The following is a 57,671-nucleotide window of genomic DNA, read 5'->3' as shown; positions in this document are numbered from 1 at the left end:
GATGCGGGCCTTCTGCGCCGTGTAGGGGTTGCCGGTGTGGGCGGCGATGGTCCAGATGGTCGCGGAGATGAGGAGGGTGAGCACGGCGCCGATGAGGACGTAGGTGAGGAGCGCGCCGATCACCGACGCGAACTCCCCGGATGCGCCGACGGCGCCGAAGTCGGGAAACACGTTCACCGGGCACCACCTCCCACGTTCGCGCGGCATCCGGCGGCGCCCGTCGTACCGTCACTCGGGACCGCGCCGTGCTGCGCCAGCCACTCGACGGCGTTCACCGGGGGCTGCCCCTGCCCGCCAGGGCGGATCTCGACATGCAGGTGGGGGCCGGTGGAGCGGCCGGAGGAGCCGACATCGCCGATGTGCTGCCCGGCCGCGACCGTCTCGCCGTTGGTGACGTAGATGCCGTCCTGCCACATGTGCGCGTAATAGGACGCGACGCGGGCTCCGCCGACGGAGTGTTCGATGACGATGAGACCGCCCCATCCGGCGCTGAACTCTCCGACGGCTACGCGGCCGTCGGCGACTGCGTAGATCGGGGTGCCGTCGGCGGCGGCGAGATCGGAGCCGGAGTGGAACTCGCTCTCTCCGGTGAAGGGGTCGATGCGCCACCCGAAGCTATCCGTGCTCGTGTACGAGCCCTCGGGCAGCGGGAACCCGACACGGCTGGTCTCCGGCACCACCCCGCCACCGGTTCCGCCGCTGGGGGCGGGCGTGGTGAGGGCGGTGAGGATCGCGTCGGCGACTGGCTGCCAGTTCCGGTACCGATCCGGAAACGCCGATACTTCGACGGCCTGTGCCGCGCTGCCTGGGTCCATCTGCTGCCAGCCGGGAATGTCGAGCAGGCCTCGCGGCGAGGGAAAGTTCGGGCCCTGCTCACCGCCGTAGAACGCCTTGCTCTGGTACTCCGGGTTCATGAGCTTGGCGACCGTGCCCCACCCGGCGGCGGGCCGCATCTGGAACAGCCCCAGGCTGTCGTGGTCTGCGGCGTCGCCGTCGTTCGGGAAGCTCCCGGATTCGGGGTAGGCGCCGGTATTGGCGAGCATCCGCAGCCGGGACTCGGTGAGCGCCGCCATGAGCGCGACACGCACACCCGCCTGGCCGACGCCTGGGATGCTCGCCCCGGTGGTGATGATGGTCGCCGCGTGGGTGAGCTGCCGCTTCTCGAGTACCACCTGCGTGCCGTCGGCGGTGGTCGCGGTGAGTTGGTCGGGGATCGGGCCGACCGTCAGCGAGTCCGCGGGGCAGAACCCTGCCGGCCCCATGAACGCACCCAAGCCGATGAGCGCGGTCGAGGGGCCGATGCAGAGTAGCGCCAGCAGGACGACGAGCAGCTTCTTCACCATGGACAAGCCCCTCTTATCGGAGTGGGGTGTCGAGGGCGGAGAGCCGCAGCAGCCGGCAGTCCTCGCCGTCCTGGCAAGCGGCGAAGATCGTGAACGACACCGGACGCGCGTCCGTGACGTCCCGTCCTTCCCAGACGCCAGCTCGGTGCCGGGTGCCCGTGACCGTGTACGCGGTCGCCCCCGGCGGGAGCGAGCCGGGGCGGGCGTCTGAGACGATGCCCGCCCAGCTCTCGGGCACGGCGATCGAGTCGATGGCGAGCCATTGCCGGGTCGCATAGTGGCCCAGTTCGGCCCACGCGTCTTCGTCTGGGAAATAGGCGCGGAGGTCTGCGGCAAGGCCCGGCGCCTCGTCCGGGTCCGCGATATCGACGATCGCCTGCATGTATTCGTGCGTGCCGTAGCCGAGGCTGGTATCCCACGCGAACAGCCCCACTGCCACGTCACGTGCGAACCGCTCCGCATCCGCGATAGCCGGGAGCTCGCGCGGCGAGAGCTCCCGCTCAGCACCAGGCGTGCCGGACGACGCGACACGGGGGCCTGGCGACGGTTCGGGGGCGGGGCCGCGCAGCAGGCCGTAGATGCCGATGCCGAGGAGCAGGGCGAGGACGAGGCCGCCGACGATGAGAGTGATACGGAGGCGCCGCGACGCCTGCTCCGGGTCGGTGGTCTGGCGCATACTGGGTTCCTTCCGGCGAACGGGCGAGTTCGGTACCCAGAAGGTGCACACCTCTGGCCCCGCCGCTGATGCGTCGTGGCGGAGCGGTGGGGTCAGACGGCGTGCGCCTCAGCGCCGCCCGCCGCAGCGTTCTCGCGTGCGGCGCGGATGAGGGCGAAAAACGCGACAGTCTCGGCCAGCACCGCTTCGGCTCGCTCCCACTCCGCCACAGTCAGTTCTGCAGCGAGGGTCGTGGCGTCGTATTTCTGGGTCCAGCCGTCCATGTCGGCCCAGAGCGCGACGAACGCGCGCGGCGGCAGCACCACGAGCGTCAGCTTCGGACGCTCCGCCGGCCGTACTGGCTTCTTGCCCTTCTTGCGGCCATCGGCGGTGATGCGGGCGATCGCCTTGGTCGCGAGTTGTGCGAGCTCCGTCGTCCGTGCTTCCCGTGTGGCTGCGGCCCGCACTTCCTCGGCGGAGGCGGCGGCTTGCGTCCGTACCAGTTCCGGCTGGGCGGGGTCGGCGGCGATCTGGTCGAGTTCGTGGAGCGAGAGGGCGGTGTTCATGCGCAGGTGCGCGCCGTGCACTTTCCCGCCGGCCTCGATCCGGGCGACCTCCTCCGCGGCCTGCGCCCGGATGTGCGCGGGCCTGCGTTCGTCGCTGGCGAGGTCCTTAAGCCGGCCGACTTCTTCGAGCATCGAGTACGACTTCCGGCCCGTCACCATCCTGGCCGCCTGGGCACGCGCATCACCCGCCGGTTCCGGTGCCGCCGATTCGGCAGCACCGTGGACTCCCGCAGGATCCTGGGGCCTTCCGCCCTCGGCACCGAACCGTGTGGCGGCCTGCCGGCGGGCGGCGTCTTCGGCGAGCACCACTTTGAGCTCGCGGTAGAGGGATTCGGCTTCGATCAGGGAGAGGGGCTTGTGCAGGGCGTTGTCGTTCTGCTCCGCGAGGAGCTGGGAGAGACGGCCTGAGAGATTCGACCGCACCCACACGTTCGTGGAACGGTGCCCGAGGAGGCGCAACGCTTCGAGCCGGCGGCGCCCGCACACGAGCGCCCCGTCCGGAGTGACGGTGATCGGCTGCAACAGGCCCTCCGCCCGGATGGACTCCGCCAGCGCCGCGATGTCGCCCAGGTCGGTGCGATGCCGCTGCCCGACGAGGATGGAATCGAGGGCGCGTTTCAGCTCGATGTGCCCAGGGCTACTCGCAGACATCGGTGCCTCCCACATTCGGGGCGGCGAGGACGATGCCGGTAGCGACGGCGTCGTCTGCGAGGAGCGCGAGGACAGGTTCGCCCGAGAGGAGCCGGTGCAGGAGACCGCGGGCGGCCCGCGTGTGTGCGAGAGCTGGGTCCGGGGTGCCGAGGAGGAGCCGCAGCATCGACAGCCACGACCTCACCGGGAGATCGAGCAAGGCGCGGGCGTGGTAGTCGCGGCGGAGCGACTCGAACGCCTGAGAGCGCGAGTTGGATTCCGTGAGCCTCGTCACGACCAGCTCGATGCCCGACTGCGCAGTCTCTGAAGGCCAACCGAGCAGATGGAACAGCAGCACCGCATCCGCGACCGCCGCCCCCACCCGCGCGACGGCCTCCTCATCGTCGTCCGATTCGTCCGGGGCGGTGGTGTGGAAGGCGGGGTGGTAGTCGGTGAGGGGGTTCTCGCGGTCCGAGAAGCGTTCCGCGTCGTGGAAGACCGAGAACTTCGGCCGTCTCGCCTGATGCACCGAGCACAAGAGCCCGTTCGCGCGTTCCTCGGCGATGCAGGTGACCTTCACCGCCCGGGTGATCACTGCCCAGGGGTCTTCGGCGCGCCGGACGGCGCCGGTGCGCATCGCATCGAACGCGGCAGCCGCGGCCTCCCACGGGTCCAGGCCATGCCGGCGAGCGAGCGCCGCATACTTGTCCGCGGCATGTCGCATGAGCGCTTCCACTTCGGGGTCGTACCGCCACGACCACCGACCCTCCTCGTGCAACCGGATCAGCAGGGCGCGCAGCCCCTCGGAATGCTCGAACCCCCGCCGTGCGCCCGTTTCGGGCTGCCCGGCAGGGGTTCTTCTGTTGCTGGTTCTCTTCATGCTCTGGGCACCTCCTGTGGGGCAGGTGCACTCTGGGTGCATCGGGCCGGGGAGGTCCCGCGCAAACGGAGACGTGAACTCGTGCACTGCGGATCACCTCAGTCCCATTCCCGAACGTGCAGGCTCCGGTCGTGCCTGGTTCCTGCGGCCCCGGATCGACAGATCGGGCAACCGCGAGGGTCTGTCGCCCTGCTCGGCGGCGCGGTGTTGTGCGCGGGCGTAGCGGAGGCGCTGGGCGAGCTCGGCCCGCAGAGCGAGCCCCCACCCGGTCGCGCGGGCGCCGCCCCGCATCGCCAGCTCGGTCGGCCGAACCCACCGGATCTGCGTCCGCTGCTCCGCCTCAGCCTGCTCCGGTCCCGGCTCAGCGGAATCGGTCCCCGTGCGGTCGCGTTCGGTGCGCCTGGTCAGGGAGGGGTCGCGATGTGCGGCGAGCATCGCCCGCTCGGCCTCCGCCTGCTCAAGCCCGCCCGGCGGAGTCCGTTCGGCGTTCATCGCCGCAGCGAGCGCGGGATGCAGGCGAGACCGTGCCGCCTCCGCCACATCGGGGTCGTGTTCGGGGTTCATGGAGGACCCTCCTCGTCTCTGGGGTCGTCTGCAACCGGCACCGCTGCTGCGTCGGTCGTCGGCACTTCCGAAATCGGTTGCTGGGTATCGGTGCCCGGCGTGGCACTGGCGTGCGGGAGCCAGCGGCCGACGGTCGAGGGGTGCACGTCGAGGTAGCGGGCGATCTTCTTGTTCGACCAGCCGCCCGACCGCAGCACCTCCGCCACCTCACGCCGCGACCACCCACCCCGCCCGTACTCAGGCATCGGCGGATCGCTCTCTCCGGGGCCGGGTACCGCATCGGTCATCGGCGCCGCGGCGAGCACCGGCGCTCGAGGCGCCGGTTCCAGCGACGCGACCGGCACCGGCCTGCCCGGCACCTCCACGCCCTCGGCGGGCAACTCCGCGACTTCGTCACCAGCGTTCTCAGGGTCGTGTTCGGCCTGGTGCCGGGTGAGGACCACGGTGAGGTGGGTGATAGCGAGCAGCACAAGCGGCGGCACCGCCGCGACCGAGGCGGCCAGAACCGCTGGCACGTCCGTGTCGGCGGCGACGATCGCGTGGATGGAGTTCGCGGTCACCGAGAGGGCGGCTCCGCAAATGAGGAGTAGCCACGGATACCAGGAGGTGCGGGTGCCGGCGAGGGCGACGACGGCGACGGTCGCGACGACGATGATGCCGTCCACGATCAGCGGCCACGCCCACGCCTGCCCCTCCTCGATCCCGGAGCGGCGGGCGAGATCGGCCAGCGCGGTGAAACTCAGCCAGAACGCTCCGCATGCGATTAGCACCGTGCCTGCCACCGCCGTCCCCACCGCCAGCCGGCCACCCCTGCGCTCCCTCTTCTGGTTCACGCGAGCACTCGCCCTCGGTCGGCCGGAGCATGCTGCGCGACCGGGCGCGACGCGCTGTTCGCGGATGCGGATGCGGATGCGGGTGGGGTGGGTCTTGGCATGCGGTAGGCGGAGCGGATCGTGCGCTCGATCTCCCGCGGCGGCAGGCCGATCCCTTCCGCGACCGGGCCCAGCGCCGCGAACGTCTCCGCCAGGGAGGCCCCGTTGTCTGCGAGGCGGCACGACGCCCAGAACAGGCCTTGGTTCCGTTCGCCCTCTCCCTGCCCTTCCAGCCACGCCGCGATCCGCTGTGCGCGCTGTTCCACGGTCCCGCCAAACCGGCGCCCCTTCCACGACATCCGAGGTGGCTTCGGGTCCAGGAGCTCCCGCAGCGCGCCCGCGTTGACGGGCTGCACGTCGCCGGTGGCGAGGTCGAGGAGCTGATAGGCGGCTATCTCGCCGTCGATGAGGATTCTTGAGGGCGGGGCGACGACGTAGCCGGCGGTGCCGCGGAAGTCGATCTGCGTCGCACCCGAAGCCCAGGAGCGCTGCTCGACGTCTGCTGCCGGGTAGTAGGCGTGCAAGCCACCGGACGGGGTGACGACCTGCGCCGCCCACCCATCGAGCAGGCCCGCCTCGGTGGCGTGCTGCCACGACTCGGGGCCACGTGGAGGGTCGCCCTTCACGTCGACGTCGACGACCTCAAACCCCGAGATGGGGCCGGTCGGGATGCCGATGTTCGCCTCCGGCCACCGCCCCCACCACTGCGCGACCTGCGCGGGATCGGTGCTGGAGTCCTTGAACCCGTGAGCGACGAGCGGCCGCTTCTCATGAGGCACACACGGGAACACCGGCACGCCGAGGCCTGCGTAGTGCGCGGCGGCATCCGCGAGTGTCATCCCGGCGACCGGGGCGAGGAGGCGTCCGGCGTCCATCACAGACCCCGCAACAGAGACGCAGAGCCGGAAGACCGCGGCTGAGGCACTGGCTTCCTTGCTGACGACCGTGCCGGCTGCCTCCGGGATGCCTGCGGCTCGGCCGCGCGTGCGGGGTCGTCTCGGGTGAGACCAGGCGGTGTGCCATCGCCGATCTGCAAAGTGTCGAGGCGATCTAGGATCTCCACCGCGATTTTCCGCACCCGCTCCGCGGTGCCCTGCACGATCTGGACGGGATTCTTCCCGTCGGCGGCCATCGCCCACCCCGACACGTACGGAACCGTGTAGGTGCTCGTGTCCATGCCGTGCGCCGCCCCGACCATGAGCGCAACCGACTCGGCTTCGACTTCGCCGATCCCGCGATGCTGCCGGGCCTCCTCATGGTCGGGGCCGTGCATCTTCACGTGCGCGAGCTCGTGGACGAGGGTCTTCACCTGGGCGGCATCGTCCATGTTCGTTCGCACCGCCACCTGCCGAGTGTCGAAGTTCGTAAGGCCGTTCGCTCCGCGGAACATGCCCTCGTGCGGGACCGGCAGAAACTGGAACCCGGCCTCGGTCACCTGGCGGATCAGACCATCCCGGAGCCCCGCCGGTGTCTCGCCTTCGAGAAGCTGCGGCGAAGGCGGGAGAGGTACGTCCGGGCCATCGGTCTGGGAGATATCGAAGACGTAGGCGACTTTCGTCCCGATCATCCGCGACCTGACCACCTCGCCCGGCTCCGGCCGCTCCTTCGGGGCGAGCTTCCGCCACGACACCGGATCGTCAGGGGTTCTCGAGGCGAACTTCCCGGTGACCGGGGCGAGGATCGCGTACCCCTTCTGGCCCTTCTCGACCCGGCGTCCGAGCCGTTCCCACTGCCGGAACCCGGCCACATAGGTCGGCATCGGGTCGGGCACGCGGCCGACTTCCCAGGCGGCCTGGTGCTGGGCGAAGATCAGCCACGAGTTGTTCACGCTGCGGGACCGGAACCTTGCCGCGAACGCCAGCGCCTGCTTCCAGTCCTCACCGGTGACGAGCTCCTCAACCTGAGCACTGAGTTGTTCGCGCACCTCGTCGAGCTTCGCCTCACGCGCCGCACGTGCACTGCCGTGTCGAGTCTCTCCTGCCATGCTGTCGTCTCCTCCCGTCCTGCGGGGGATGCGTGCAGCAGGAAGCCCCCGTTCACCTGTGAGGTGCGCCGGGAGACGCCGAACCAGTATCGTGAGGCGGGCGCGCGCGAGTATCGCGGGTCCGTCAGGCTCGACGCTGAACCCGACCAGATACTCCCGGCCTATCACCGCAGCAAGTACGGCCGCGAGCTTCACCAGCGCAGACGGGTGCCCGCCAGACGCACCATGCGTGTACACCAGACTCCGACCCCGCTCGCCCGGAGCGTGCAGCCCATCTCCGGCCAACACCGCAAAGATGCGCGTTTACCAGACATCCGGTGTTCGTAGGGTCGTGTTTGTCCTGAATGACGCGGTTCTCCGGGCCTCGGAGGATGCTGGGCGCGTGTATCTTCACCCCTTTCTCCGCCCTGGAGATTCTCAGCTTCGGGTTATCATCAGAGCAGAATCGGCGGAATCTCGGGGATCTGCTGATCAACTACAGGCGCGGTGGGGATGTCTGAGGATCCGGGGAGGTGCAGGGACGATGAGCGATGCCGTACTGCGTCTTCCGGATCCAGCCCCTTCGCCCCGCCCCGACGTGCAGGCACTGGATGATCGGGCGTTGTGTGATCTGGTGCGTGCCGGCGCCGACACTGAAATGGGTCGTGCGGCGTTCGGGGAGTTGTATGCCCGGCATCAGGATGCGGCATTCTCGCAGGCCCTCCTGATGACGCGTGACCGTGGCAAAGCCGAAGACCTCGTGTCGGAGACCTTCGTGCGGGTGCTGCGGGCACTGTCGAACGGGAAAGGTCCGACGGACTCGGTGCTCGGGTACGTGCTGATCTCGCTTCGCAGCGAAGCGATCCGCACCTGCCAGACAGACGCCGGCACGGTCACTGTCGCCCCGGATGTCCTTGCGGAGCTTTTCGACGAACCCGAAGAACCCGCAGTTGAGTTCCTCGGGGAGCGGGATCAGATCGGGCGTGCGTTCGGGATGCTTGCGGAGGATGCGCGTCGGGTGTTGTGGCTGCTGGACGTCGAGGGGGTTACGGCTGAGGCTGCGTCGGAGTATCTGGGGGTGCAGGCGGGTGCGGTGCGGGTGATCGCGCACCGGGGCCGGAAGAAGCTCGCCGCCGCCTACCTGCAGCAGTACGTCGAGACCCGTGACCCCGATTGCGCGGACACTGCCCGCCTCCTGGGCGAGCATGTGCGCGGCGAGCTCGGGAAGCGCGACACCGCCAAAGTAGAACAGCACCTGCCCGAGTGCACGGAGTGCACGGGGCAGGTGTCGAGGTTGCGGGATCTCGGGCAGCAGCTGCGCGCCTGGGCCGGCCCCATCATTGCCGGCAGCGGAGTCGCCGGGGCAGCAGCGTTCGCTGGTGGTGATGCGCCTGCCGCGTCAGCGGTCACCCACCCGCAGCCATCCACGGAAGCCGGGCAGGCGGCGGGAACCGTGAGCGGGAGCAAGATCGCCGGATGGGTGGGACTTGCCGCAGGGATCGCGCTCCTGATCGCGGGCGCGTTCACTCTGTTCCCGAAAGACGCCACCGGCACCCCCACCACCCCGACCGCCGGCACCGAAACCACCAACACCCCCGGCAGTGAACCCGATGTGCCGGGAAGCACTCCGCCCATTACTGCGGAACCAGGCGAGACCACCCCCACCACCGGCACCACCCCAGACCCCGACTCCACGGGTAAGGGGGCGCCGGAACTTCCCGAGAGCGAACCCAAGGTCTCGCCAGATGACACCACCCCGAATTGGATACTCCGGGACTAGCAGGGGATCATCCGATGACGAGCCTCCCGCGCACGACGACGTGCACCCAGTGCGGGCAAAGATTTCTGACGAATATTCCAAAACCCTGTAACACTCCACGCCCGGATGCGGTCTTTACATGTGAAGGGACATTCGTCTGCACGCGCCCTCGCGCACGCAGATCCGAAAGGATGCAGGCCCCTGGCGGGGGGATCTGCTTCCAGAACACCCTGTCGTTGTATGGAGAGAACGAGGAGACCATAGTGCACATCAGTAACCAGTCGCAGGGCAGACGCCTCGCGAGACGACCCCTCTTTTCGGGGAGGGAGGGGGGTAAACTCGTTGCCTCCGCGTTGACGCTTGCGTTGGCGTTCACCCTCACCCCGGCCACGATGTCGTGGGCGGAAGATTCCGACACGCAGACCGAGACGCCTACGACCGAGGCCCCGGCAACCGAGGCGCCGGTGTCAGAGGCTCCGGCGGATGCGCCCGAGACGGGTAGCGAAGACGCGCCCTCACCCCAGGATGCCCCGGCACCGCAGGGCGACGAGGATGCCCCGGCACCGGCGGACATCGACGACCCCGACCCCGCGCTTCCGACCCTCGCACTCGATGTGCGCATCAAGTCCGACGGTACTCCGGGCTGGGAGGCCGATAGCAACGCGGGCAACGACTCCGGACCCAACAACGGGATCGTGCGGGTGAACGACACCGTCACCTACGAGGTCGAGTACGCGGTCCCTTCGGGTACGGCGGAGAACACGACGTTCACGATCACGTTCCCCAAGGGCATGGAGATCACCGAACTCCCCGGCTTCTGCCTGGCAGACGGCTCCTCGATCACGCCGGAAACCGCGGGCGAGCCTACGATCCCGCTGACCGCGGACTCGATCGACGAACTCGAAGAGCAGACCCTGGTCTGCAATCGCGGCACGATCGTGTCCGGCACCGACATCGTCGACGTCACCGTGAAGGTCCTGAACCTCGCCCATCAGGGCCAGGACCTCCCCATCGCCGCCGCACAGATCGTCGCCGACGGGTACAACGGCGTCGCGATCGACGCGGCTGATCTCCCGAACGTGCAGGCATCGGCACGGCTGATGTGGGACATCTCGAAGAATGGTGTCGCGCTGCAGGAGAACACCGGATACCACTACGGTCCGATCAATACTCAGTGCCCCTGGGATACTACCCGCACGTGCAAGCAGACCACCTATCATGTGCTGTTCTCGGCCCCGGCTGGCGGCAAGGGTGCGATGCCGGCGATCGGTGACATCACCTTCACCGATGACCTGTCTCCCGAAGCTATGTACCCTTCGCTGTCCGCTACCGATATCGCCGCGATCGAGGCCGACCTCGAAAAGTATGGATCTCGTGCGTACAACGGGGCGACCGGTTACGGAGTTCCCGGCGCCAAGGCTACTGGCGTGCAGGATGGGGCGTCTCGCAATGAGACGAACTCGGTGCGCGATTCCGGCACGATGAATGTCGTGCAGGCAGGCCCGGGGACACCCGCCGCGCTCACCATCAAGGCTCCCGACATGAGCCTGCGCACCTATCCCAGCGAGGCATTGCGCCCGGTCGGTACCGCTCTACCTGGGGACGAAGCCTATGCTATCGCCCAAGCACTGACGGTCTACACCCCGGTGGATGTCATCCGCGACTTCGGCACCGAATCCTCGACACATAACTCTTGGACACTCCCGACCTTCAACTCATACACCGATCTCGACATCAGAGGCTTTGATCCGGTCAGTGACGTGCAGACGTCGGCTGATCAGCCCGGCGAGAGCGCGACGAGCCTGCCAGCCGGGGTCACTGGCCCCGTGCATTGGAACGACTACCGCACGACGACGCCCATCGTCGAGTTGACCGGTGCATTCAGGAAGCGGTTCGCCGGGCTCCCCGGCGCCGAGGGTAACATGACCTCGACTGAGTTCTCGCCAGGCAACAACACCCATGGTGAAGGACCTCCCGGGGGAGCCACGATCCAGAGCGGTGGCATCACCGTGGCACCGACGCAGACGGTGACCTCGCAGATGTTCTTCAAGGGTACGAAACCCGACGCGCCTGCGCCGGTGAGCGCGATCGGCTGTGATGCGTGGGACAACACGAAACTCAACCTGCACGCGGTGGACGCTCCAGCGGCTGTCGGCGCTGGATACACCTCCGCTATGCAGCGAGTGCCTTCCGAGGGCGAAGCGGTCTGGGTCTCCGGCTACAACAATGTGCCCGGAACATACTTCGCGACTGATAAGAGCCAGGTGCCGAACGTGACGTTCCAGTACTCGGCTGCTCCCGGCGCTGAAGGCGCAGCTACCGAGTGCGGCGATGCACAGGGGCCCTGGTACGACGACCCGTCCGAGGTGCCGGGCAACGATACCGCACTTGCCGCAGATGGGATCTATACCGCTGTGGCTCGGGTCCGCGCCTTCGTGAACCTGCCTGAACCGGTCTCCAACAACACGATCTTGGGTGACGGGGTCTACCTCGTGATCTCGATTGGGCTTCGTGTGGCTGACAACGGCATGCCTACGGGAACGACCCTGCCGAACTACGGCGGTGTGAAGATGGTCGTCGGCGAAGAACTCACGTCTGAAGAACTCCTCTCCCATGCCAACAACTGGTCGCAGGCGACCTACACCCCGGAGACGCACGCCGGTTCGGGCGGCGACCGCCTGATCCTCGCCCACGCGCAGGCCCGCATCGACAAGCTGGTGCGCAAGGGTGACAGCGGCCAGTTCTCGGATACTCCTCCTCAGACTACGGGCGGTGATCTGGTGCAGTATCGTTTGCAGCCGTCTTTGACCTCGGGCGCCGCCACTCCAGGCATCTTGAAGGATGTCTGGGTCGAGGATTGCCTCCCCGGATCTCAGATTTACGCATCCGCATCGCTCACGCCGGTACTCGTGCAGTCCACCACGCCGACGGACTCAAAGCGTCCCGCCTGCGCGTCCGGTGAAACATACATTCGCTGGGTGATTCCGCAGCACGAAGTGAACAGGGTGATGGATCCGATCATCATGTCGGTGAACGTGGACCCGACTGCTGAGGACGGCGTGTACGAGAACACGGTCGTGGTGTGGGCCGAGGACGATGCCTCCACTTTGGAGCAGCGGTCGGATGAGGCGCAGATTCAGATCTCGAACATTCGCGGTGTCAGGATCACGAAGCAGCCGCTCACCCCGGTGGTGCAGGTCAACCGTGAAGGTCAGGTCACGAACGAGCTGAACGAGTGGTCGGTGAGGTTCTCGAACCGTCTGCCGGGCAATGCTCCGGTGCCGAACGATCCGGACATCATCGATGTGCTCCCGAAGCAGGGTGCGCTGGGGTCTGATTTCCATGGTTCGTTCACGTTCCACTCGGCCGAAGTGACCGACGGCAGTTTGCAGGGCCAGCAGGTGCGTATTCTCTACACGAAGAACGCCAACCCGTCGGAAGACCCGAGGAACGCCCGCAACGGCTCGACGGGGAACATCACCTGGTGTGATGCCCCGAGTGGCGGTGCAGTGGCCTCGGGGTCCGGAACTGTGGCTGACTGCCCGGCTTCGGAGTCTGAGGTGACTGCTGTTCGTGTCCAGCGTCCGGGCCCGTTCTCGACCGGGTCCGCGATCGAGTTCACGATCCGCATGGTCGGTGTCGACAACCGTGGCGGGGACGTGTACGTGAACCGGGCGACCGGGTACGCGGACGGTCTTGAGAACGCGGTGCGGTCGGCAGAGTCCCCGGAGGTCGCGATTGAGTCCTCGATCGGCGACTACACCTGGTGGGACTTAAACCGCGACGGCATCCAGAACCAGTGGCAGGGTGCCGCGGAGCAGCCCGCGACCGGGATCCCCGTGCGCGTGACGGGTGTGGATGATCTGGGCAACCCGGTCCAGATCGACACCACTACCGGCGAAGATGACGGCAAGTACGTCTTCGAGCAGCTGCGTTCCTCGAACGCGGACGGCTACACGGTGACGTTCACGAAACCAGACGGAACCGAGTTCACGGTGAAAACCGCGGGCGACGACCGTGCGGTCGATTCGAACGCCGATCCCGCAACCGGGGCTGCGGATGCGGTGGTGCTGGGGCGTGACACGCACGATCTCACGATCGACGCGGGCCTCCTGCCGCTGGGCGGGGTGCAGATCAACAAGGCGCTCACGGGTGCCGGGGCGGGCGAGTTCGCCGCTTCCGACACTCTGAAGTTCCAGGTCGTGTGCACCTTCGACCCGCAGCTCGACGGGGTCACCCCGGTCGAGGTCCTGAACCAGGAGGTCACCCTGCCGGTGAACGGTGCGAACGCGGTCACCAGCGATGTGATGGCGGGCCTGCCCGCGTTCTCGTCGTGCACGATCACCGAAACCGAACACGGCTCCGCTGACGCGCCCGCCGCGCCGGTCACCGTGACCGTGCCCTGGGACGCGGTCGAAGAGAAGTCGGGGACCGTGACGGGTTCTCTGACGAACTTCATCTCCGCAGGCTCGGTGCAGGTGTCGAAGACCCTCGCGGGTGACGACGTCGCGGTGGAGGCGGCGAAGGATCGCATGTTCGAGATCCTCACCACCTGCCAGATCGAAGAAGAAAACGATCTCGGAGAGACGATCCTCACGGACGTTTACTCGGGGGTCGTGAAGATCAAGGGCGGCCAGACGAAGTACCTCGTCGGTGACGACGGCGAACCGCGCCTGCTGCCCCTGAACGCGCGCTGCTTCGGCGAAGAGGTCAACACCGGCGGCGCGAAAGCGTCCGAGGTCGACTTCGACTCGTGGGAGAACTCGGTGCCTGTCACCGACGGCACCCCGGAAGAGCTGCAGGTCCTCACGATCTCGGCGGTGAACACCTTCGAGAACGCGGAACTGACCGTATCCAAGAAGGTCGAGGGCCCCGGCACCGGCGGCTTCTACGGCTTCGCCCTCTCGTGCACCATCCCTGGTGTTGGGGAGAACGGTGAGGTCGTGGATGGCGAGTACGTGCTGCCCGAGGGTGACGCGACGTTCCGGTTGAAGGACGGCGAGTCCAAGACCATCGCAGTGCCTGCCGGGGTGTCGTGCCAGGTGAAGGAAACCAACGTCCCGGACGGTGCGAAGGTCACCATCACCGACAGTGACGACACGACCGAGGGCGGGGTGAGCGACGGCATCGTCACGAACCTCACCGGCACGGACAACACGGTCAAGGTCCTCAACACCTTCCAGGAGCGTCCGCCGCTCGCGATCACGGGCGGTCAGATGCTCGGCGCCGCCGGGCTCCTCGGCGCGGGTCTGCTGCTGGTGGGCGGGGCCCTGTTCCTCCTCCGCAAACGCCGCAAAGAAGAAGAGGACGCCACGGTGACGCCCGCACAGGGATAGCCGCCGGCAGCATCCGCAAGGCTCCCGCCCCATCTCCGACGCCAGTTCGGCGGGGATGGGGCGGGAACCCCCCGGAGCCGGTAACGGTCGAACGTATCGGGCGGGTTCTGGCCACCCCCGGAACACTGTCTCGCATGCGGGGCGAGCCGCCAGAACCCCGCCCGCCACTGTCTACCCGCCTCACTCCCGGGCAGCAGCCCTTTTCTCTGATTTTCATTGATTCCCTGGACACCGGTTCCCCCGGACCGATGTCCAGTGCCCGACCACCCGCACCACGAAAGCGTGCGGGTTACACACCCCGTCACCCCCTCTCCAGGAATCCCCCTCCCTGCCCCTCGTGTACCTGGGATCTTCCGCGCCACCCTCTCCCTCCCCACCCCTAGGGTTGGCGCGCTCTCCACGAAGCTCCGCTGCACAAGGATCAAAAGGGGATGACGGACGCCGCCGAGACTTTTCACTTGATGCCCGAAAAGGGTCATGACAACCACATACGGCATCATCTCGGCGGCACCCCACGGTGCGGTTCTGGACCCCTCTGACTCCCATCCCGGAGACGCGGGAGTCCAGAGCCGCACCGTCCCATACTCGAAACACCCCAGACCCTCCCGCCCCAGATGGTGGGCGGGACAGCATCCTTGCAGGTGCTGCTAACCACGAAGACCGGAGATATGCGCCACGACCCCAGCCAGTCGCGACAGGACGAGAACGGTCTCGCTCTGACGCGTGGCGGGGACCTCCCCAGGCCTTTCCTCCCGCACCCCGGCATCCCACAGCCTGGGGTGCGGGGCGTGCCGCTCACGGTGGTCACTACGATGACGGATGCGCCCGCACTGATGAGGGACTCGCGGATCGTGTACAAGTTCGTCAGGGCCGGGACCGCACGCTTCGCGTCCCCGGCCGGCGACCTCGCGCTCGCTGCCGGGGATGTGCTCGCGATCGACGCCGGAGTGAGCTACCAGATCGCCCCAGACCCCGGCTACGAAGTGACCCGGGTCGGGTTCGACCGCCGATACATCATCGATCAGCTCTACTGGCTGTACACTGGCCTGCTCCCGGATCGTGCCGCAGCAAAGCGCATGCTCGACGCCATCTACCGCGCCCCGATCCACGAGACCCGCCTCGACCAGCCGGTCCTCGACCGGGTGTGCGACATCCTCGACCGCCTCGACGACGCACTCTCACAGCCCCTAGGCCTGGAGCATCATGCGCAGGCGATGAGCCTGTCCTGGAGTCTCATCACCGAACTCGGGAACCTCCACGCTACCCCACCCGCAGACCCCGGCATCGCCACCCACACGAGTGTCCTCGACCTCGGGGCACGTCGTTCCGGGCCGAGAACCGAAGCCCGCGCTGTCGCGGAACTCCTCACCACCGAGCCCGGCACCCCCTGGACGACCGCGGAACTTGCCGCCCGCGTCCACTTGTCCCCGTCGCAGTTGCGGCGCGTGTTCACTGCCACCTATGGGATGCCGCCAGCCACCTACCTCGCGCGCGCCCGCGCACACCGCATGGCCGCCCTCCTCACCGAACACCCCGACCTCACCATCAGTGAAGCCGCACTGCATGCCGGATGGCACAGCCGCACCCACGCCACCGCCGCCTTCACCCGCCACCACGGAGTCACCCCCACCCAGTACCGTGCTCGCACCCGCGACGATGCATAGGCTCTACCGTGCCGCAGATTCCGAGAACACTCCGGTGAGAACAGTCAGAGCGGCGACGGCTTGGAGGGGCAGCACCCCGTTGCCGAGCGCGGTGAGCTGTTGGTTCGCCGTCAACCCAGTACCTGGGTCTGTCACCCATCCCGGCGGGAGCCCCATGACCCATTCCACGAACCTCGCCGAAGGGCGTAGCCCCTCACTGGCCCGGTTCAGCGCGGGAGCTGGGGCTGTCTTGCCGGTGATGTGCTCCCATCTCGCGATGGCGGCGGCGTATCTTCCCCATGCTCGAAGATGCTCTCGATCAGGGGCCATAGCATCCCCGATTCGCCCGTGCGCGGATTCGAGGTATCGGGCCCGTTCAGCGTGAGATCGATGACCTGGTGGGAGAGCGCGATCGTTCCCCGCCTGGCCCGCACCTGCTCGAGCGTTTCCCCGCCGCGGGACGAGTCCGACCCCAGCGGCGTCCGGAGTAGCGGCACGGGCGACGACGAACACGCGGAATCTGGGATGCGGCGCGCCGACAGCGGAAGCGGGTAGGCCGAGCCATGCCGTGTCGTACCCGAGGTCGGCCAGGTCTCCGAGAACGGCGCCAAGCGCCCGGAGAGGTCGAACTGGGTTGTCTCCCACACCCCACAGGCCGGGTTCCAGATCGCGAAGGGTTGCATCGGCAGGGGTTGCATGGTCGTCTCCTTCAGGGGTTGCAGCAGGCGGGGTTGCGTTAGCCGGGTTCGGGACAGCGCGGATTGCGGGGGCGGAGAGCAGGCCGCGCACGTTCTCGATCACGACCCATCCGGGACGGAGTCGATCGACTGCTTCTGCCATGTGCGACCAGAGCCCGGAACGCGTGCCCGGCGCGAGGCCCGCCATCTTCCCGACCGTCGACACGTCCTGGCACGGAAACCCGCCACAGAGCACGTCCACCGGCTCGACCGCGCCCCAGTCGACCGCAGTGATGTCGCCAAGGTTCGGGGCATCGGGCCAGTGCCGTACGAAGACCTCCTGCACTGGACTTATCTCCGAGAACCACACTGTGCGCGCTTGGAAGACGTGCTCGACGGCGAGATCGAGACCCCCGTATCCAGAGAACAACGATCCGGCACGCAGACCGGCCGACGGTACTGGGTGTTCAGGCATCGGGGCTCCCGGTGATCGGCGTACCCGGCCTCGCGCGTTTCACGCCGCCGGATGGTCACCTCACAGGTGCACCCGACATCCACCTCCCGCCCCGCCCTCCGCGCAGACCCGACACCACTTCGACCCACGTCGACAGGCTGTCGCCACCCTCGTCGTCCGCCCCCGCTCCGAGCTACCACGCGTCTTGCAGATGAGGTTTGACGGGGTCGGGCAGTGCTTCGAGAGAATGGACACTAGGCGGCTGGACCAGAGCAAGGAGCACGATGTCGTTCGCAGATCGATTTGGGTACACGCGACCTGAGCCGCAACGCACCCAGGTCGAACGAGATAGCGACGCAGTGCGTCTCGTGCTGTGGAATGCAGTCAGCCGTGACGGGAAGAGTCCGCTTGCCGCATATCGAAAGCTCTGTGAATACTCCCAGCAGTTGCCTGATGCGAGTATCTGGAGCGACTCCTACGCCGATGAGTCCGCGCGGCTTCTCCTCGATCAGATGACCTGGCTCGACGTCTATGAGGCGTTGGAAGCCGAGGCTTCGACGATGAAGGGGCCGTCGCGCGCGGAACTGCAGAAGTCGGTGAACAGGGCCTTGTCGCGGAGCGGAATCGCCTATGAGATGCGTGGTGGCCGGTTCGAGTTCTACGAACCTGTCGCGAATGAGTTCGAGACTCGGCACGACGAGGACGAAGCAGTTGCGTCGTTGACCGATGAGTTCGAACCCGTGCGCAAGCAGTACCTGAGTGCGCTGCGTAACCTGCGCAGCATGCCCGCGAACCTCGAAAGCGCTGTGGCTGACGCGCTCAACGCGCTGGAGGCGGTTGCGAAGATTATCGAGGGGAAGGCCCACGCAACCCTAGGAGATGTTGCACGCAACCTGTTTCCGGACAGTCCTGGCTACCACGTTCCGCTTCGTCTCGCGATCGAGAAGCTCTACGCCTACTCGAACCAGCTTCCGGGGGCCCGCCATGGGCGCTACGCGGAGCCAGATGTCGCACACGCCGAAACGGTCATGGTTGTGCGAACGGCCGGCGCGATCATCACTTTCCTCATCACTCTGCATAGAGGTGAAGCAGTAGCCGAGAACGCTGGAGCTGACTTCGAGTTCTAGGTGCGGCTGGACCGACGAATTCTAGGAACGAAGTCGGTATGAGGCGACTAGGTCCGGGCGCTGAGAGAGTTGCGTCTCCAAACGGCTGTCCGGCCACAGCTCGATCAGCGGCAGCTTGCCGTCAGAGTTGTGTTTCTCGACAATCGCAACCGCATCGGTGGTGAAACGGCCGCTCGTCGCAATCACCAATGCCCGAACGATCGGTGGCTCCCAGAGTGCCAGTGCCGCCAGTGTGTTCGTGACGTCCGCCGGAGCCACCGACTTCGACGTCCAGTGCTTCGCTTGAATGATGACCCGCTCGGTCCGCGTCGTTCCGCCATCGTCCTTGATCACTCGCTCAGCAGACAGATCGCGCCCGCGATCGGGCGCGCGCGTCTTCATCAGCCACTCGACATTCTGGTAGCTGGGAAAGCCGCGCAAGAGGTCGAACAATAAGCGTTCAAACCCGTCGTCATCGAGGACAGACCAGTCGAGGCCGATGCTTGCGCCACCTGTCGGTCGTGCTGAAGCCGCGACGCCGAGGTCGATCGCAGGCACGGGCAGCGGGTCGAGTTCCGAGAGGCTTGCAGCCTCGATATCGGCGCGAACTGATGGCCAATCCATCTCCGCGATGTCGTGCCAGTCGTGACCTTGTCCGAAATGGAGATGACGGTGCAGATCTCCCCAGCGCCCCTTTCGTTCGGTCGTGTCTCCGAGCAGCCGTTCGATCTCGCTGATCGAGTCGGCCACCACGGTCGTTCGGGGATCATCAACACGATCCGATGAGTCGGGCGCGATCGACTCGATGATCTGAGTGAGCGTGGTATTGATCGTGGAAGTGAGCTCGTTCAGACGGTCGTGGATTGCACGCCGTCGGGCTTGCCCAAGCCGGAAACGGTATTCATCGAGCTGATGACCTGGCAGTTCGAGCTGATTCATCAGGTCGAAGGCCGGCTCGCTGATCTCGAAAAGCTCAATGAATGACTGTCCGGCTTCGTCGATATCGGGCAGCTCTTCGGTTACCGTTACGCCGTCGATGGGCGGGAGGCCCGGGAGGAGCGGACTCCAAGCTCGGCGGAGGTCTTCATATTCGCGGCTCGTGCCGCGCTGCGGGTGGGTAGGGATCATTGGCTGCGCACGATCCCAGATTGCCTGAAGCTTGGCCAGGTTCGCAGCGGCGCGATCCATCACCTGGAGCAGCTCGTCAAGATTCATCCCTCCAGTCTCTCATCAGCCCTACTTCGCGCCCGGGAACACCTACTTGATGTGACAGTTTCGATGCGGGTGATGAGCGCCAGAGACGGCTACAAGTACCTCCTGCGCTCCGTCGTCTCCGGCGACGGCGACCGCTCCCTATCCTCCCCGCTCACGCGCTACTACGCCGAAGTCGGGAATCCGCCCGGCCGGTGGCTCGGCGCCGGGATAGCTCAGCTCGCCGACGGGCAGATCGCGACCGGCGATGAAGTGTCGGAGGAGCAACTGCAGCTGCTCATCGGCATGGGCTGCGATCCCGTGACCGGTGACCCGCTCGGGCGTGCCTACCCGATCTACTCGACACCGGCAGAGCGCATCGAAGCCCGCGTCGCAGCCCTCGACCCCGAGCTCGGACCCGCATCCCACGCGGAGGCCGTCGCGCAGATCGAGGAAGAGGAACGCAATCGCGGCACGAGGAAGGCCGTCGCGGGGTACGACTACACGTTCTCGTTACCCAAGTCGGCGTCGGTGCTGTGGGCGGTCGCCGATGCGGGCACGCAGGCACTTATCGCGGACGCGCATCATGCGGCGATTGCGGAGGTGATCGAGTTCATGGAACGCGAGGTCGCCGCCACCCGTGTCGGCTCTACCGGCACCGATGGTGGCGCGGTCGCCCAGGTCGATACCTTCGGGATCGCGGCGACCGCCTACGACCACTACGACTCCCGTGCGAACGACCCGCATTTGCACACGCACGTGGTGGTGTCGAACAAGGTGCGGACGGTGCTCGATGGGAAGTGGCGGTCGCTCGACGGGCGACCCATGCACGCTGCCACGGTGGCGCTTTCCGAACTGCATGAGGCGATCATCGCCGACCACCTCACCCGTCTCCTCGGAGTTGAGTGGGAGGCACGGGAACGCGGCCGTGATCGCAACCCGACGTGGGCGATCTCCACGGTCCCGGACGAACTTGTGCTCGAGTTCTCGACCCGCGCGCACCAGATCGACGCCGCAAAGGATCGTCTCATCGCCGGCTACATCGCGAAGCACGGCCGTCAGCCATCGTCGGCAACGGCCATCAAGCTCCGCGCGCAGGCCACGCTCGAAACCCGCCCTGAGAAGCGGGTTCGTTCGCTCGCCGATCTCACGGCCGAATGGCGCAAGCGCGCGTCCAAGAAGTTGGGGCGTGATGCCGGTGAGTGGGCGCGTGAAGCGATCCTTGCCGGTGAAGTGCGGGTGCTCCGGGCGGATGACGTGCTGCTTGACCTGATCGAAGCGATCGCGCACTCCGTGGTTGAAGCTGTCGGCGCGAAGCGGTCGACCTGGCACAGGTGGAACCTCACTGCGGAGGCGGCGAGGCAGACGATGGAGTACCGGTTCGCGTCGGCTCGGGAGCGGGAGGTGGTGACCGGCCTAGTCGTCGATGCCGCCGAGCGCGCCTCGCTGCGTCTGACCCCGCCCGAGCTCGCCTCGACCCCGGCACGGTTTCAGCGCGTCGAGGGCACGAGTGCGTTCCGGCCCCGCCATTCGGCCCTGTTCTCCTCGACCGAACTTTTGGAAGCCGAAGCGCGGCTCCTGGAACGCTCACGCACGATGACCGCCCCGACGCTGCCGCTCGCGGTGATCGAGCAGGTGACGAGTCACCCGGATCGGGAAGGGCGGATGTTCGGCCCCGATCAGACCGACGCGCTCACCCGGATTGCCCTGTCGGGCCGGATGCTCGATCTCCTGGTCGGGCCCGCCGGTACCGGGAAGACCACCGCGATGAACGCGCTCCGGCGTGCATGGGAACAACAGCACGGCAAGGGGTCTGTGGTGGGGCTCGCGCCGTCGGTGGTTGCTGCGGAAGTCCTCGCCGATGACCTCGGCATTCAGACGGAGAACACCGCGAGATGGTGGACGTTGCACCTGTTGGGTCGTGCGAGGTTCCGGGCGGGGCAGTTGGTCATCATCGATGAAGCGAGCCTCGCCGGGACACTCTCACTCGACCGCATCACGCGCCACGCTGCGGAGCAGGGCGCGAAAGTCCTGCTGGTCGGTGACTACTCGCAGCTCCAAGCTGTCGAAGCGGCCGGCGCCTTCGGGCTTCTCGCTGGAGATCGCGACGAGACCCCGGAGCTCCTCACGATCCACCGATTCACGAAGGAGTGGGAGAAGATCGCCTCGCTCGGGCTCCGCCTCGGCCACACCGATGTCATCGACACCTACCAAGACGCAGGCCGCGTCATGGGCGGCGACACCGACGACATGACCGCGCGGGCGTATGAGGCGTGGCGGGCAGACCGCGAGGCGGGGATCGCGTCGATCCTTGTCACCGACGCCGCAGAGTCCATGGCTGCGCTGAACCTCCGCGCGCGCACCGAACTCATCCTCGCTGGGGTCGTGCAGCCGCTCCGCGGTGAAGTTGCGCTCGATGGCGGTGCGACCGCTGCGGTCGGGGATGTCGTCATCACGCGGGACAACCGTCGGGATCTCCGGTCTCGCACGGCGTGGGTGCAGAACGGAAACCGGTGGATCATCACGAAGGTGCGACGCGACGGCTCCGTGACGATCCGGCCCGCTACTCAGGATCGTCGGGGGTCGATCGTGCTGCCCGCCGACTACGTAGCCGAGCACCTCGACCTCGGCTACGCCGTCACCGCCTACCGCGCCCAAGGCGTCACCGTCGATACCTCGCACGTGCTGGTCGACCCGTCGATGACGCGGGAGAATCTGTACGTTGCGATGACCCGCGGCCGCGACGGGAACTACGCCTATGTCGCCGTCGACGCCCCTGACGATGCGCACCTGAACCCGCACGAAGTCGAGGACGCGGAGGAGGATGCGCGGCGGGTGCTGTTCGGGGTGCTGAACCATTCGGGTGCGGAATTGTCAGTGCACGAGACGATCGATCGGGAGCAGGAGAAGTGGGGATCGATCCGTCAACTCGCCGCCGAGTACGAGACCATCGCCACCGAAGCCCAACACGACCGCTGGGCCACCCTCATTCGAGCCTCCGGCCTCACCCAAGCACAGGCGGATGCCGTACTCGACTCCGATGCCTTCGGTGCCCTCGCCGCCGAACTCCGCCGCGCGGAGGCGAACCACCACGACGTCGACCAGCTCTTCCCGCGCCTCGTGAAAGCCCGCGCCTTTGATGATGCCGACGACCTCGCTTCCGTCTTGCACTGGCGACTTGCGACCGCGACCGGACACCCCGCCAGCGGAGGGCGCACGGCGCAAGTGCCGAGGCTGATCGCGGGACTGATCCCTGTCGCAGGCGGCATCACCGAGCCGGATATGCGGCAGGCGCTCGCGGAACGGCACCAGCTCATTGAACAACGCGCCGCCATCCTCGCTGATCAAGCCGCTGCGGACGATGCGCCGTGGCTGCGAGCGCTCGGCACCCAGCCTGACGATCCGCGCAAGCAGGGCGCCTGGGTGCGGTATGCGCGCACGGTCGGCGCATACCGCGACAGGTACGGCATCACGAGCGACGACGCCCTCGGTTCCGAGCCTGAGGGCGTCGTGCAGAAGATCGACCATGCCCGTGCCGCACAATCGATCCAACGCGCACGAGCACTCACCACTCAGCGGGCACGCCCGAAGGCAGCACCGAACGCACTCACTAGGCGGGGCGCGCGGTCGCTGTAGGTGACCCGAGGGTTCCGCTTCTCGGAGGCTCGGCGTACATTGGAAGCACAGCGGCAGAAACCTGCATGACATATTTCGCCTCCGGGCCGGGCCCTCGGGCCACATCCATTAGCGCCGCTACTCATCGCAGTGCGCTAATGAGAGGAATCATCATGTTGGGCTTCATCGTCTCGGGAGTTGCGCGCGTGGTTGCCGCGCTGAACCGTTATCTTCCCAGCCTCCGGCTCATTCAGCGAGTCGTCCACCGTCGTGACAGCCACAAGTGGGGCGTTCCCGCGATGCTCCTCGCGGTGCCCTACTTCCTGCTCGCGAACGGCTTCAAAAGCATTCTCGAGGAAGGAGGGCACTCCTTGCTCAGCGTGCCGCTCTTGTGGTGCCTCGTCATGGGAATCGCGTTCGTTGCGCTCGGACCGATTGGGCTATTCCTGCTCGCAAAATGTCGTGTTCAGGAAGTGCGAGCACGCCGGAAGCTGAGTCGAGTGGGCGCTGAGCGTCGCCGTTGAGGCAATGCATTCCCCGCAGGGCAGGGGCGTTTCCGAAGCTTCTCGATCGAACGGATCGGTAGGAGTTGGCGGCCTCGGCGCCCAGGTGAGATTGAACTGCACAGAAACGGGGACAACAGCATGCTGACCAGGGAATTTCCTGTTAGGTCTCAGGGGGCCAGTAGAGTGTTCTTGGGGTCGTGTCGACTCGGCGCGTCGTGCACCCTCGCGGCGTCGGTCGTGTTCTCCTGGAGGTGAACGCCAAAGTCTGGAAGGAGTGCTGACGCGTGGTGAAGTATGCAGTGAAGCTCGAGCGCTCAGCGCCGCTCACCCTTCCCCGACATCCAGGCGCTCCGGAAGACGGAAAGTTCACCGAATGGTGCGTGGCCGAGAAGGAAGCAGGCCGCCCTCTTGCGGTCGATCTGTTCTCCGGAGCGGGAGGTCTCGGTGCAGGCGTGGAAGCCGCCGGCTGGACTGTGGTTGCTGCCGTCGACCACGACAAGGCGGCTCTAGAGACCCACCGGGCAAACTTCCGAGGACAAGCCCTCGACGTCGACATGTCGGATCAGGCTCAGGTCCAAGCGTTGATCGAGAAGCTGCGGCCTCTCGGAATTGACCTCGTCGCGGGCGGACCTCCCTGCCAACCATTCAGCAGGGCTGGGCGGGCGAAGATCCGGAGCCTCATCGAAGAGGGTACCCGTGATGCAGTCGATGCACGCAAGGAGTTGTGGCGCTCCTTCATTGACGTTGTAACTGCCCTGCAGCCTCGCGCCGTGCTCATGGAGAACGTTCCTGACATGGCCATCGGCGACGATCTCATCGTGATCAGAGAGATCGCGGAGATTCTTGAGCAAGCCGGTTACATCGTTGACTACCGGCTGCTCGACGCTTGGCGTCACGGCGTGCCACAGCACCGCAAACGGTTTATCCTTCAAGCCCGACGCGACGGTGCTGTTCCTGCTTGGCCGTCGCTCAGCGACGCCGGTCCGACCGTTCGCGACGCCATCGAGGATCTTCCATCCTTGAACGATACAACTGGAGCACGGGAACTTCCCTATTCCGGCGAGCCGACGAGTGAGCTCGCTAAGCGTTTGCGCCCCTCGGATGGTTCCGTCGTTATCCACGACCACATGACCCGTCCCGTACGCGCTGATGACAGGGAAGCCTTCGCGCTCATGACATCGACCACGCTGTACTCCGACCTTCCGGAACGTCTCAAGCGTTACCGCTCCGACACTTTCAATGACAAGTACAAGCGGCTCCCATGGGATGACTTGAGCAGGACCATCACAGCTCACATTGCTAAAGACGGCTATTGGTACATCCACCCAGGCGAGCACCGGACGTTGACAGTCAGGGAAGCCGCTCGCATCCAGACTTTCCCTGACAATTTCCGATTTGCTGGGACGAGGAGCGACGCGTTCCGGCAGATCGGAAATGCAGTTCCTCCGATCCTTGGGCATGCTGTTGCGGAGATGATTCTCCCACTTGACGTCCCACAGGCGGACGTCGCTTTGCTACCCGCAATGCGCGATCGGCTCACAGCCTGGGCGAAGGAGCAGCGCGAATCCACATGGTGGCTCTATCCAGGACCTGAGATGACCGCTGCTTCCGCAGTGGTTGTCGCGTTGCTCGATATCCATCGCCTCCCGAAGGAGGCAGCTGCTTCGATGATCGATCCCCTCAGAGGGATTCAGGATCTTTCGCTCGCGTCGCTTCAGCACATCGACGTCCAAGCGTTGAGCAAGACCAGGAAGCAGGCGCTTCGCGAGCTACGCGAGATGTTGCGTGGACCAAGAGTCGTGGATTGGACGCCTCTGGCGGCTGCCTCACTGGGAACAGCACAGCGCAAGCTCTTCGCCCTTCTAAGAGGAGGCAACGAACTGATTGTCAACGAGCGGGTGAAGAACGTCGTCACGATGCTCATGGACCTGCCTGAAGCCCAGACAGGCCTCCACACTGATATCAAGGTCGCTCTCGCGCAGCTCGTTTCCGGTGGTCCCGAAGCCACACTGAGAATGAGCGCTCTTCGTGTCATCACGGTGTCGGAGGCGCGCGCGCTTATCAAAGCCACCTCGAGCACGAATGTCAGCGCAAAGGCGGCCTCATGAACGACGAATCTTCACTACCTGCTCAGGATGTCCCGAGCGGAAAGGGCGCGCTAAGGCCTCGGGCGCGTCTACTCCGCACGCTCGGCAATGACCTCATCAGCAGCGACAAGGTTGCTCTCATTGAACTCGTCAAGAACTCCTACGACGCCGACGCCACCACGGTCCTAGTTCGATTCCAAGGCCCGCTGGAGAAGGGACAGGGCCGAATTGAGGTCTGGGACGATGGGCACGGGATGGATGTGCCCACGCTCCAGCGATCATGGCTCGACATCGCAACCGACACGAAACGACGGAAGCCGAAGAGCGATGGCGGTCGTCGAGTTCTCGGCGAAAAGGGTATCGGGCGCTTGGCCGCTGCGAGGCTCGGCGACGAACTTCTGCTTGTTACCCGGAAAGCAGACGCCCGAGAGATAAACCTCCTCATCGACTGGTCGCAATTCGATCAAGAGGACGCATATCTTGACGAGATCGAGGTGGCCTGGGAGATCAGCGACCCTGATGTCTTTTCGGAGGAGGGCCAAGCGGCTTCCGTGTTCTCGGACTCTGGCAGCGAGGCATGGAGGCTTGGGCATGGGACAATTCTCCGAATTGAGAAGCTGACTCACACTTGGGTGGCGGATGACTTCATTGAGCTCCGCACAGCATTGACCCGGCTGATCCGTCCACGCCCTGCCGAACAGGCCGAGACAGCCGACTCTGCCAAGGCGGATGATTCGGATGGAGGCACAACTCAACCTGATTTCCAGATCCTCGTTGAACTTGAAGACGTACCCGAGGCGCTGCAGGGCTTCGCTGGCCCGATCGATCCCTCCGCCGACCTGAGGACACCGCATTATCAACTGAGAGGGTCGGTCGACTCCAACGGTGTCGCAACCCTTCGCTACGTGCAGCAGGAACCACCGCTTGAGGAGGACCTTGGGACGAAGACGCTCTGGAACAATGACAAGCGAGCCCCGCTAGCAGGGCCATTCGAGTTTGAGATCAACGTCTGGGACCGAGACAAGGACGCGATTCAACGAACGCTGATAGCTTCGAGCTCAGACGGTTCACCCCCTACCTCAAAGGACCACAAAGGATTCCGGGAGACCCTCGACGACGTCGCAGGTGTCAGCATCTACCGAGACGGATTCCGTGTCCTGCCCTTTGGCGAGAGCGGCGATGACTGGCTTGGCCTCGACCTCAGACGAGTCCAAAGCCCGACCCTCCGGCTGTCGAACAACCAGATCGTTGGCCACGTGTTCATCGGCGCTGATGACAACCAGGGCCTTAAGGATCAATCCAACCGCGAAGGCTTCCTCGCGGGCACGGCATATTCCGATCTCCAAACGCTTGTTCGGGCTGCGCTCAATGAACTGGAGAGCCGTCGGTATAAAGCGCGCCATCCGGATAAGCCGCAGCCCGAAAAGAAGGGCGGCCTCTTCGAGCGGTTCGACCTGAGCGAGATCCGCAGCGCACTTGCAACGAACTATCCCGGGGATTCCCGCTTGATCGGCCTCATCGATGACAAGAACCGCGACATTCAGGAAGGCGTCGCTGAGGTGCAGCAAGTTCTGTCCCGCTACTCGCGTCTTGCGACGCTTGGTTCGCTCGTTGATCGCATCCTCCACGATGGGCGAACTGTCGTTACACGCCTGAAGAACATCTCGCGTTTCGGTAAACGTGATCTGGGAAAAACTACTCTGTCGTCCGACGAGAAGATCGCTATTGCGCAGAATTCGATGGAGGAGACCGCAGATCAAGCGGAGATGTTGTCGTCGATTTTCAACCAGATCGAGCCCTTCGGCGGACGTAAGAGGGGACGTCCGAAGGAAGTGCGGACTCGCGATCTGATCCAGAAGGCAATATCGATCATGCAGGTTGAGGCGGACGATCGTGGTGTCAACCTTGCGGCGGGGGACGCAGACATCTCTACCCGGCTTGATGAGGCGGAAGTGCTGCTCGTGCTCGTCAACCTGATTCAGAATGCGATCTTCTGGGTCTCCACGCAGCCACGTGACGCAGAGCGCGCGGTCGTTGTGGATGCGCGCAGCAACTCCGATTCATCACTGACCCTGATCGTCAGTGACTCCGGGCCCGGGGTGGTCGATGATCTTCGTGACCGCATCTTCGATCCTTACTTCTCGACCAAGCCTGATGGCGTCGGCCTTGGCTTGAGCATCGCAGGCAACATGGTTGAGGACATTTACGGCGGCGAGCTCACACTCGTCCAAGAAGGTCCTCTCGATGGAGCAACGTTCGAGGCCACATTCAGGAGGCGCGTCTGATGACCAGAAAGACATGGCGGGTCCTCATCATCGACGACAACGCTCAGATGGCGGCCGATGCCCAGCGCGAGATCATCGATGGGTTCGAAGAGAACCCAGATATCGATGTAGATGTTTCGGTCCAGACAGACTTCGACCAGGGCTTCAGCATCGTCAGGGACGGTGGAAGCGATGTGGTCGTCCTCGATGTTCGACGAGATGCTTCGAACTCGATGCCAGCCGATGAGACTGTCGGACACGAGGTGTTCCACGAGATCAAGGAAGCACGTTTCGCTCCCGTGATCTTCTGGACCGCGCTTCCCGAGAACGTTCAGGACGAGGCGATGGCGCCGCTCGTCTCCGTAGTAGGTAAAGAAGACATCGATCAACTGCCAGCCACCATAGAGGCAGCGATCGCCAGTCGTACAGTCGACACGATCACCACCATCGAGGAGCATGTGACATCAGTGCTCACGAAGCACATGTGGACCGAGCTCGGCCCGAATTGGGCGGAGTACACGGATGGCGTAGACCCGGCAACGGTGGCTCAAGTGCTCATCAGTAGGCTTGCTCGTATCTTGGATGATGATCGAGAGCACGCATTCACCGCTCACCCAAGCCACCGCTACATCTACCCGCCCGCATCCGACATGCGGTCGCCCGGTGATGTGATTCGCGAACCTGGCGGTGATTGGTGGGTCGTCCTGACCCCCGCATGTGACTTTGAGCAGAAGAAGTGCGAGTTCGTCCTCTTGGCTCGCGCAGGACAGCTTGAGACTCACAAGAAGTACCTCGGCTGGACAGCGACGAAATCATCGGGAAAGTGGGCTGAACTCCGCAAGGATGTTCTAATGGCGACGCAGGGTCGTTTCCATTACCTCCCAGCGTTTCGAAACATCCCAGACCTCGTCATCGACCTTGAGAATGTGCGATCCGTCACGGCAGAGACACTGGAGGCGATGGAGGCGGTCGCCTCTCTCGTGAGCCCGTTCTCCGAAGCGCTTCTTGTTCAGCACAGTCACTTCCGAGGTCGAATCGGTGTGCCTGATCTTGACGCGGAACTCATCAAACAGCGGCTGGAGGCAGTGCCGCCGGTGAGCGCATAGTGCCAGTTTGGTCGTTCCCGGAAGACCAACCAGGGGCGCAACAGCCTGCGAGAGAACCCCGGTGCATGCTGTGCAAAACATCAAACTAGCGGGATGCATCTGACAGCCCATGCCGGGACGCAGGAGATGGCTCAACTCTCGGGGTGCATGCCGCGCCAGGACTGACCATCCCGGCAGGCTATTGGAATGTCCATAGTTGAGGCGCGACTGCGCCATCGAAGAAAAGATATGTTGAGTTCTGCCTCCGGAGCACTGCGTGGCTAGGCCGCGCACTCCGATCGGAACGTTCGGGAAGATCAGTCACCGCAAAATCAGCAAAGGGCAGTGTGAGGCGCGAGCCCGGTATCGGGACTGGGACGGGAAGCTCCGCGCGGTCCAATGCACCGGTGCAACTAAAGCCGCGGCTGAGATCGCGCTGAAACGCAAACTTGCTGAACGATCCCTCTTTCAGCCTGGCTTCATTGGGCTCAGTGCCGACAGCCGCTTCTCTGCGCTTGTGGACTACTGGCTCGAAGACATGGAAGTGGAAGATCGGCTCTCCCGCACCACGAGGCTGCTGCACGAACGCAACATGCGCACACTTGTCGTTCCTGCATTCGCTGAACTCACTCTCCGCGAAATCGGTGTCGCGCGCTGCGACTACTTCTTGAAGCAGCTCGCGAAGCAGAGCTACAACCGTGCCCGACAAGCGAGGGTGGTGCTCCGTCTCGCCCTCGGCCTCGCCGTCCGGCATGAGGCGATCCCGCGCAATCCGATGGATCACGTCTCGCGCCTGCGCCGGCCGGCCCGTAACCCAGATGCGTTCGAGGACTCCGAAGTCGCTCTCATCCGTGAGGCCGTGCGCGCGTGGGAAGAGCGGCCGATCGTCGCCGGACCGCGACCGGACGGGCAACTCGGTCAGATCGTTGAAGTGCTTCTCGGCACCTCGGCACGAATCGGGGAAGTGCTCGCGATCCGCATTCGCGACCTCGATTTGCGCAGCACGATCCCGACCGTGAAGATCGCCGGCACGATCATCAGCCTGAAGGGAGAACCGACCCATCGGCAGGATCATCCGAAGACCTCACGCTCGGTGCGGAAGATCGCGCTCCCGGCGTTCGCGGTAAAAGCAATCAAAGCAAGGCTGCGGAAGCGGCTCTCGATCGACCCTGAGGTCCTGCTGTTTTCCAACCGTAACGGTGGGGCCCTGACCACGAACAACGTCCGGCGCCGCCTGCGCGACGTGATGGAGCAGGCCGGGCTGACTGGCGTTACTCCGCACCGCTTCCGGCGCACCGGGGCGACCGCGATCAACGACGCCGGAGGGATCAATCTTGCCGCTGAACTCCTCGGGCACACTGATCCCCGGATCACGGCGCAGCACTACATCATGCGCGACGACCTCGTGAACCCGACCACTGCCCGAATGCTCGAAGAACCGTATGGAGGAACGGCATGACAGCGGCGGTCAGTCGGTCGGAGTGCAATGTAGACCGCTCCCGCTATCTGTGTGTGTTTCGTTCCGGTGTAGCCGGCGGAGAGCGCAAGCTGATGCGTGGGCAGCGCGGAGAATCGAACCGCGGATCGTGGCGAATGCGGCCGCCATAAACTCGCCACAAACTAGGTTTCGAGGGCGTCGCGAGGCGACGAAGTAGTGGACCAATCTAGTGGTCAACGTCCTGCAAAGTATGCAAAATGTGACGCGCTCCGCAAAGCCTGAAACACCAAAACCCTGGTCAAGTTGAGGAAAGATGCCGATCCGCCTGCCTGGTAGTCAGGTGCGCTACCAAGCTGCGCCACAACCCGTTGTTTAGTTATATGGGCTGCTGGAGAGGCTAATGCCTGTAACCCCCAGTCAAGTGCACTAGCGTTTGCATGGGATTTCCCAGCGCGGCAAGCTGACTTTTCATTGATTGTTTTTGCTTCGCTCAACTATGCCCACGTGAGCCGCTGGCGACGCTTCGTTAAATAGGGTGCTCGGAGCGGCGCCGGTGGGTTCCTCTGCGATGTCGCGGGGACGGCGAGGAACTGGTTCGCTAAGTCCCCGCGGCGCCTCTCCCGCATGACCGCCACTGGAGGGGCGTTGATGATCGTCCTCGGCGCCGTGCTCGCGGTGACCGACCAGAAGCACTGACGGGTCGATCCTTCCGCGCGCCTCTTGCGCCCGTCCGCCGTCGCCGACTGAGGAGTTCCGGTGCGTCGCAACCCGCCGCGTCAAGCCGTCTCGATGAGCTCCCGCGCGGTCTCGATGCTGCGGTTCGCCTGGGCGAGATCGACTCGGGCGAGTGCGAACGCCGCGATCACGAGCCCGGTCGCCGTGTCTGCGAGACGATCCGATTGCTCGGCATCCAGTTCGGGGGCCCACGCCCGGATCCCACGGGAGAGGGCGTCGTGGAGTTCGGCATGGTAGTCCGAGATGACCTGCGCGACCTCGGGATCCTGGCCGATGGGGGCACCTGCGCTGCTCACGAGGAGGCACCCATTGCTCGCCGGCATCGAATCGAGCGAGGAGAAGGTGAACCGTCCTCGGTTTTCTGCCGTTCCTATGCGGGTGCCAGCACCGGGTGGTGGCGCTCTTCGAGGCCAGCGTAGTACGCGGCCTCGAACTCTTCGGGCGGAACGTCGCCGAGCGTGGAGTGCAGCCGCCTGGCGTTGTACCAATCAACCCATCCTGCAGTGGCCCATTCGACATCGTCGATCGTCTTGAACGGCCCGGCCCGGAAAGGAGATCCATCACGGATCGCCTCATTCTTGAACAGCCCGATCGTGGACTCGGCGAGAGCCTTATCGTATGCATCACCGATCGATCCGATCGATGCAGCGATGTCCTCCAAGGCGAGTGTTTCTGCGAAGGACACGGACGTGAACTGTGAGCCGGCGTCGCTGTGGTGAATCAGCCCGTCCTGAGCGGGGTGGCCGGCGACGTCGCGTCGCCACAATCCCATCCGCAACGCGGTCGTCACCAACGGGGTCGTCTTCACCGTGCTCGCATGCCAGCCGACGATCGCCCTCGAGAAGCAATCGATCACAAATGCCACGTATACGAACCCGGCCCACGTCCTCACATAGGTGAAGTCCGCCACCCAACGCCGGTTCGGAGCTGGGGCGGTGAAGTCCCGATCCAGCAGGTCCGGCGCTCTGGCGGCGCCCCGGTCCGGGACCGTTGTCCTGGTGCCCTTGCCGCGCACCAGACCGTTGATGCCGAAGTCCCGCATCAACCGATCCACACGCCGTTTCGACACAATGAAACCATGCCGGCGCAGCAGCGCGGTCATCTTCCGGCGTCCATACATCGATTCCGGTGTCAGCTGGCCGTGGTCGTCGATACGGGCGGCGAGGATCGCGTCGATCACGACCGCGTCGGCGAGGTCCCTCGCAGAGGGCTGGGCACGTTTCCACGCCCGATAGGTCCGCTCGGCGACCTGTACACCCTGCTCCCGCAGAACCCGGCAGATCGACCCGACCGAGCGGCCCAGCGCACGCTGGTCCTCAATGAACGCGAGGATCAACGGCGTCGGGGGTCGAGTTCCCCCGCGAAAGAAACCGCTGCGTCCCGCAAGATCGCGTTCGCCTCACGCAACTCACGAACTTCTCGACGCAGTACTTTAACTTCCTCGGCCTCGACCGAGTGCGCTCCCTGCCGGTCACCGTCGTCGATCTGCGCTTGCCGGACCCACCGGCGCAGTGATTCCTTCCCGAATCCGAGCCTTTTCGCGACCGTTTCGCATGCGGATGTCAGGTTCGGGTACTCATCGAGATGATCGAGCACCAGCTTGACCGCACGCTGCTTCGTCTCCTCCGGGATCCTCTTTGGCATGATCTCAATCTTCCTTCCAAACTCGAAAGGAAACGGCATCAAACCGAGGACGGTTCACTTTTCGCGGTGATCAATGTGGGCCGAGGCGTCAGCAACCATTTCCCTGTGATCGAATCGCGTGCGGTGAGCAGGCCTTGCGGGGGTCCGTGATAGACAACGGATCCGCCTAGTTCTCCTGCGCCGGGGCCGATGTCGATGATGTAATCAGCGTGAGCAATGACCCGTTGGTTGTGTTCGATGACGGTGATGGTGGCTCCCTCGTCCACGAGCCGGTCGAAGAGTCGGAGGAGTCTGTCGGTGTCGGAGCCGTGGAGTCCTGCGGTCGGTTCGTCGAGCACGAGCCGCAATCTCGAGGGTTCGGGAGTGTCGCTGAGGCGTTTAGCGAGCAGGAGTCGCTGGCGTTCGCCTCCGGATAGTGTGTTCGTCGCTTGTCCGATGCTGAGGTAGCCCAGCCCTAAGTCTTCCAGCCATTCCAGCGATGTTGTGATGTCGCGGACAGACCTGAACAGGTCGAGGGACTGGGAGGCGTTCATTGCGAGTACTTCTGCAATCGAGTGTCCCTTGAACTGGGCGGAGAGCGCCTGGGGATTGAACCTGGTCCCGCCGCACGCCTCACAGGGAGTGCTCACGTCATCGAGGAACGCGAGGTCGGTAGTGATTAAGCCTTTGCCCTTGCAGACGGGACACGCTCCTCTTGCGTTGGGGCTGAACCACGACGGTGCCATACGGTTGGCGCGAGCGAACTCACGGCGGATGGGGTCGGCGATTCCCAGTACGGTGGCGGGGGTTGACCGGTTCCCGCCACGGAGTGGTTCTTGCCCGATGACGACAAACTGCGGGTGTTGAGCTGGGAGGATTTGGGCGGCGAGGGTGCTCTTCCCGGAGCCCGCGACCCCGGTCACCACGGTGAGGACTTCGAGCGGGATATCGACGGTGATGTCGTGAAGGTTGTGGGCTGTGGCATGTTCGACGGTCACCGACTTCTTCGGTGTCCGAGGGTTGAGGTTGAGACGCACCTGTTCGTGCAGCATCCGACCGGTCGCTGTGTCGGTGGCGGCCAGTTCGTCGGGTGTCCCCTCGAACTGGATTTGACCGCCGTTCGTCCCTGCCCCGGGTCCCAGGTCGATGACGTGATCGGCCGCGGCGATCACCGCAGGGTGGTGTTCCACGACGAGGACGGTGTTGTGGGCATCACGAAGGTCTGCCAGGAGCGTGAGGAGCCGGTGAACGTCGTGTGGATGGAGGCCGACACTGGGCTCGTCGAAGATGTAGCAAACGTCGCTCAAGGCACTGCCGAGATGCCTGACGATCTTCACTCGCTGTGCCTCGCCGCCGGAGAGCGTCGTCGAGTGCCTGTCCAAGGTGAGGTATCCCAGCCCAACGGCGTCCAAGGCCCTCAATCGTTCGGTGATCGCTGTGAGGACCGGATTCACGCGCGAATCATGCACACCGTGCACCAGGTCCCGTAGTTCGCTGACCGGGAGCGCGGACCAGTCAGCAATCGACCGGCCGTCTATGAGGCTCGAGCGAGCGGCCTGGTTCACGCGAGCGCCGTGGCACTCGGGGCAGGGCTGCCGAGTCACGATCCTCGCCAGCCCTGCTCGTTCTTCGTCGGTCAGCCGCGAGGGCGTCTTGCGCAGGTAGCTGTTGCGGAACCTGGGAATCACTCCGTCGAAGTTGCTCGACTTCGGGTATTTCGGGTCAGGGGACGCCAGCGGCAGATCCTCCGCGTACAGGAGACTGTTGAGCACGTCGTCGGGCAACTCGGATAAGGGCCTATCGGGGTCGGCAAGGCCGGAATGCACCATTCGAGACCACCGATAGGTGCCTGGCTCAAACGCAGGGAAACGAATTGCACCCTGATTCAAGCTCAGCCGCGTGTCGAGCAACTGGTCGAGGTCGATATCGTCAACCGTTCCCAACCCCTCGCATCTCGGACACATCCCGGATGGGTCGTTGAACGAGTATGCCGGCGAATAGCCCGCGCAGGGCTCTCCGATACGAGAGAAGAGCATCCGCAACAAGGGCGCGATGTCACTCGCGGTGCCAACGGTCGATCTCGCATTGCCCGTGAACGGGCGCTGATCCACGACCGTCGTGAACATGAGACCGTCGATGCGATCGACATCAGCTCGACCTCTGGACGGCAGACGGTTGCGGACAAACAGCGGGTACGACTCTGCGATCAGGCGGGTGGCTTCCGCGGCGATGGTGCCGAAAACGAGAGACGACTTTCCCGACCCAGAGACCCCGGTGAAGGCGGTGACCTGGTGCTTCGGTACCCGCACAGACACCTCTTGGAGGTTGTTGGTCCTCGCCTGCTCGATACTGATCCACGCAGCTCGGTCCCCGTTCATCTTCGTCATGTCTCAACGGTACGATCAGTTGTGGACAGGTTTTGACCGCAACCTGTTCGGTAGGAGAGGCAACATGAGGACGCCAAGGGAGCGGATGCTGCGCTTACTCTCGTTGTTACAGATCGGCCGCCAGTGGACAGCGTCCGATCTGGCCACGGCGACCGAGAGCACGCCCAGAACATTGCGACGCGACATCGATTTCCTCCGAAACCTCGGGTATCCCGTCCAGAGCAGCCGTGGTCCCGGAGGTCACTACCAACTCGTAGCAGGCCGAGCACTCCCGCCACTCATGTTCGAAGACGACGAAGCAATCGCGGCAGTCCTGAGCCTGAAACTGGCAGCCAACGGAGCAACGGTCGGCGATGAGACCATGACTTCTGCGGCACGAGCCGAAGCAAAAATCCACCGCATCTTGCCGCCTAAACTCAGGCGCACCGTCGACGCCCTCATCTCGACGACCGACATCTCCAGCACAGCCGGAGCACTTCCTGAGTCAGGCACGTCGAAAACTGTCGCTGAGGCAGTCGCAGCCCAACGGCTCCTGCGCTTCGACCATGCCACCACATCCCACACGACACAACGTGAGGTAGAACCGGCACGCCTGGTGCGGCTCCAACAACGCTGGTATCTCTTCTCTTGGGATCGCGCGCGCAGCGACTGGCGCACGTTCCGACTCGATCGGATGAGCAATGTCCAGATCGGCGACGAGCGCTTCCACCCACGCGCGCTGCCTGCCGATGATCTCCCGGCGTACCTTCGCGCAAACTTCCGAGGCGTCCCTGAACGCACGGTAGTTCTCACGCTCCATGAAAGTGCAGAACACGCAGCCGACCGCCTCTATCGCATCGATGGCACCATCGAACCAATTAGCGAACGGGAATGCCGCTACACGGCCCACGTTGACTCATACGAATGGCTTGCGCTCTCCCTGACACTCACCGACATCGAGTTCACGATCGAATCACCGGACGACTTCCGCGCCTACCTCGCTCTTCACGCAAGCAGAATGCTCCGCGGAGCCCGTCCTCCGAGATAAGCCACTTCGCCACGTAGCGCCGCTGACACCATTGCATGCGCGAATGCCACCGCTTGCGGGGCTTGCGCACCTCTCTCATGAGTCGACTCATGAGAGAGGTCGAGATGAAGGGTGGGGTGATCCTGTTCCGCGGCAGCGGAGCTTCCGCTCGCCGCTATGTCGAGGCCGATCGCTCCCGCGCGGACGAGTACGAGGGCTGGGTGGACTGGATCAACCCCGACACCGGTGAGCCGATGGGCACCCCGCGCGCGGCCACCGAGGTCACGAAGGGGTCGCCATTGTTCGCCGAAATGACGATCAACGCCCCCAAGTCCCTGTCGGTCGCCGCCGCGCTGCATCCCGAGGTCTCCGAAGCCCTCAATTCGGCCCAGCAGGACGCCTTGGCAGAGATACGCCGCTGGTTGGGTCAACACTCCGTCACCTGGGTCGGGCCTCGTGACGTGCGGGAGGTTGTACCTACTCAAGCACATGCAGGTCGTCGGCATCCGGCACAAGACATCGCGGGCGGGTGACCCGCGCCGGCATATTCATAGGCAGATCGGCACTCGGGTGTGCGCGGCTGGGAAGTGGCGGGCGCTCGATACGGCGGCGTTGTTCAAGTAGCAGGGCGCGATCCGCGCCCTCGGCACCGCGGTCATCGCCGCGCACCTGCACCTCGCGCAAGCCCTCGAAGGGCACGGCCTGACCCTCGATCCTGTCTCCGGTGAAGTGGCCGAGTTGCGGCCGTTCAACGCCGTGATGTCGAAGCGGTCGGCGCAGATCAGGCGCAACCTTGATCGGCTTGAAGCCGAATGGGAAACCGGCCATCCCGGCGAAGTCCTCGGGCCGGTGATGACGGCGCGGTTGCAGGGCATCGCGTGGATGCACCAGCGGCCCGGGAAGAAGCCCGCTGATCTGAAGGATGAGCAGTGGTGGGTTCAGGAACTTGCTGGCGCCGGATATGACCACGGTGGGCGGCAACGAAGCAATCTGCAGCGCCTGGTGCGGGTGGATGATCTGGCCGTGCAGGAGGTTGCAGCACGCGCGCTGGATCGCTGCGCCGCCGCATCTTCAGCATGGACGAAACACACGGTGCGGAAGCAGGTCTCCCGCATAACTACCGAGGCAGGCGTGCAAGCAACACCTGCGGAATTGCGCGAGTTCATCACGGTAGCTACCGATCTTGCGGTGTCGGATTGCTTCTCCGTGCTCCCGCCGGATGCGGCGACGCCGGAGCACGTTGCGCACCTGACCAGCCTGAACGTGGTCGCCGCCGAAACCGCGCTACGTGACCAATTCACCACCGCGACGTCGGAGCGAGTGCCGGAGCATGCGGACGTGACCGACGCCGCACGCGCGGCAGGGCTGGATGAGGGGTAGACGGTCGCTGCTGCGGCGATTGCATCCTCTGATTCGTTGGTGATCGTGAAGGGCGCTGCGGGGAGTGGGAAAACGACGACGCTGCGTGCTGCCATCGACGTCGCCGCCGAGCGCAGGCCTGCGTCCTCAGCGAGATTCAGGAGTCTTATGGAGTTGGCAAGTGCTCTCAGCTCCGCCGCCCCATGTAGGACGATCATTCTCATGGTGACTTGACGCAAGAATAATCTTTCCTGTATACAGATATACAACGGTTGAGGGGGTCTCAATCCGTTCTCTACGAGGAGGTAGTGATATGACCCGAACGAGGTTCCGATCGCGACGTGGTGCGGCAGTGTCAGGTGTCGTTGCGGCAGTGATGGTGTTGGGAGCCACAGCATGCGCTCCTTCGCCTAGCTCTTCAGGTGGCACGGGGAGTGACACGGACGCGAGCGGTGAGGTGGTGTTCGTGAGCAACGGTGGAGCGCTGCAGGACGCACAAGACACCGCCTACCTCGTCCCGTTCATGGAAGAGTTCCCCGGTATCGCGGTCGTGCAGGACACGGGATCTACGGACTACGCGAAATTTACCGCGCAGATCGAATCTGGCAATGTGGATTGGGACCTTGCGGATATCGGCAGTGACTTTGGGGGCCAGGATCCAGCTCGCTACTTCGAGCCGTTTGACTGTGACGTCGTGGAGTGCCCGGAGGGGGAGAACCCGGTGTACCGCATTCCGACCCACGCCTACGCTTCAATTCTCGGCTACAACGAGGGCGCGCTCTCCGAGGCGCCCTCGAGTTGGGCAGACTTCTTTGACACGGAGAAGTTCCCGGGTAAGCGGGCAATGTTCCAGTTGGCTGGCGCAACCGGCATTTTCGAAGCAGCTCTCCTCGCAGATGGCGTCGCACCAGAAGATCTCTACCCCATTGACTACGAGAGGGCGCTCGCAAAGTACGACACGATCAAGGACGACATTATCTGGGCGACGAGCCCGACAGACACTGCTCGGCTGGTGGCAGATGGAGAGGCCGTTATGGGCAATCTCTTCTCCAGTCAGGCGTTTGCGATGGCTCAGAACGATACGCCAATCGAAGTGATCTGGGATGGCATGGGTCTGGGCTTCGACTACCTGGTGATTCCAAAGGGAGCGAAGAATGTCGACAACGCGAACCTTCTCGCGGGGTTCATCACAAGTGCCGAGAACAACGGCCGACTCTCTGAGATCTATCCCGTTGCACCGGGCAACCCGGCCGCAGCAGTTGATGAGAGCGCTGAGACGTACCCGTTCCTCCCGCTGCCGGATCGCGCAGAGCTCAGCTACACCTTCGACGGCAATTGGTACAGCGAGAACCAGCAGCAGATCGTGGATGCGTTCCAGGCATGGCTGCAGCAGTAACGTCGAGCATCACCACCCGGGGGAGCCGTGGGCCCGCGGCTCCCCGGGGGGTGCGAAGCTGGTGGGGTCTGCTCGGGCTCCCGGGCGGAGTCGCGCTGCTCTTCTTCTTTATCCTTCCGCTCGGCGAGATTCTCGTGCGCTCACTGACTGATCCATCACCCGAGAACTACCTTCGAGCAGTGACTTCGGAGGTGGTGCGTTCCTCCTTCGTGACGACGTTCGTGGTCTCCATTCTCACTGTGGCGTTCTGCATTCTTCTCGGCTACCCGTACGCGTACGTGATGGCCCGTTCTCGTTCGGCCGTCGCCGGTATCCTCGGGTTCTGCGTGCTCGTACCGTTCTGGCTCAGCATTCTGGTCCGCACTTATGCGTGGACGGTCTGGCTGCAGAACACGGGGATCATCAATTCCTTCTTGCTCGACGTTGGACTCGTGAACGAGCCGGTGCAATTGATGCGAAACGCTCTTGGCACGGTGATTGGCATGACCCACGTGCTCCTGCCCTTCATGGTTTTTTCGATGTACGCGAGCATGAAGCGAATCGACCTCGGTCTTGAGCGAGCATCACGCGCTCTCGGGGCGGGCCCAATCCGGACCTTCCTGCGGGTGTACTTGCCCCTCAGCCTGCCGGGTGTCTACTCAGGAAGTCTGATCGTGTTCGTGACCTCGTTGGGCTTCTACCTGACGCCTGCAATCCTCGGCGACGCAGCGAAGCCGCTCGTTGGACAGCTGATCGTTGAGCAGGTAAATCAGGCACTCAACTTCGGGATGGGAAGCGCGATCGGAATCCTCCTGCTACTCGTCACTCTGCTGCTACTGGCGTTGGGCATGCGCTTCGCGAAGTTTGAAGACATCGTAGGTTTGAGAGGCGATCAATGAGAACTCCACGCTGGATAACAACGGCTGCATTCGTCATCGCGGGATTCATGGTCCTTCCTACTTTGGTTGTGATTCCGCTCTCATTCACCACTCGAACTGTGCTGAGTTGGCCGCCGAGTGGCTTCGACCTGCGATGGTATGAAGAGATCCTTACTGACAGGGCATGGCAGTCGGCGCTCGTCACGAGTCTTCAGACCGGAGTGCTTACTGCAGTTTGTGCCACCGTTCTTGGGACTGGCATCGCCCTCTCCTTGTCGCGCGGGCGATACATAGGTCGACGCTTTTTCACGATCGCGGTGCTGGCGCCGATGATTGTCCCCACGGTGATTCTGGCGATCGGTGCATTCTTCGTGTTTTCAAGTTGGGGGTTCCGGGGAAGTGTCGTGGCTCTCGCTGCCGCTCATACGGTCATCGCGCTGCCGCTTGTCATCGTGTCGGTCCTGAACAGTTTGAGTCAATTCGATCGCACTCTTGAACTCGCCGGGTACAGCTTGGGTGCACACCCGGTGAGAGTCTTCTTCACTGTCACACTTCCTAATCTCCTCCCCGGAGTTCTTGCCGGGGCCATGTTTGCCTTCATCATCTCCTGGGATGAGGTGGTCATCTCACTGTTTCTGAGCAGCCCGCGCGTTCGCACGCTCCCGGTACTGATCTTCAGTCAGATCTCCAGCGGCGTTGAACCTTCGGTTGCCGCCGCCGCCTCGCTCCTGATGGCGGTCACCCTCATCCTTCTCATAGGCACTCGTATCCCCGCCATGCTGGGCCGAAAGCGAAAGCGACTCCATGCACACTCCTGACTCATCGAACTACTTGAAACTCAACGGACTTTCGAAGCACTACGGTTCAGCCATCGCGCTCGACGGGATTGACCTCAACGTCGCTCGCGGCGAGTTTGTGACGCTGCTCGGTGGATCCGGATCGGGCAAGACGACCACACTCAATTGCATCGCAGGATTCGTATCACCCACCTCAGGGTCGATCGAATTGGACGGGATTGAGATCAACCGGCTCCCGGCGCACAAGCGCAATGTCGGCGTCGTATTCCAAAACTATGCGCTGTTTCCGCACCTCTCCGTATTCGAGAACGTCGCCTATCCGCTCAAAGCACGCCGAACACCCAGGTCCCGTATCCAGGGAATGGTCAAAGAAGCGCTCGCGACCGTTCGACTTGAAGGCTTCGAGCAACGCCTGCCCTCGGAACTGTCGGGTGGTCAGCAGCAGCGTGTTGCGATGGCACGGGCGATCGTCTATCGCCCTGACCTGCTTCTTCTCGACGAACCCCTCGGCGCGCTCGACAAGAACCTTCGGGAGCAGCTGCAGCTCGAGATTATGCGACTCCATAGGGAGTTGGGTATGACGGTGATCGCGGTGACCCACGATCAAGAGGAAGCACTGATGATGAGCGACCGAATCGCCGTGTATCGAGAGGGAAGCATCGTTCAGATCGGGACTGCCAACGAACTGTATAACGACCCATCGAACCAGTTCGTCGCCGAGTTCGTCGGCGAATCAAACGTCTTTTCCGTTCACACGGTACGTGATACGCAGGGAATCAGGTATGAGGCTCCGGGCCTGGGAAGATTCACTGTGGAATCAGGCGCCGATCTCGCCGAAGGCGAGCCGGCGGTGGTGGTCGTACGACCGGAATCGATGTCGCTGATTGCAGTCGGAGACGCTCCCTCGACAAATGCGAATGTTGTTCACGCTGAGGTTATGAATTCGGTCTATGTTGGCTCCTCGCGAAAGTACATCGTGCGGACCGCAGATGGGCAGGAACGGCAGGTGAGGACCGGGCCGCTCGGACGACCCTTCGCAGTTGGTGAGGCGGTGGCGGTGACTTGGGCCCCCGAGCATGGGATCCTCTTGAGTGGTGAAGGAGGACCCCTGTGACCAGGCAAACGGTACTCGTCACCGGAGCAGCCGGTGGTATCGGTGCCGCAGTCGCTCGCCGACTCGCCGAGAGCGGAACACGGGTGATCCTGACGGATCTACAAGCTCCAGAACTGGATCGGGTGCTCGGTGATCATGCCGCGAACGGTGAGTCTTTCGCGTTGGATGTTACGAACTCAGCCGCGGTCGATGCCCTGATGCTCGACTGCGATCAACGCAACGGCGGAGTAACAGGGCTAGTTCTGAGCCACGGGATCGGCGGAAAGATTGCTCCGCTCACTGAATGGAACGATGCTGAGGTCGCCGCGGTGCTCACCGTCAATCTCGTCGGTTGCACCACTGTGATGAGAGCAGTGCTTCGTCACATGACGGCTCGAGACACACCCGGGCGGATCGTTGCCATAGCCTCTGCGGCGGCAAAGGAGGGGAATCCCGGCAGTGCCGTGTATAGCGCGTCGAAGGCGGGTCTCGTCGGACTGGTGAAATCTGTCGCTCGCGAGGTCGCCGATCAGGGAATTCTCGTAAATGCCGTGACGCCAGGTTCGACGGATACTCCGATGTTGGCGCAGGGACCTGGGATCATCGACTATGTCGTTTCTCGGACACCGATGCGTCGTCTCGCGCGGGCTGAAGAGGTCGCTGCAGCGGTGGCCTGGCTGCTCTCGCCGGATTGCAGTTTCACCACCGGAAGTTGTCTCGATGTTTCCGGTGGGAGATCGGCCTACTGAACATGACACGACATATGAGTAAGGACGGACAGTCGCTATGGGTGCTGAAGTGAGGATCGATGGCCAGTGCGCGATCGTGACAGGTGGTGCTCGGGGAATCGGCCGGGCATATACGGAACGTCTCCGAAGCATGGGGGCGAGTGTCGCTGTGCTCGACCTGAGCTTCGACGAGGAACACGGCGTTGACCGACCTGCTGAATCTGGTCGGGGGGCGCTTCTCGGTATCTCAACGGATCTCACCGATGAAAAGGCAGCACGCGCTGCCTTCGCAGAGGCCAGGGAGCGACTGGGGCGGGTGGATGTGCTCGTTTGCAACGCCGGTGGGGGGACAGGGGCCATGTGGGAGAACAGTCCTCTCTCTATGGACCTAAACGCATTGCGGAGGGCCTATGAGGTGAACGTCGCATCGATGGCGCTGTCATGTCGTGAGATCGCGCCGGGAATGGTGAGTGCCGGACGCGGAAAGATCCTCACGGTCGCTTCGACTGCGGCTCTAAGGGCCCGGTCTGATGGTGGATATGCTCACTACGCGAGCGCAAAGGCGGCTGTTATCGCCTTTACCAACTCGCTTGCTCGCGAGGTCGCTCCCGCAGGCGTCACCGCCAACGTCATTGTGCCCGGCGCCATCGGCACTGAGCGGCTCTTGCCCAAGATGGAAGCGATGGGCATGGATTCCGTACTTCGGGATATCCCTCTCGGCAGGTTGGGTACGCCGGAGGACTGCGCGAATGCGTTGGAATTCTTGGCCGGACCGCTTTCTGACTACATCACCGGTACGGTTGTACGTGTCGACGGAGGGATGATGATATGACGGGCATCGCGGTAGAAGTACCGGTGCTGACTATTCCTGGCCCGAATGCGGGCGAGGCATCATCGGCGCATGCGGCTCGAGTCATTCGCGAGGCGATACTGAGTGGCGCCTTGGCTCCTGGGTCAGTGATTCCGCAGGGTACGCTCGCCGAGCAGATGGGGATTAGTCGGATCCCCGTCCGAGACGCACTCCGACAGCTCGAATCTGAAGGGCTGGTGCAGATTCCGACGAACCGCGCAGCACGGGTGGCCGTGGTGGGTATCGAGGAGCTTCGTGAGCTCTACGATCTCCGAGAGATGATTGAGCCCTATGCGATTTCTAAGAGTGTGCCCTTATTGAATCGGTCGACGCTCGACAGGATTGCGACGCTTGCCGAGATGTTCGACGCTCGGATCGACTCGGAGGAGGAAGTACTGCGAATTGACAAGGAGTTCCATGCATTGTCGATGTCGGCGGTCCCCTCCATGCGCGTGAAACGACTGGTGCAGGAATTGATGAACGCCACGCAGCAGTACCGTCGCGCTCATTGGGCTGCCAACAACGAGCATGAGTACGTCACCATCTCCCATGACCATCATGAGCTCGTGCACGCGTTGGTATCGAGAGACGCTGAGAGCGCGGCTGCCATTGCAAAGCGGCATCTTCGCCGCACCCGGGAATTGCTTGAAGAGCGCCTGAGTAAGTAGCGCGAGAGCTTCTCACCGGCGATGGCGCCGGCACACCAATGTTCACATGAGTGTTGTATGCCTCATTTATGTATACGAGTATAGGAAGAACAATGAATCTAACCCGTCATGGCGGGCACGTCGTCGCCGAAATCCTCGCGGAGAACGGCATCACTCGGGTGTTCGGGCAGGACTCGCCTGAGTGGCTGTTTGCGGTTCTCGATCATGAAGTCTTTACGGTAACGATTACGCGCGATGAACGTTCCGCTGGCTTCGCGGCCGACGCTGCCGCGCGACTCACCGGAGTGCCAGCAGTTGCCTGTGGCATTCATGGGCCGGGGTTTACGAACTTGCTGACGTCTCTCTATGAAGCCCGAGAGTCAGGCTCACCAGTGATTGCGCTGGTCAGTGGAATCGAGACTTCGAAGAAAGGACGCGGAGCATTCCAGGAACTTGACCAAATTGCAGCCGCAGCGCCCATCGTCAAATTCGCCGAAAGGGTTGAACGTCCTGACCGAATCGCGGAGACACTGCGTAGGGCCATTGTGGCCGCAACTTCCGGGCGGCCGGGACCGGTCCTTGTGGAACTCCCGAATGATGTCATGGGTGAGCTTCAGCCACTCGAGCCGAGTCTCGCTGCAGCGGCGAAGCTCTCCGAGTTACATTCCGCGACGTACTCGGTTCCAGACGGTCTCTTGGAGGTTCTCACTTCTGCACGGCGACCGGTCGTCCTCTTAGGCGGTGGTGCCCGACACGTTCCGCACGACGTCGTTGCACGTTTGGCTGAACGCCTCGGTGCCGCGGCGTGCGTCACTGCAATGGGGAGAGGCGCGTTCCCCGAGATGCATCCGCTGTACGCCGGGGTCGTTGGTTTCATGACTGATCGAGCTGACGGAAGCGGCGCTATCGCCAACGTCCAGATGCGCGATGCTGATCTTGTTCTTGTGATCGGGTCTGCTCTCGACGGTGTGACCACTGACGGTGGACGACTGCCCGGCAGCGATTCCAGAATTGTCCACGTGGATCGTCTGCATTCCGCTCCGATCGAGCCGCGCGACGGCGAAATGAGAGTTCTTGCTGACGCGACCGAATTCCTTAACGCCGCGACGACGGCTCTGGGGGACGAGGTCGGCGAGCAAACTTCCTTGCGGCAACAGGAGCTCGCCGTTGCGTGGGCACAGGTTGAGTCCGCGCAGCGTCACCAAGCTGACGCACAGTCGGAGTCCATACTGCCGTCCCGGCTCTTGGTTGAACTACAAGCACATCTGCGACCAGATGATCTCCTGGTGTGCGATGCCGCTTACAGCAGTGTGTGGGCACTCAGCTATCTCCGACAGGGTCTCCATTTCGCGGATACGGTGGCGGGCAGGGGGGCGGGAACACTGGGTTTCGGACTCCCCGCTGCGATCGGAGCATCCCGAGCATTCCCAGACCGTCGAGTGGTTGCACTGGTAGGCGACGGTGGCTTCGGATTCGGATGGGGAGAGCTCGAGACGATCGCCCGACTGGGCTCCGAGGTGACCTGCATCGTGCTGAACAATTCGGTGTTCTCCTACCAGCGGCTTTGGCATGAACTCAACGGAACCCAGGCGCGCAACCTCGACTTTGCCCCAGTGCGGCACGAGCAGCTTGCCGAAGCGGTCGGAATTCGCGGTATTCGGGTGGTCGCAGCTGGCGAACTCAGTACTGCTCTTGAACGTGGGTTGGCGTCAGGCCCCAGCGTGATCGACGTCGTCATTGATCCAACCGAACTCCCTCCATTCCGAAAGGAACGACACATTGGTAAATAAGGCGGAAACATCGAGCAATGTCATGAGTGTCGCTGAGATGGTGAGCAATCGAATCGCGGCCGACGGTCTCGCCGTCACGGCGATCGAAAACGTCAAAGTGACCGATCTCGTTGCAGAGTATGGCACCCCGCTCTGGGTCATCTCCAGCAATCAGATCAGAGACAACTTTTCGGAACTCGCGGAGGCTGCCCAAACGCTGCAGCCGTTTGAGATCGCGTACTCGATCAAAGCCAATAACAATCGGAGCGTGCTTGAGACGATGCGCGCCTGCGGCGCGCTCGTGGATTGCTCCTCCGAGTGGGAGCTCAAGATCGCGCTCGCGGCAGGTGTTCCAGGCTCCGCAATCATCCTCAACGGCAATGGAAAATCAGAATCGTACCTCCAAGTCGCCGTCGACGCGGGCGTCCGACAGATCAACGTCGACTCCCTGAAAGAGGTGCAGCGACTGGAAGATCTCGCACAACAGGCCGATCGAGAGGTGGACTGCGTTGTCCGAGTGAAGTTGAGTTACCGAGAACTCCTTGCCGTCGATCCCTCGTACGAGCGCACCCTTCGCGTTGCCGAAGCCAAGTTCGGCAGCAGTATCGTCAACGGTGATGCAGACCGGACTATCGACGCGATAGCACAAAGCGAGAGGCTGAACTTCCGAGGACTCTCGCATCATGCCGGCTTTGCTGGTTATCGAGCCAACTACACTCCAGACAATCAACTCCTCCATGTCCGCGAGTGCGCGCGCGAAATGGCTGCATACGCCACTGTTCTGCGTGGGCGAGGAACGGAGGTCGAGCGACTGGATGTGGGCGGAGGGCTCCGGTCGGGCAGAAACGTCCTTCTCTCGACCCCCGGAGACGGTGCTGATGTCGCGCTGCATCCTCTCCCGACAGCAGAGGACTACATCAAAGCGATCGCAGCGGGCATTACAGCTGGCTGGGCGGGAGACAATCGTCCTCTAGTGCAGTTCGAGACGGGCGGATTCCAGGTGGCGAACGCAGTCTCGCTCATCACCACAGTGCAAGACGTGAAAGAAACTGAGCATCCAACGCCTCGTCGATTCATCACTGTCGATTCAGCAATGACGATGTTCACGTCACGGGGTTCATCGCGGGTCGGGTATCCTGTCGCCGTAGCGGGAGATCGCGCGGATGATCGGTATGAGTCGGTCCCAGTTGAGGTCGTTGGTCCCACCTGCGCCTATGATTCCATCGCCGAAGACATTCTCTTGCCAAGAGTCGAGCCCGGTGATTTGCTCATGCTTATGAACCAGGGGGCATACGCCGAAGTGACGTCGACACAGTTCAACGCATTTCCTCGGCCCGCGGTTGTGATCGTCGACGGAAAACATAGTCACCTCGTCCGTCGGCGAGAGACACTGGAGGATATCGTGTCCCGCGAGGTCTCGGCATCGTGAGCGGCGCACGGCACACTCAGATCGCCACCGAGGTGCAAGCGGACCTTCTGGGGCGAGCGAACCTCGCTGCGGAGTTTCTCGCGGAGGGCATTCGTTTGCCTAGCTTGAGCGGTGACGAGGCTCCCTACGCGCAGTTCATTGAAAAGTGGGCGGACGACCAGGGATGGGAAGTCGACAGGCTCAGGCTAGATGATCCGAGGATCGTGGCCGTCGAGGGTCTGGAGAAGGAACGGAACGTCAGCGGGCGGTGGAATCTGCTTTTGCGCCCTTGGCCGCGTTCCGGAAAGCCGCTGCTGGTTATCAACGGACACCTCGATGTCGTTCCTCCAGGTGAGCCCGAGAGCTGGTCCGGCGCTCCGTTTGACGGTCGGATCGAAGATGGAAGCGTGTACGGGCGCGGCGCCGTCGATACGAAAGGGCCGATTGCGGCGGCTCTGCTGGGCGTCTCGAACCTCGTTGAGCGAGGCATTCGACCAGAAATCGACGTCGAGTTCCACCTTGTTCTTGGCGAGGAACTCAGCGGGGTGGGGACACGAGCGGCATTGGAGTGCTGGAACGTTCCCGATCGTGTTCTCGTGTTAGAGCCGAGCGATTCCCGCATGGTGATCGCGAGTACTGGGCTGATCGCGTTCGAAGTGGTTACCCACGGTGTTTCGGCCCACTCCTCAAAACCTTGGGAAGGGCAGGACGCCCTCGAGCATCTTTTGCGGATTCACAGGGTGTTGCGTCGTCGAGAGCAGGAGAAAAACGCGGCAGCATCGACCGGAGAGTTCGCAGATGTCCCTGTGCCTGCCCCCTTCGTGGTCGGCACCCTCGACGCTGGTCGCTTCCGCAATGCTGTGCCGGATCGTGCAACCATGGTCGGTCGCATCGGGCTGCTGCCCGGTGAAAGCCCACGAGCATCCGCTGAAGCACTCACGGCATTGGTTCAGCAGGTTGACGAGGACGCAAAATGGCCTCTCGCTTCTGACGTCACCGTCTTTCACGGTCTTGCGGGATGGCGCACCGATCCCCGCAATAGCCTCGTCGAAGCCTTGGGACATGCGTTGGAATCGCTCGAATGTCACGGGAGGCCGGAGGTTCTCACAGCAGGATCGGACGCAGGGTACTACGGAGAACGCGGGATTCCTACAGTTCTCTTTGGGCCGGGCGAGATGGCACTCGCGCACAGCCCCAACGAGCGCATCGCGGTGTCCGAGGTCGTCGTCGCTGCCGCCGCCATTGCGTCTGCCGTCGCTACGATCACCATCCCTTCCTCGGGATCGTGCGCCGACCTCGAAACTTCATCTGAATAGTGACAGAAGAATCACTAACGTCGATGCCATTGTTTGCCCCGCTCTACACAGTCGGTGCTGAAACAGCCGATGTTGCGTGGGCGACCATCGAATATGACACGGACCCTTCGCGCGTCGCGGGAGTGCTCCCGCGCGGTCTCACACCAAGCCCAGACGGAAGGGTTGCGTGTTGGATCGCCCGTTTCGATACCACCGAATTTCGTTCAGGCGGTCAGATTGTCGAGCGCCGAGCACCGTTCTGGCAGGGAGGCATGTGCGTCCGAACCGCGGAAGGTGAGTCGGGGTCTGCCTTCGCGATTTCAGCATTTATCGACGGGGGGCTCAATGCAGGGATTATGGGCCGGGAAGTCTTGGGAATGCCCAAGAAGCAGGTCCGTCGCGTGCAGGTACATACTCACGCTGGCGCAGCGCATGCTGAGATTGTGAATAGCGAGGGGGAAGCCCTACTCAACTTCCGGGCAGACCTGCAGGAGAAAGCATCGAGCGCTCCAGTGTTTCCGACGTGGATGCGAACGCATCGAACCATCAAAGCGATTCCGAGCGCGGACGGAAAAGGCTGGGACGTGCTTAAACGTGTCAAATCAGAGTGGGAGTACGAATCGATCTGCATTACGGGTTGGGGTGTCGGCACCATGGAATGGGCTCGGAGCGAGAATGATCCACTCGACTACTTTCCGGCAACCGGACTTGGCCGGATTGTGCTTGGTCGCGGCAGGCTTTCAATTGGGCTGGGTGTCAATGAAGCAGACTTCCTTAAGCACTAAAGGCAAACCGAAGTAGCACAGCCATTGGTAACCTCGCAGGAGCTTCTCTCCGCGTCAAACCCACTTCACGCTTCGAGTTATCCGCAGATACTGAAGCGCCCTGAGTTTGTTGGAGGCTCCTGGCCTTGGAAACGAGGATGGAGTTATGCCGAAGGAACTGGCGCATGGGAAGCCGACGACGCGTCGCTACTCGGTCGAGGAGAAGGCCGCCGCGGTGCGGATGGTGAGGACGCTGCGCGCCGAGCTCGGTGTCACGCAGGGGATGGTGCAGCGCGTCGCGATGCAGCTCGGGTACGGGGTCGAGTCTGTGCGGATGTGGGTGAAGCAGGCCGACGTCGACGATGGCGACGCGCCGGGCGTGAGCTCGGCCGAGGCACAGCGGGTGAAAGAGCTCGCGCAAGAGAACCGGGAGCTGCGGCGGGCTAACGAGGTGCTCAAGCGGGCTGCGTCTTTCTTCGGGGCGGAGCTCGACCGCCACTACCGGAAGTAGTCTCGTTCGTCGACGCGAACAAGGACGACCTGGTGGATGGTCGCCGGCTCGGAGTCGAGCTCATCTGCAGACTGCTGCACGTGGCTCCGAGCAGCTACTACGCCGCCAAGACGCGCGCCCCCTCAGCGCGGACGCTGCGGGACGAGGTGCTGGTCCCGCAGTTGGTCGAGATCTGTGATACTAACTACTGCGTTTACGGGGTCCGCAAGCTCTGGAAGGCCGTCCGGCGGGCGGGGATCACGATCGGTCGCGACCAGACCGCCAGGCTGATGCGCGCAGTGGGCATTGAGGGCGCAAAGCGTTCGAAGTGCGTGAAGACGACGAGGCCGGATCCGGCGTCGGCGCGGCACCCGGATCTGGTGAAGCGGGAGTTCATCGCGACCGCCCCGAACCGGCTCTGGGTCACCGAAAACTAACTTGGGTGGCACGATGACTGACTTCAGCTATGGGGACTGCGGTCGTAACGTCTGGAAGTCGATCGTCTCGGTGAAGTGCAAGGCAGATGCGGCGACCCCGGTGCGTCGGCTCATCTCGCCGATCGTCAGTGATTCATCGGGCGCGTGAGGTCCCATCGGATGCATCCTTCCCTTGGACTTGACCTCAACTGCACTTGAGGTTTTACGGTTGGCGAGTGGCCCCAATCTGGGCCTGTCGAACCGAACGAGGACAGCGTGACCCGAACGAAGGCCCCGCGATGACGTACGTGATCGCCTTGCCGTGCGTCGATCTGAAGGACAAAGCCTGCATCGACGAATGCCCCGTCGACTGCATCTACGAGGGCGAACGGTCCCTCTACATTCACCCGGATGAATGCGTGGACTGCGGCGCCTGCGAGCCCGTGTGCCCCGTCGAGGCCATCTATTACGAAGACGATCTGCCCAGTGAGTGGCAGGACTACTACAAGGCCAACGTTGAGTTCTTCGACGAGATCGGCTCACCGGGAGGCGCCGCCAAGACCGGGACGCTCGATTTCGACCACCCGTTCATCGCCACGCTTCCGCTTCAGGAGGAACACGTATGACAGCAACACCAATGCCGACCTCGGTCGGCGATGGGCTCAAGACGGCCTTCCGCACGCACCCGGCCGGCGTGGCGATCATCACGGCGTCCACACCCGACGGCCCCGTCGGCCTCACCGCGTCGAGTGTCGCGTCCGTGGCCGTCGATCCCGCAGCGATCGTGTTCTCGGTGACCCGCGCCACCGGATCAGCAGGAGCGATCTTGGGGGCCGACACCTTCGTCGTGCACCTCATCGACGACGACCACTCCGAGCTCGCGTTGAGCTTCGCGACGAGCGGTGCTGAGCGTTTTACGGAGGGGCAGGGGTGGTCGCAGCTCGAGACAGGAGAGCCGCACCTCGCGTCGGCCCGCGCCGCCCTGCGCTGCCGCGCCCTGCAGACCGTCGCCGTCGGTTCGTCGACGGTCGTTATCGCCGAAGTGCTGGAGGTGCTGCCAGGACCCCAAGGCCGCCCGGTCGTCTACCTGGATCGGCGCTTCCACGCACTTCCACACCACACCGACCACTGAACACTCATCGAAAGGAACACACCATGTCCACGCTCTACACGCTCCCCGAGCTGCCCTACGACTACGCGGCCCTCGAGCCGCACATCTCCGGCAAGATCATGGAGCTGCACCACTCCAAGCACCACCAGGCCTACGTGACCGGCGCGAACACCGCGCTGGAGCAGCTCGCCACGGCGCGCAGTGCTGGCGATCTCGCGAACGTCAACAAGCTCGAGAAGGACCTCGGGTTCAATCTCGGCGGCCACATCAACCACTCCGTGTTCTGGCAGAACCTTTCGCCCGAGGGTGGCGGTGCTCCCGAGGGTGAGCTGCAGGCCGCGCTCGTCGACGCATTCGGATCGGTCGACTCCTTCCGCGCGCACTTCACCGCTACCGCGCTGGGTGTGCAGGGCTCCGGATGGGCCGTGCTCGCCTGGGACAGCGTGGGATCGCGCCCGGTCATCTTCCAGCTCTTCGATCAGCAGGGAAACGCTCCCCTCGGAGTGATTCCGCTGCTGCAGCTCGACGTGTGGGAGCACGCCTACTACCTCGACTACCTCAACGTGCGCGCCGACTACGTCAAGGCGTTCTGGGAGCTCGTGAACTGGCCCGACGTGCAGGCTCGCTTCGAGGCCGCCCGCACCGGAACGCAGGGACTCATCGTCGCGAACTGACCCCTCAGCGGGTGCCGAATTCGGTCGGCGCGGCCCGGGGAAGGCGCGTCCAACAGTCGCGTCACCCCCGGCCGCTCCGACACCGCGATCGGAGAAAGGCGCGCGGCCGCATCTCAAACGCTGCACATCGGCCAGCTTTCACTTCACCCCCACCCACCCCAAATGCTAATCTTGCGCCAATAGGGGAGAGGGGCTCCGATGCCTGGGTCTCAAGACTGCCTGCCGTCGACCGGCGCAGATCCGTCCGGGTTCGCCATCGTGGCGGTCCTCGCCGTGCTCCTCCTCGCCGCGGGGCTGGTCACCGTCGTGGTCGCCCAGCGGAACCGCTCGCTGGCATCGGCACACACGCGGTCCGGCACACACCCGAGCCGCCGCCACCGCAACTCCACCGGCACCGCCCTCGCCCTCGCCCTCGCGATCCTGGTCGCCGCCGGATCCGGCCTCGTCGCAGCCCCGGCCCCGGCCAGCGCGGCGGTCGACTGCAGCTCCATCAAGGGAGACTCCGACGTGACCTTCGCGAGCGGCGGCATCACGATCCACGGCAGCTACCGCGGCCCCCTCGGCTCGAGCCAGCCCGTCGCGGCCGCCGTGATCGTGGGCGGCACGGGAGACGTCGACCGCAACGGCAACGGCGCCGGAATCGCGATGCAGGAGTACGAGTGGCTCGCCGACCTGCTCGCCGAGCAGGGCATCGCGTCGCTGCGTTACGACAAGGTCGGCACCGGCGCGACCGGGCTCGGCCCGTACGCCGACGATCCCGACGCTCTCCTCTCGCGCAGCTACGACGAACTGCGCATTCAGCCGGTGCGCGACGCGCTCAGCTTCGTGGCCGCGCAGCCCGGCATCGACGCGAGCCGCCTGATCCTCATCGGCCACAGCGAGGGCGGCGCCGTGTCGATCTCGGTTGCGAATGATCCGGGATCCGCCCCCGCCATCGCCGGGCTCGCGCTCATCGAGCCCTCCTACGACCGCATCCTCAGCGTTGTGCCGAGCCAGCTCGCGCAGCAGATCGACGGCGCGGTCGCGGGCGGCGCCATGACCGCCGCCGATGGCGACACACTGAAAGCGTGGATGGCCGACGGGGTCGAGGAGATCCGCTCGGGCACGCCGCCGTACCCGACCCCCGGTCCCGTACCGCTGCCCGGCGCGACCGACTACACCGCGGTCATGCAGACGACCATCGCGAACAACATCTACGGCTCCGACCCGGCGCAGATGGTGATCTCGCACGCCTACCGCACCCTCTACGGTAAGCAGTTCGACGAGATCGCCCCGCCGGCGATCGCCCCGTCGATCACGATCCCGGTGCTCATCACCTGCGGCACGAAAGACTTCAACACCCCGTGCGGCGACGGCACGGCGGGATCGGGGGTCGTCGCCCTCGCGAACGCCTTCGCACCCGGAGTCGCGCGCTTCGTCGAGCTGCCGAACATGGTGCACATCATGCGCGACGTGGGCACCGCCGATGTGCCGGCCCTCGCCGACCAGGTCAAGTACCCGTTCTCGGCCCTGCTCGAGACCGAGTTCACCGCGTTCGTGTCCCAGTTCAGCGACTGAGGAGGATCCCGCGCCCCGAATCACGCACCCCGCACCCGACCCCTCACCCCACCACTCCCGAAGGGCAGCCCGTGAGACCCACCCGCTTCGCCGCGATCCTGACCACCCTCGTGTTCGCCGGGGCGCTCGCCGCCTGCGCCCCCGCGCCCACCGATGCCTCGGGCTCGGGCTCGAACGCGAGCGGCGACGCGGGTGCCGGATCCGCCGCCGATGCCGCGTTCGCCGACCGCATGGCCGCGGCGCTCACCCAGTGGCGCGCCTCGCCCTCGACCGGGCCGTTCGCCTTCGAGATCCCGGGCACGGCGCTCGCCGCCTCGCTCGGCGACGGCGAGGTGGTCGCTACCGCGAGCGGTGAGGGGGCTCCGGATACGGCGCTCGCGCCCGACGACACGTTCCACATCGGGAGCATGACGAAGCTCTTCACCGCGGCGCTCATCATGCAGCTCGACGAGGAGGGCGTGCTGTCGCTCGACGACACGATCGACGCGTGGTTACCGGCTGCGCCGAACGGTGGCACGATCACGGTGCGCATGCTGCTGCAGCACGAGAGCGGGCTCGCCGAGCTGAACTTCGACAACGTGGGCAAGGTCGAGCCTCAGGCGCTCATCGACGAGGTGTTCACCGAGACGCCGGTCTTCGATCCCGGCACCGAGTACGAGTACCTGAACGCGGGCTACATCATGCTCGGCAGGATCGCGGAGCTCGCGGCCGAGGATCCCTACGACGTGCAGGTCGACACCCGGTTCATCGAGCCGCTCAAGCTCACGAGCACGTACCTCGACGGCGCGGGATCGGGGGCCGAGGCCGTCGACGGGTTCGTGCTGACGTGCGATGCGGGGGAGGGCGCCGACTGCGCCGGGCAGTTCGGCACGGTCGAGGCGCAGAGTGCGTCGCCGCAGTGGCCGGGTGCCTGGTCGGCGGGCTCCATGGTGAGCTCGGCTCGGGATCAGGCCGTCTGGATCCGCGCGCTCGTCGACGGCGACGTGGTCGACGACGCGCACCTCGCGGAGATGCTCGAGCTCACGCCGAACTCGGAGGAGTTCTACGCCGCAACCTACGACGCCGCGAAGGTGCCGCCCGTGCAGCTCGGCGAGGGTGCGGGGCTCGCGACCTGGGACGTGCCGGGAGTCGGCCACTGCCACGGCCACGCCGGGGCGATCCCGGGCTCGAACGGCATCGCGGCCTACTGCCCCGAGGTGGATCTCGCGGTCGTGATCCTCAACGCGATCGAACCGGCGGGGCTCACCCCCGGCTACCCCGGGCTCACGTCGCTGACGGCGGGCACGCTGGGCGCGTTGGAGGCGATGGGGGCGGAGTAGGCCCGCCCGTCAGTTCCGCAGCCGCAGCGTCTCGCACCGCTCGACGAGCGCGTCCGCCCGGTCGGCCTCCGCGACCTGCCCCTGCTCGATGCCCGCGAGGTGCGCGGGGATGCCGATGAGGAAGGTGGCGGCGATCCCGAACGCGATCACGGCGCCGACGATGCCGGCGAGGATCATGAGCACGCCGCCGGCGATCAGGGCTGGGTGCATGATCCGGGATCCTCGCTCGAAGGTGTGGGGGTTGCTGTGGGTATCCTTTCCGTGCCTCGGGCCCGGTCGTGCAGCTGGAATGATGGAGGTATGGCAGCGGATCGGGAAGTCGTGACGTCCGACGGGTCGCCGGCCCCGGCCGGTCTGGAACCACGGGAGCTGCGCGTGCCGGTCCCGGACGACGCCCCGCGCCAGATGCCGACGAGCACCGTCGTGCTCCCGGGGAGCGTGGTGCTCACCTCCTGGGTCGAGGGCCGCGCCAGCACCCGCCTCGGCGTCCTCGATCTTCGCACCGGCCAGTGGCGCGTGCTGACAGGGCTGCGCGGCATGCTCCGCGACGCTCTCGCCCTCCCGGGCGACCGGGCGCTGCTGCTCACCGACTACATGCTGATCGACCTCGATCTGGCGGCGGGAACGATCGTTCGCCAGCTCACGGCGAAGATCGGGAAGCACAATGCGTATCTCCGCCGAGACGACGATGACGTCGTCGCCGTGGGAACACTCGCAGCCCCGACGGAGTCGCTCGTCTCGGTGAGCGCGCTGGAGGTGCTCAAGCGCCGCCGCCGCACGTTGCCTCCCGTGTCGACCGCGACCGACGCCCCGCCGGCGGGGGTCGCACGGGTACTGGCCTCGGGTGCCGGGCTGCTGGTCGGAGCCACCGACAGCCGAGCATCCGCTCCGCAACGCCTCTGCGTGCGGTCCGCGCACGACCACGCCGAGATCGGTGTCGTGGACTTCCCCGACGGCGTGCAGAGTGCGCATCTCTGCGCGGACGGCGTGATCGCCGCAGCGCCCGACATCGGGCAGGTTCGCACGCTCACCGTGATCCCGGGAGTGCAGCCACGCGCAGCCGACTCGACGACGTTGGCTCTGGAGGATCTGGTGGCTGCGGCGAACGACTCCGCGGCGGCGCTGTTGCAGACGCGGGCGAAGCGGAACCCGCCGCGCACGGTCTACCGTGATGTGCGGCTCGAGCCGGGTGAGGTGCTGGCCGACCTGACGGGCCGACGGATCACGCTGGAGCACTGCGTCACCGGCCGCTCCGAGCTGCAGCACGAGCGCTCTCGCATCGCTCGCGTCCGGGTCACGGACCTCGAACTGCAGGCCAGCTCTCCGAGCGGTGCCGTGCTCGAGGACGTCACCATCGATGGTCTCCGGTGCCCCGAAAGCTCGGGATTCTGGTTCGGGTGCGAGTTCCGTCGGGTCACCCTGCGGGGGCGCATTCGCGGGCTGATCCTCAACCCCGATCTCCACGACCCGGACGACGCCGTGACCGCTCGGTACGCGCAGTGGCACCGCGAGCGGATGGACGACCCTGAGTGGATGCTCGATCTCACCGACGCGACCGGCAGCATCACGATCCGCGGCTATCCGTCACGGTTCATCCGTCGCAACCCGGCTCTGCAGGCCGTGGTCAGCGCGGACGCCGCACGCACGCTCGACTGGCGTTCAGTCGAAGCGGGTCGTTCCTCGTTGTGGGTCGCGCTCGATGAGCTCGTCCGCTCCGACTGGGAGGACGTCACCCTGATCGCCGACACGCACGGTGCGCACGCGGAGGACGACCTCCGGTACCTCGCGCGGCTCCGAGACGCGGGCATCGCGCGGCCGGACTGAACCCGATACGGCGCGCGACCGCTCCGCTCCGTCCGCCTCAGCCCACCGCGCCCCGGTGATACGCGGCGAAGCGCCCGGTCGGGCCGTCCACGACGGTCACCGGCGTACGGAACACCCGCGTCAGCACGTCGTCGCGGATGATCTCGTCAGGGGTGCCGTGCACCGCGATCCGGCCCTCCTCCATCGCCACGATGGTGTCGCTGTAGGCCGCGGCGAAGTTGATGTCGTGCAGCACGATGACGATGGTGCGCCCGAGTTCGTCGGCGGCCCGCCGCAGCTGCTGCATCATCTGCACCGAGTGCTGGGCGTCGAGGTTGTTGAGCGGCTCGTCGAGCAGCAGGTACTCCGTGTGCTGCGCGAGCACCATCGCGACGTACGCCCGCTGCCGCTGCCCGCCGGAGAGCTGGTCGAGGAAGCGCTGCTCGAGCTCGGTGAGGTTCAGGAAGTCGATCGCCTCGGAGATCCGATCCTCGTCCTCCTGCGTCAGCCGGCCGCCGTTGTAGGGATATCGGCCGAACCCCACGAGCTGCCGCACGGTGAGGCGCGTGACGAAGTGGTTCTCCTGGCGCAGGATCGACACGGTCTTCGCCACCTGCTTCGACGGGGTGCGGTGCACGTCGAGCCCGCCGACCTCGACGCTGCCCTCGTCGGGGGAGAGCAACCGGCCCATCATGGTGAGCACGGTGGACTTGCCCGCGCCGTTCGGGCCGACGAGCGCCACGATGCCGCCGGCCGGGAGCTCGAGGGAGATCGGGCCGATCTGGGTGTCGCTGCTGTAGCGCTTGACGAGGTTGGCGAGCCGGATCACAGGCGCCCCTTTCGGAGGATGACGAAGAGGAAGAGGAGCCCACCCACGAGCTCGACGATGATCGTCACCGCGTCGACGAGGGGGAGCACGTGGCGGAGCAGGAAGTAGGCGCCGCCGAGCACCA

At 64.5% G+C, this 57,671-nt stretch carries 50 protein-coding genes, 1 tRNA gene and 3 pseudogenes (2 of these 54 running past the window's edge); 35 read left to right on the top strand and 19 right to left on the bottom strand.

The features are described from left to right. The 9 genes from MUN76_RS06025 to MUN76_RS05985 all read right to left on the bottom strand — a co-directional run. Positions 1 to 177, bottom strand: the 5' portion of a protein-coding gene (locus MUN76_RS06025) for a DUF6112 family protein (protein ID WP_244688046.1). 90 nt of this gene lie to the left of the window's left edge; the window shows 177 of its 267 coding nt (coding positions 1-177); it begins with the start codon at positions 175 to 177; its stop codon lies off the left edge, out of view. Next, the gene (locus MUN76_RS06020; RefSeq protein WP_244688044.1) at positions 174 to 1,343 is read right to left on the bottom strand and encodes a M23 family metallopeptidase; all 1,170 of its coding nucleotides are present in this window, start codon (positions 1,341 to 1,343) and stop codon (positions 174 to 176) included. Before MUN76_RS06020 ends, MUN76_RS06025 begins: the two co-directional genes overlap by 4 nt. A gap of 13 nt (positions 1,344 to 1,356) precedes the next feature. Continuing rightward, positions 1,357 to 2,019: a hypothetical protein gene (locus MUN76_RS06015; protein WP_244688043.1), complete on the bottom strand. Its 663-nt coding sequence runs from the start codon at positions 2,017 to 2,019 to the stop codon at positions 1,357 to 1,359. 92 nt (positions 2,020 to 2,111) lie between these two features. Continuing rightward, the gene (locus MUN76_RS06010; RefSeq protein ID WP_244688041.1) at positions 2,112 to 3,215 is read right to left on the bottom strand and encodes a ParB N-terminal domain-containing protein; all 1,104 of its coding nucleotides are present in this window, start codon (positions 3,213 to 3,215) and stop codon (positions 2,112 to 2,114) included. Continuing rightward, on the bottom strand, positions 3,202 to 4,074 hold the full coding sequence (locus MUN76_RS06005; protein WP_244688039.1) for a hypothetical protein: 873 nt from the start codon (positions 4,072 to 4,074) through the stop codon (positions 3,202 to 3,204). The genes MUN76_RS06010 and MUN76_RS06005 overlap by 14 nt, the downstream gene beginning before the upstream one ends. A gap of 93 nt (positions 4,075 to 4,167) precedes the next feature. Next, positions 4,168 to 4,638: a hypothetical protein gene (locus MUN76_RS06000; RefSeq protein WP_244688038.1), complete on the bottom strand. Its 471-nt coding sequence runs from the start codon at positions 4,636 to 4,638 to the stop codon at positions 4,168 to 4,170. Beyond that, positions 4,635 to 5,432 (bottom strand): DUF2637 domain-containing protein, encoded by a 798-nt coding sequence (locus tag MUN76_RS05995; protein ID WP_244688680.1) that lies wholly within the window; start codon positions 5,430 to 5,432, stop codon positions 4,635 to 4,637. Before MUN76_RS05995 ends, MUN76_RS06000 begins: the two co-directional genes overlap by 4 nt. A gap of 35 nt (positions 5,433 to 5,467) precedes the next feature. Then, complete coding sequence (locus MUN76_RS05990) at positions 5,468 to 6,385, bottom strand: bifunctional DNA primase/polymerase (protein ID WP_244688036.1); 918 nt, start codon at positions 6,383 to 6,385, stop codon at positions 5,468 to 5,470. Next, positions 6,385 to 7,494, bottom strand: coding sequence for an ArdC-like ssDNA-binding domain-containing protein (locus MUN76_RS05985; RefSeq protein WP_244688678.1), 1,110 nt, complete (start codon positions 7,492 to 7,494; stop codon positions 6,385 to 6,387). Before MUN76_RS05985 ends, MUN76_RS05990 begins: the two co-directional genes overlap by 1 nt. 382 nt (positions 7,495 to 7,876) lie before the next feature. On the opposite strand from MUN76_RS05985, the gene MUN76_RS05980 reads away from it, so the two are divergent. From MUN76_RS05980 to MUN76_RS05970, 3 genes are all read left to right on the top strand, one after another. Continuing rightward, positions 7,877 to 9,253 (top strand): sigma-70 family RNA polymerase sigma factor, encoded by a 1,377-nt coding sequence (locus tag MUN76_RS05980; RefSeq protein WP_244688034.1) that lies wholly within the window; start codon positions 7,877 to 7,879, stop codon positions 9,251 to 9,253. A gap of 332 nt (positions 9,254 to 9,585) precedes the next feature. Beyond that, complete coding sequence (locus MUN76_RS05975) at positions 9,586 to 14,568, top strand: SdrD B-like domain-containing protein (protein ID WP_244688032.1); 4,983 nt, start codon at positions 9,586 to 9,588, stop codon at positions 14,566 to 14,568. A gap of 833 nt (positions 14,569 to 15,401) precedes the next feature. Then, entirely contained in the window at positions 15,402 to 16,232 is an 831-nt protein-coding gene (locus tag MUN76_RS05970; RefSeq protein WP_244688030.1) for an AraC family transcriptional regulator, read from the top strand. A gap of 206 nt (positions 16,233 to 16,438) precedes the next feature. Here MUN76_RS05970 and MUN76_RS05965 read toward each other — a convergent pair whose 3' ends face one another. After that, the gene (locus tag MUN76_RS05965) at positions 16,439 to 16,909 is read right to left on the bottom strand and encodes a hypothetical protein (RefSeq protein ID WP_244688823.1); all 471 of its coding nucleotides are present in this window, start codon (positions 16,907 to 16,909) and stop codon (positions 16,439 to 16,441) included. A gap of 79 nt (positions 16,910 to 16,988) precedes the next feature. Next, a pseudogene (locus MUN76_RS05960) lies at positions 16,989 to 17,363 on the bottom strand (DNA cytosine methyltransferase); the annotation flags it as partial. A gap of 263 nt (positions 17,364 to 17,626) precedes the next feature. On the opposite strand from MUN76_RS05960, the gene MUN76_RS05955 reads away from it, so the two are divergent. Then, on the top strand, positions 17,627 to 18,469 hold the full coding sequence (locus MUN76_RS05955; RefSeq protein ID WP_244688028.1) for an AbiJ-NTD4 domain-containing protein: 843 nt from the start codon (positions 17,627 to 17,629) through the stop codon (positions 18,467 to 18,469). Positions 18,470 to 18,490: 21 nt separating this feature from the next. Here the strand turns inward: MUN76_RS05955 and MUN76_RS05950 are convergent, their stop codons facing one another. Then, positions 18,491 to 19,663, bottom strand: a complete 1,173-nt coding sequence (locus MUN76_RS05950) for a restriction endonuclease (protein ID WP_244688027.1) — start codon at positions 19,661 to 19,663, stop codon at positions 18,491 to 18,493. 63 nt (positions 19,664 to 19,726) lie between these two features. Between MUN76_RS05950 and mobF the strand changes: the two genes are divergently transcribed. The 6 genes from mobF (at position 19,727) to MUN76_RS05920 (ending at position 30,655) form a co-directional block, all read left to right on the top strand. Next, entirely contained in the window at positions 19,727 to 23,275 is a 3,549-nt protein-coding gene (gene mobF / locus MUN76_RS05945; protein WP_488167809.1) for a MobF family relaxase, read from the top strand. Between the two features lie 152 nt (positions 23,276 to 23,427). Next, a complete protein-coding gene (locus MUN76_RS05940; protein WP_244688023.1) occupies positions 23,428 to 23,778 on the top strand; it encodes a hypothetical protein in 351 nt (116 codons plus the stop codon). A 266-nt stretch (positions 23,779 to 24,044) separates the two neighbouring features. Further along, the gene (locus MUN76_RS05935; protein ID WP_244688021.1) at positions 24,045 to 25,868 is read left to right on the top strand and encodes a DNA cytosine methyltransferase; all 1,824 of its coding nucleotides are present in this window, start codon (positions 24,045 to 24,047) and stop codon (positions 25,866 to 25,868) included. Continuing rightward, positions 25,865 to 28,132: a sensor histidine kinase gene (locus MUN76_RS05930; protein WP_244688019.1), complete on the top strand. Its 2,268-nt coding sequence runs from the start codon at positions 25,865 to 25,867 to the stop codon at positions 28,130 to 28,132. The genes MUN76_RS05935 and MUN76_RS05930 overlap by 4 nt, the downstream gene beginning before the upstream one ends. Next, positions 28,132 to 29,217 (top strand): DNA-binding transcriptional response regulator, encoded by a 1,086-nt coding sequence (locus tag MUN76_RS05925; protein ID WP_244688017.1) that lies wholly within the window; start codon positions 28,132 to 28,134, stop codon positions 29,215 to 29,217. The genes MUN76_RS05930 and MUN76_RS05925 overlap by 1 nt, the downstream gene beginning before the upstream one ends. 496 nt (positions 29,218 to 29,713) lie before the next feature. Continuing rightward, positions 29,714 to 30,655 carry a tyrosine-type recombinase/integrase gene (locus MUN76_RS05920; protein WP_244688015.1) on the top strand — a complete coding sequence of 314 codons (942 nt, stop codon included), beginning with the start codon at positions 29,714 to 29,716 and terminating at the stop codon, positions 30,653 to 30,655. 274 nt (positions 30,656 to 30,929) lie between these two features. Here the strand turns inward: MUN76_RS05920 and MUN76_RS05915 are convergent. The 4 genes from MUN76_RS05915 to MUN76_RS05895 form a co-directional block, all read right to left on the bottom strand. Continuing rightward, positions 30,930 to 31,002 (bottom strand) — tRNA-Gly (locus MUN76_RS05915). Positions 31,003 to 31,410: 408 nt separating this feature from the next. After that, positions 31,411 to 31,665, bottom strand: coding sequence for a hypothetical protein (locus MUN76_RS05905; RefSeq protein WP_244688014.1), 255 nt, complete (start codon positions 31,663 to 31,665; stop codon positions 31,411 to 31,413). Positions 31,666 to 31,739: 74 nt separating this feature from the next. Continuing rightward, a protein-coding gene (locus MUN76_RS05900) for an IS3 family transposase (RefSeq protein ID WP_244688012.1) occupies positions 31,740 to 33,013 on the bottom strand; the annotation gives its coding sequence in 2 pieces (ribosomal slippage) (positions 31,740 to 32,743 and positions 32,743 to 33,013; 1,275 coding nt in all). A 38-nt stretch (positions 33,014 to 33,051) separates the two neighbouring features. Next, the gene (locus tag MUN76_RS05895) at positions 33,052 to 35,379 is read right to left on the bottom strand and encodes an excinuclease ABC subunit UvrA (RefSeq protein WP_244688010.1); all 2,328 of its coding nucleotides are present in this window, start codon (positions 35,377 to 35,379) and stop codon (positions 33,052 to 33,054) included. Between MUN76_RS05895 and MUN76_RS15610 the strand changes: the two are divergent. From MUN76_RS15610 to MUN76_RS05795, 24 genes and pseudogenes are all read left to right on the top strand, one after another. Further along, a pseudogene (locus MUN76_RS15610) lies at positions 35,378 to 35,605 on the top strand (HTH domain-containing protein); the annotation flags it as partial. The gene MUN76_RS05895 and the pseudogene MUN76_RS15610 sit on opposite strands and share 2 nt — an antisense overlap. A 54-nt stretch (positions 35,606 to 35,659) precedes the next feature. Beyond that, positions 35,660 to 36,406, top strand: a complete 747-nt coding sequence (locus MUN76_RS05890; protein ID WP_244688008.1) for a helix-turn-helix transcriptional regulator — start codon at positions 35,660 to 35,662, stop codon at positions 36,404 to 36,406. An 89-nt stretch (positions 36,407 to 36,495) separates the two neighbouring features. After that, complete coding sequence (locus tag MUN76_RS05885; RefSeq protein WP_256451810.1) at positions 36,496 to 36,918, top strand: relaxase domain-containing protein; 423 nt, start codon at positions 36,496 to 36,498, stop codon at positions 36,916 to 36,918. After that, positions 36,875 to 37,009, top strand: coding sequence for a relaxase domain-containing protein (locus tag MUN76_RS15495; RefSeq protein WP_256451809.1), 135 nt, complete (start codon positions 36,875 to 36,877; stop codon positions 37,007 to 37,009). The genes MUN76_RS05885 and MUN76_RS15495 overlap by 44 nt, the downstream gene beginning before the upstream one ends. 105 nt (positions 37,010 to 37,114) lie before the next feature. Then, the gene (locus MUN76_RS05880) at positions 37,115 to 37,765 is read left to right on the top strand and encodes a hypothetical protein (RefSeq protein WP_244688006.1); all 651 of its coding nucleotides are present in this window, start codon (positions 37,115 to 37,117) and stop codon (positions 37,763 to 37,765) included. Positions 37,766 to 37,804: 39 nt separating this feature from the next. Next, the gene (locus MUN76_RS15550) at positions 37,805 to 37,978 is read left to right on the top strand and encodes a hypothetical protein (protein WP_346730408.1); all 174 of its coding nucleotides are present in this window, start codon (positions 37,805 to 37,807) and stop codon (positions 37,976 to 37,978) included. A 232-nt stretch (positions 37,979 to 38,210) separates the two neighbouring features. Further along, complete coding sequence (locus MUN76_RS05875) at positions 38,211 to 39,140, top strand: extracellular solute-binding protein (protein ID WP_244688004.1); 930 nt, start codon at positions 38,211 to 38,213, stop codon at positions 39,138 to 39,140. Next, the gene (locus MUN76_RS05870; RefSeq protein WP_244688002.1) at positions 39,125 to 40,018 is read left to right on the top strand and encodes an ABC transporter permease; all 894 of its coding nucleotides are present in this window, start codon (positions 39,125 to 39,127) and stop codon (positions 40,016 to 40,018) included. The genes MUN76_RS05875 and MUN76_RS05870 overlap by 16 nt, the downstream gene beginning before the upstream one ends. Beyond that, a complete protein-coding gene (locus MUN76_RS05865; protein ID WP_244688000.1) occupies positions 40,015 to 40,815 on the top strand; it encodes an ABC transporter permease in 801 nt (266 codons plus the stop codon). The genes MUN76_RS05870 and MUN76_RS05865 overlap by 4 nt, the downstream gene beginning before the upstream one ends. Further along, a complete protein-coding gene (locus MUN76_RS05860; protein WP_244687998.1) occupies positions 40,802 to 41,908 on the top strand; it encodes an ABC transporter ATP-binding protein in 1,107 nt (368 codons plus the stop codon). Before MUN76_RS05865 ends, MUN76_RS05860 begins: the two co-directional genes overlap by 14 nt. After that, complete coding sequence (locus tag MUN76_RS05855; RefSeq protein ID WP_244687997.1) at positions 41,905 to 42,636, top strand: SDR family NAD(P)-dependent oxidoreductase; 732 nt, start codon at positions 41,905 to 41,907, stop codon at positions 42,634 to 42,636. The genes MUN76_RS05860 and MUN76_RS05855 overlap by 4 nt, the downstream gene beginning before the upstream one ends. A gap of 37 nt (positions 42,637 to 42,673) precedes the next feature. Continuing rightward, complete coding sequence (locus MUN76_RS05850) at positions 42,674 to 43,447, top strand: SDR family NAD(P)-dependent oxidoreductase (protein WP_244687995.1); 774 nt, start codon at positions 42,674 to 42,676, stop codon at positions 43,445 to 43,447. Next, positions 43,444 to 44,133, top strand: a complete 690-nt coding sequence (locus tag MUN76_RS05845; RefSeq protein ID WP_244687993.1) for a GntR family transcriptional regulator — start codon at positions 43,444 to 43,446, stop codon at positions 44,131 to 44,133. The genes MUN76_RS05850 and MUN76_RS05845 overlap by 4 nt, the downstream gene beginning before the upstream one ends. Positions 44,134 to 44,225: 92 nt before the next feature. Further along, entirely contained in the window at positions 44,226 to 45,902 is a 1,677-nt protein-coding gene (locus MUN76_RS05840; protein ID WP_244687991.1) for a thiamine pyrophosphate-binding protein, read from the top strand. 22 nt (positions 45,903 to 45,924) lie between these two features. Next, positions 45,925 to 47,310: a diaminopimelate decarboxylase family protein gene (locus MUN76_RS05835; protein ID WP_244687989.1), complete on the top strand. Its 1,386-nt coding sequence runs from the start codon at positions 45,925 to 45,927 to the stop codon at positions 47,308 to 47,310. Next, entirely contained in the window at positions 47,307 to 48,605 is a 1,299-nt protein-coding gene (locus tag MUN76_RS05830) for a M20 family metallopeptidase (protein ID WP_244687987.1), read from the top strand. The genes MUN76_RS05835 and MUN76_RS05830 overlap by 4 nt, the downstream gene beginning before the upstream one ends. Before the next feature lie 23 nt (positions 48,606 to 48,628). Beyond that, positions 48,629 to 49,369: an acetoacetate decarboxylase family protein gene (locus MUN76_RS05825; RefSeq protein ID WP_244687985.1), complete on the top strand. Its 741-nt coding sequence runs from the start codon at positions 48,629 to 48,631 to the stop codon at positions 49,367 to 49,369. A gap of 145 nt (positions 49,370 to 49,514) precedes the next feature. Further along, positions 49,515 to 50,269 (top strand): annotated as a pseudogene (locus MUN76_RS05820) (IS3 family transposase); the annotation flags it as partial. Positions 50,270 to 50,288: 19 nt separating this feature from the next. Continuing rightward, positions 50,289 to 50,423 carry a hypothetical protein gene (locus MUN76_RS15490; RefSeq protein WP_256451808.1) on the top strand — a complete coding sequence of 45 codons (135 nt, stop codon included), beginning with the start codon at positions 50,289 to 50,291 and terminating at the stop codon, positions 50,421 to 50,423. A 130-nt stretch (positions 50,424 to 50,553) separates the two neighbouring features. Beyond that, a complete protein-coding gene (fdxA, locus tag MUN76_RS05815; RefSeq protein ID WP_244687983.1) occupies positions 50,554 to 50,880 on the top strand; it encodes a ferredoxin in 327 nt (108 codons plus the stop codon). Continuing rightward, positions 50,877 to 51,386, top strand: coding sequence for a flavin reductase family protein (locus tag MUN76_RS05810; protein ID WP_244687981.1), 510 nt, complete (start codon positions 50,877 to 50,879; stop codon positions 51,384 to 51,386). Before fdxA ends, MUN76_RS05810 begins: the two co-directional genes overlap by 4 nt. A 23-nt stretch (positions 51,387 to 51,409) precedes the next feature. After that, positions 51,410 to 52,039: a superoxide dismutase gene (locus MUN76_RS05805; RefSeq protein ID WP_244687979.1), complete on the top strand. Its 630-nt coding sequence runs from the start codon at positions 51,410 to 51,412 to the stop codon at positions 52,037 to 52,039. A gap of 198 nt (positions 52,040 to 52,237) precedes the next feature. Next, a complete protein-coding gene (locus MUN76_RS05800) occupies positions 52,238 to 53,596 on the top strand; it encodes an alpha/beta hydrolase (RefSeq protein WP_244687977.1) in 1,359 nt (452 codons plus the stop codon). 71 nt (positions 53,597 to 53,667) lie between these two features. Next, positions 53,668 to 54,915, top strand: coding sequence for a serine hydrolase domain-containing protein (locus MUN76_RS05795; protein WP_244687975.1), 1,248 nt, complete (start codon positions 53,668 to 53,670; stop codon positions 54,913 to 54,915). Positions 54,916 to 54,924: 9 nt separating this feature from the next. Here MUN76_RS05795 and MUN76_RS05790 read toward each other — a convergent pair whose 3' ends face one another. Continuing rightward, positions 54,925 to 55,125: a hypothetical protein gene (locus MUN76_RS05790; protein ID WP_244687973.1), complete on the bottom strand. Its 201-nt coding sequence runs from the start codon at positions 55,123 to 55,125 to the stop codon at positions 54,925 to 54,927. A gap of 90 nt (positions 55,126 to 55,215) precedes the next feature. Here MUN76_RS05790 and MUN76_RS05785 point away from each other — a divergent pair, with 90 nt between their 5' ends. Further along, complete coding sequence (locus MUN76_RS05785) at positions 55,216 to 56,739, top strand: hypothetical protein (RefSeq protein WP_244687971.1); 1,524 nt, start codon at positions 55,216 to 55,218, stop codon at positions 56,737 to 56,739. A gap of 37 nt (positions 56,740 to 56,776) precedes the next feature. Here the strand turns inward: MUN76_RS05785 and MUN76_RS05780 are convergent, their stop codons facing one another. Next, complete coding sequence (locus tag MUN76_RS05780; protein WP_244687969.1) at positions 56,777 to 57,547, bottom strand: iron ABC transporter ATP-binding protein; 771 nt, start codon at positions 57,545 to 57,547, stop codon at positions 56,777 to 56,779. Continuing rightward, positions 57,544 to 57,671, bottom strand: the final stretch of a protein-coding gene (locus MUN76_RS05775; RefSeq protein ID WP_244687967.1) for an iron chelate uptake ABC transporter family permease subunit. 934 nt of this gene lie beyond the right edge of the window; 128 of the gene's 1,062 nt are visible here — the last part of the coding sequence; its start codon lies off the right edge, out of view — the gene reads right to left on this strand; the stop codon is at positions 57,544 to 57,546. Before MUN76_RS05775 ends, MUN76_RS05780 begins: the two co-directional genes overlap by 4 nt.

Source organism: Leucobacter rhizosphaerae, assembly GCF_022919175.1.
GTDB classification, from domain to species: domain Bacteria; phylum Actinomycetota; class Actinomycetes; order Actinomycetales; family Microbacteriaceae; genus Leucobacter; species Leucobacter rhizosphaerae.
This window is presented reverse-complemented; position numbering and strand designations above follow the sequence as displayed.

What these genes read in the sequence shown, in the direction of transcription:
- MUN76_RS06020 (WP_244688044.1), bottom strand. Translation starts at nt 1,343, where the DNA reads ATGGTGAAGAAGCTGCTCGTCGTCCTGCTGGCGCTACTCTGCATCGGC.
- MUN76_RS06015 (WP_244688043.1), bottom strand. Translation starts at nt 2,019, where the DNA reads ATGCGCCAGACCACCGACCCGGAGCAGGCGTCGCGGCGCCTCCGTATC.
- MUN76_RS06010 (WP_244688041.1), bottom strand. Translation starts at nt 3,215, where the DNA reads ATGTCTGCGAGTAGCCCTGGGCACATCGAGCTGAAACGCGCCCTCGAT.
- MUN76_RS06005 (WP_244688039.1), bottom strand. Translation starts at nt 4,074, where the DNA reads ATGAAGAGAACCAGCAACAGAAGAACCCCTGCCGGGCAGCCCGAAACG.
- MUN76_RS06000 (WP_244688038.1), bottom strand. Translation starts at nt 4,638, where the DNA reads ATGAACCCCGAACACGACCCCGATGTGGCGGAGGCGGCACGGTCTCGC.
- MUN76_RS05990 (WP_244688036.1), bottom strand. Translation starts at nt 6,385, where the DNA reads ATGGACGCCGGACGCCTCCTCGCCCCGGTCGCCGGGATGACACTCGCG.
- MUN76_RS05985 (WP_244688678.1), bottom strand. Translation starts at nt 7,494, where the DNA reads ATGGCAGGAGAGACTCGACACGGCAGTGCACGTGCGGCGCGTGAGGCG.
- MUN76_RS05970 (WP_244688030.1), top strand. Translation starts at nt 15,402, where the DNA reads ATGAGGGACTCGCGGATCGTGTACAAGTTCGTCAGGGCCGGGACCGCA.
- MUN76_RS05965 (WP_244688823.1), bottom strand. Translation starts at nt 16,909, where the DNA reads ATGCAACCCCTGCCGATGCAACCCTTCGCGATCTGGAACCCGGCCTGT.
- MUN76_RS05955 (WP_244688028.1), top strand. Translation starts at nt 17,627, where the DNA reads ATGTCGTTCGCAGATCGATTTGGGTACACGCGACCTGAGCCGCAACGC.
- MUN76_RS05950 (WP_244688027.1), bottom strand. Translation starts at nt 19,663, where the DNA reads ATGAATCTTGACGAGCTGCTCCAGGTGATGGATCGCGCCGCTGCGAAC.
- mobF (WP_488167809.1), top strand. Translation starts at nt 19,727, where the DNA reads ATGCGGGTGATGAGCGCCAGAGACGGCTACAAGTACCTCCTGCGCTCC.
- MUN76_RS05940 (WP_244688023.1), top strand. Translation starts at nt 23,428, where the DNA reads ATGTTGGGCTTCATCGTCTCGGGAGTTGCGCGCGTGGTTGCCGCGCTG.
- MUN76_RS05930 (WP_244688019.1), top strand. Translation starts at nt 25,865, where the DNA reads ATGAACGACGAATCTTCACTACCTGCTCAGGATGTCCCGAGCGGAAAG.
- MUN76_RS05925 (WP_244688017.1), top strand. Translation starts at nt 28,132, where the DNA reads ATGACCAGAAAGACATGGCGGGTCCTCATCATCGACGACAACGCTCAG.
- MUN76_RS05895 (WP_244688010.1), bottom strand. Translation starts at nt 35,379, where the DNA reads ATGACGAAGATGAACGGGGACCGAGCTGCGTGGATCAGTATCGAGCAG.
- MUN76_RS05890 (WP_244688008.1), top strand. Translation starts at nt 35,660, where the DNA reads ATGTTCGAAGACGACGAAGCAATCGCGGCAGTCCTGAGCCTGAAACTG.
- MUN76_RS05885 (WP_256451810.1), top strand. Translation starts at nt 36,496, where the DNA reads ATGAGAGAGGTCGAGATGAAGGGTGGGGTGATCCTGTTCCGCGGCAGC.
- MUN76_RS15495 (WP_256451809.1), top strand. Translation starts at nt 36,875, where the DNA reads ATGCAGGTCGTCGGCATCCGGCACAAGACATCGCGGGCGGGTGACCCG.
- MUN76_RS05870 (WP_244688002.1), top strand. Translation starts at nt 39,125, where the DNA reads ATGGCTGCAGCAGTAACGTCGAGCATCACCACCCGGGGGAGCCGTGGG.
- MUN76_RS05865 (WP_244688000.1), top strand. Translation starts at nt 40,015, where the DNA reads ATGAGAACTCCACGCTGGATAACAACGGCTGCATTCGTCATCGCGGGA.
- MUN76_RS05860 (WP_244687998.1), top strand. Translation starts at nt 40,802, where the DNA reads ATGCACACTCCTGACTCATCGAACTACTTGAAACTCAACGGACTTTCG.
- MUN76_RS05850 (WP_244687995.1), top strand. Translation starts at nt 42,674, where the DNA reads ATGGGTGCTGAAGTGAGGATCGATGGCCAGTGCGCGATCGTGACAGGT.
- MUN76_RS05845 (WP_244687993.1), top strand. Translation starts at nt 43,444, where the DNA reads ATGACGGGCATCGCGGTAGAAGTACCGGTGCTGACTATTCCTGGCCCG.
- MUN76_RS05840 (WP_244687991.1), top strand. Translation starts at nt 44,226, where the DNA reads ATGAATCTAACCCGTCATGGCGGGCACGTCGTCGCCGAAATCCTCGCG.
- MUN76_RS05835 (WP_244687989.1), top strand. Translation starts at nt 45,925, where the DNA reads ATGAGTGTCGCTGAGATGGTGAGCAATCGAATCGCGGCCGACGGTCTC.
- MUN76_RS05825 (WP_244687985.1), top strand. Translation starts at nt 48,629, where the DNA reads ATGCCATTGTTTGCCCCGCTCTACACAGTCGGTGCTGAAACAGCCGAT.
- MUN76_RS15490 (WP_256451808.1), top strand. Translation starts at nt 50,289, where the DNA reads ATGACTGACTTCAGCTATGGGGACTGCGGTCGTAACGTCTGGAAGTCG.
- fdxA (WP_244687983.1), top strand. Translation starts at nt 50,554, where the DNA reads ATGACGTACGTGATCGCCTTGCCGTGCGTCGATCTGAAGGACAAAGCC.
- MUN76_RS05810 (WP_244687981.1), top strand. Translation starts at nt 50,877, where the DNA reads ATGACAGCAACACCAATGCCGACCTCGGTCGGCGATGGGCTCAAGACG.
- MUN76_RS05805 (WP_244687979.1), top strand. Translation starts at nt 51,410, where the DNA reads ATGTCCACGCTCTACACGCTCCCCGAGCTGCCCTACGACTACGCGGCC.
- MUN76_RS05800 (WP_244687977.1), top strand. Translation starts at nt 52,238, where the DNA reads ATGCCTGGGTCTCAAGACTGCCTGCCGTCGACCGGCGCAGATCCGTCC.
- MUN76_RS05790 (WP_244687973.1), bottom strand. Translation starts at nt 55,125, where the DNA reads ATGCACCCAGCCCTGATCGCCGGCGGCGTGCTCATGATCCTCGCCGGC.
- MUN76_RS05785 (WP_244687971.1), top strand. Translation starts at nt 55,216, where the DNA reads ATGGCAGCGGATCGGGAAGTCGTGACGTCCGACGGGTCGCCGGCCCCG.